Annotated in this window: 57 protein-coding genes (1 of these 57 only partly in view); 40 read left to right on the top strand and 17 right to left on the bottom strand. The window is 65.5% G+C overall.

Annotation, left to right across the window (positions count from 1 at the left end):
- Window positions 1-285 precede the first annotated feature (285 nt).
- The gene (locus GYH26_RS12460; RefSeq protein ID WP_161541926.1) at window positions 286-840 is read left to right on the top strand and encodes a YfiR family protein; all 555 of its coding nucleotides are present in this window, start codon (window positions 286-288) and stop codon (window positions 838-840) included.
- Complete coding sequence (locus tag GYH26_RS12455; RefSeq protein WP_161541925.1) at window positions 837-2,276, top strand: ATP-binding protein; 1,440 nt, start codon at window positions 837-839, stop codon at window positions 2,274-2,276. The genes GYH26_RS12460 and GYH26_RS12455 overlap by 4 nt, the downstream gene beginning before the upstream one ends.
- Here GYH26_RS12455 and ruvA read toward each other — a convergent pair.
- The 6 genes from ruvA to GYH26_RS12425 form a co-directional block, all read right to left on the bottom strand.
- Window positions 2,273-2,875, bottom strand: a complete 603-nt coding sequence (gene ruvA / locus GYH26_RS12450; protein WP_161541924.1) for a Holliday junction branch migration protein RuvA — start codon at window positions 2,873-2,875, stop codon at window positions 2,273-2,275. The genes GYH26_RS12455 and ruvA overlap by 4 nt on opposite strands.
- On the bottom strand, window positions 2,872-4,587 hold the full coding sequence (locus GYH26_RS12445; RefSeq protein WP_161541923.1) for an NAD+ synthase: 1,716 nt from the start codon (window positions 4,585-4,587) through the stop codon (window positions 2,872-2,874). The genes ruvA and GYH26_RS12445 overlap by 4 nt, the downstream gene beginning before the upstream one ends.
- Window positions 4,588-4,657: 70 nt before the next feature.
- The gene (locus GYH26_RS12440) at window positions 4,658-5,398 is read right to left on the bottom strand and encodes a TIGR01548 family HAD-type hydrolase (protein ID WP_161541922.1); all 741 of its coding nucleotides are present in this window, start codon (window positions 5,396-5,398) and stop codon (window positions 4,658-4,660) included.
- Window positions 5,399-5,413: 15 nt separating this feature from the next.
- The gene (locus GYH26_RS12435; RefSeq protein ID WP_161541921.1) at window positions 5,414-8,617 is read right to left on the bottom strand and encodes a S41 family peptidase; all 3,204 of its coding nucleotides are present in this window, start codon (window positions 8,615-8,617) and stop codon (window positions 5,414-5,416) included.
- A gap of 136 nt (window positions 8,618-8,753) precedes the next feature.
- On the bottom strand, window positions 8,754-10,310 hold the full coding sequence (rho, locus tag GYH26_RS12430; protein ID WP_014067791.1) for a transcription termination factor Rho: 1,557 nt from the start codon (window positions 10,308-10,310) through the stop codon (window positions 8,754-8,756).
- Window positions 10,311-10,580: 270 nt separating this feature from the next.
- Complete coding sequence (locus tag GYH26_RS12425) at window positions 10,581-11,909, bottom strand: bifunctional folylpolyglutamate synthase/dihydrofolate synthase (protein ID WP_161541920.1); 1,329 nt, start codon at window positions 11,907-11,909, stop codon at window positions 10,581-10,583.
- Between the two features lie 156 nt (window positions 11,910-12,065).
- Here GYH26_RS12425 and GYH26_RS12420 point away from each other — a divergent pair, with 156 nt between their 5' ends.
- Window positions 12,066-12,680 carry a YceI family protein gene (locus GYH26_RS12420; protein WP_012844796.1) on the top strand — a complete coding sequence of 205 codons (615 nt, stop codon included), beginning with the start codon at window positions 12,066-12,068 and terminating at the stop codon, window positions 12,678-12,680.
- Between the two features lie 137 nt (window positions 12,681-12,817).
- On the top strand, window positions 12,818-13,525 hold the full coding sequence (gene purQ, locus GYH26_RS12415) for a phosphoribosylformylglycinamidine synthase subunit PurQ (RefSeq protein WP_012844795.1): 708 nt from the start codon (window positions 12,818-12,820) through the stop codon (window positions 13,523-13,525).
- 2 nt (window positions 13,526-13,527) lie between these two features.
- On the opposite strand, the gene GYH26_RS12410 is transcribed toward purQ, so the two are convergent.
- Window positions 13,528-14,817 carry an MgtC/SapB family protein gene (locus tag GYH26_RS12410; RefSeq protein ID WP_161541919.1) on the bottom strand — a complete coding sequence of 430 codons (1,290 nt, stop codon included), beginning with the start codon at window positions 14,815-14,817 and terminating at the stop codon, window positions 13,528-13,530.
- A 100-nt stretch (window positions 14,818-14,917) separates the two neighbouring features.
- On the opposite strand from GYH26_RS12410, the gene GYH26_RS12405 reads away from it, so the two are divergent.
- The 3 genes from GYH26_RS12405 to GYH26_RS12395 all read left to right on the top strand — a co-directional run bounded on the left by GYH26_RS12405 (window position 14,918) and on the right by GYH26_RS12395 (window position 18,033).
- Window positions 14,918-15,529 (top strand): rhomboid family intramembrane serine protease, encoded by a 612-nt coding sequence (locus GYH26_RS12405; RefSeq protein WP_161541918.1) that lies wholly within the window; start codon window positions 14,918-14,920, stop codon window positions 15,527-15,529.
- A 96-nt stretch (window positions 15,530-15,625) separates the two neighbouring features.
- The gene (uxaC, locus tag GYH26_RS12400) at window positions 15,626-17,062 is read left to right on the top strand and encodes a glucuronate isomerase (RefSeq protein ID WP_161541917.1); all 1,437 of its coding nucleotides are present in this window, start codon (window positions 15,626-15,628) and stop codon (window positions 17,060-17,062) included.
- A 29-nt stretch (window positions 17,063-17,091) separates the two neighbouring features.
- Window positions 17,092-18,033 carry a 5-deoxy-glucuronate isomerase gene (locus GYH26_RS12395; protein WP_041806401.1) on the top strand — a complete coding sequence of 314 codons (942 nt, stop codon included), beginning with the start codon at window positions 17,092-17,094 and terminating at the stop codon, window positions 18,031-18,033.
- Window positions 18,034-18,060: 27 nt separating this feature from the next.
- Here the strand turns inward: GYH26_RS12395 and GYH26_RS12390 are convergent, their stop codons facing one another.
- Window positions 18,061-20,418, bottom strand: coding sequence for a GWxTD domain-containing protein (locus tag GYH26_RS12390; RefSeq protein WP_161541916.1), 2,358 nt, complete (start codon window positions 20,416-20,418; stop codon window positions 18,061-18,063).
- Between the two features lie 112 nt (window positions 20,419-20,530).
- Here GYH26_RS12390 and gnd point away from each other — a divergent pair, with 112 nt between their 5' ends.
- Genes gnd through GYH26_RS12370 form a run of 4 tightly spaced genes read left to right on the top strand, consistent with a single transcriptional unit; the run spans window position 20,531 to window position 24,022 of the window.
- Window positions 20,531-21,442, top strand: coding sequence for a phosphogluconate dehydrogenase (NAD(+)-dependent, decarboxylating) (gene gnd / locus GYH26_RS12385; protein WP_161542418.1), 912 nt, complete (start codon window positions 20,531-20,533; stop codon window positions 21,440-21,442).
- Window positions 21,439-22,104, top strand: a complete 666-nt coding sequence (pgl, locus tag GYH26_RS12380; protein WP_161541915.1) for a 6-phosphogluconolactonase — start codon at window positions 21,439-21,441, stop codon at window positions 22,102-22,104. Before gnd ends, pgl begins: the two co-directional genes overlap by 4 nt.
- Window positions 22,101-23,558, top strand: a complete 1,458-nt coding sequence (gene zwf / locus GYH26_RS12375) for a glucose-6-phosphate dehydrogenase (protein WP_161541914.1) — start codon at window positions 22,101-22,103, stop codon at window positions 23,556-23,558. The genes pgl and zwf overlap by 4 nt, the downstream gene beginning before the upstream one ends.
- Entirely contained in the window at window positions 23,555-24,022 is a 468-nt protein-coding gene (locus tag GYH26_RS12370) for a nucleoside deaminase (RefSeq protein ID WP_161541913.1), read from the top strand. Before zwf ends, GYH26_RS12370 begins: the two co-directional genes overlap by 4 nt.
- Here the strand turns inward: GYH26_RS12370 and GYH26_RS12365 are convergent.
- Complete coding sequence (locus GYH26_RS12365; RefSeq protein WP_161541912.1) at window positions 24,016-24,666, bottom strand: helix-turn-helix transcriptional regulator; 651 nt, start codon at window positions 24,664-24,666, stop codon at window positions 24,016-24,018. The genes GYH26_RS12370 and GYH26_RS12365 overlap by 7 nt on opposite strands.
- Window positions 24,667-24,824: 158 nt before the next feature.
- On the opposite strand from GYH26_RS12365, the gene GYH26_RS12360 reads away from it, so the two are divergent.
- The 22 genes from GYH26_RS12360 (at window position 24,825) to GYH26_RS12255 (ending at window position 39,197) form a co-directional block, all read left to right on the top strand.
- On the top strand, window positions 24,825-25,067 hold the full coding sequence (locus GYH26_RS12360) for a DUF2249 domain-containing protein (protein WP_012844784.1): 243 nt from the start codon (window positions 24,825-24,827) through the stop codon (window positions 25,065-25,067).
- Window positions 25,064-25,759 carry a hypothetical protein gene (locus tag GYH26_RS12355; protein WP_161541911.1) on the top strand — a complete coding sequence of 232 codons (696 nt, stop codon included), beginning with the start codon at window positions 25,064-25,066 and terminating at the stop codon, window positions 25,757-25,759. The genes GYH26_RS12360 and GYH26_RS12355 overlap by 4 nt, the downstream gene beginning before the upstream one ends.
- Window positions 25,760-25,829: 70 nt before the next feature.
- Window positions 25,830-26,546 (top strand): iron-sulfur cluster repair di-iron protein, encoded by a 717-nt coding sequence (gene ric / locus GYH26_RS12350; RefSeq protein WP_161541910.1) that lies wholly within the window; start codon window positions 25,830-25,832, stop codon window positions 26,544-26,546.
- A complete protein-coding gene (locus tag GYH26_RS12345) occupies window positions 26,543-26,803 on the top strand; it encodes a DUF2249 domain-containing protein (RefSeq protein ID WP_161541909.1) in 261 nt (86 codons plus the stop codon). Before ric ends, GYH26_RS12345 begins: the two co-directional genes overlap by 4 nt.
- Entirely contained in the window at window positions 26,800-27,129 is a 330-nt protein-coding gene (locus tag GYH26_RS12340) for a metal-sulfur cluster assembly factor (RefSeq protein WP_161541908.1), read from the top strand. The genes GYH26_RS12345 and GYH26_RS12340 overlap by 4 nt, the downstream gene beginning before the upstream one ends.
- A 15-nt stretch (window positions 27,130-27,144) precedes the next feature.
- Complete coding sequence (locus GYH26_RS12335; RefSeq protein WP_161541907.1) at window positions 27,145-27,441, top strand: DUF2249 domain-containing protein; 297 nt, start codon at window positions 27,145-27,147, stop codon at window positions 27,439-27,441.
- Between the two features lie 14 nt (window positions 27,442-27,455).
- Entirely contained in the window at window positions 27,456-27,812 is a 357-nt protein-coding gene (gene fdxA, locus GYH26_RS12330) for a ferredoxin FdxA (protein ID WP_161541906.1), read from the top strand.
- A gap of 1 nt (window position 27,813) precedes the next feature.
- On the top strand, window positions 27,814-28,314 hold the full coding sequence (locus GYH26_RS12325) for a DUF4149 domain-containing protein (RefSeq protein WP_161541905.1): 501 nt from the start codon (window positions 27,814-27,816) through the stop codon (window positions 28,312-28,314).
- 22 nt (window positions 28,315-28,336) lie between these two features.
- Window positions 28,337-28,702, top strand: a complete 366-nt coding sequence (locus GYH26_RS12320; RefSeq protein WP_197738531.1) for a cupin domain-containing protein — start codon at window positions 28,337-28,339, stop codon at window positions 28,700-28,702.
- Between the two features lie 21 nt (window positions 28,703-28,723).
- Complete coding sequence (locus tag GYH26_RS12315; protein ID WP_161541904.1) at window positions 28,724-29,086, top strand: DUF488 domain-containing protein; 363 nt, start codon at window positions 28,724-28,726, stop codon at window positions 29,084-29,086.
- Complete coding sequence (locus GYH26_RS12310; RefSeq protein ID WP_161541903.1) at window positions 29,083-30,168, top strand: hypothetical protein; 1,086 nt, start codon at window positions 29,083-29,085, stop codon at window positions 30,166-30,168. The genes GYH26_RS12315 and GYH26_RS12310 overlap by 4 nt, the downstream gene beginning before the upstream one ends.
- A complete protein-coding gene (locus GYH26_RS12305) occupies window positions 30,161-30,580 on the top strand; it encodes a hypothetical protein (protein WP_161541902.1) in 420 nt (139 codons plus the stop codon). The genes GYH26_RS12310 and GYH26_RS12305 overlap by 8 nt, the downstream gene beginning before the upstream one ends.
- Before the next feature lie 3 nt (window positions 30,581-30,583).
- Window positions 30,584-30,994, top strand: a complete 411-nt coding sequence (locus GYH26_RS12300) for a hypothetical protein (RefSeq protein ID WP_161541901.1) — start codon at window positions 30,584-30,586, stop codon at window positions 30,992-30,994.
- A gap of 8 nt (window positions 30,995-31,002) precedes the next feature.
- Window positions 31,003-31,281 (top strand): hypothetical protein, encoded by a 279-nt coding sequence (locus GYH26_RS12295; RefSeq protein ID WP_161541900.1) that lies wholly within the window; start codon window positions 31,003-31,005, stop codon window positions 31,279-31,281.
- A gap of 480 nt (window positions 31,282-31,761) precedes the next feature.
- The gene (locus GYH26_RS12290; protein WP_081440079.1) at window positions 31,762-32,745 is read left to right on the top strand and encodes a TRAP transporter substrate-binding protein; all 984 of its coding nucleotides are present in this window, start codon (window positions 31,762-31,764) and stop codon (window positions 32,743-32,745) included.
- A 1-nt stretch (window position 32,746) separates the two neighbouring features.
- Complete coding sequence (locus GYH26_RS12285) at window positions 32,747-33,259, top strand: TRAP transporter small permease (RefSeq protein WP_161541899.1); 513 nt, start codon at window positions 32,747-32,749, stop codon at window positions 33,257-33,259.
- Window positions 33,260-33,271: 12 nt separating this feature from the next.
- A complete protein-coding gene (locus GYH26_RS12280; protein ID WP_161541898.1) occupies window positions 33,272-34,573 on the top strand; it encodes a TRAP transporter large permease in 1,302 nt (433 codons plus the stop codon).
- A gap of 26 nt (window positions 34,574-34,599) precedes the next feature.
- Entirely contained in the window at window positions 34,600-35,808 is a 1,209-nt protein-coding gene (gene manD / locus GYH26_RS12275; RefSeq protein ID WP_012844766.1) for a D-mannonate dehydratase ManD, read from the top strand.
- A gap of 6 nt (window positions 35,809-35,814) precedes the next feature.
- Complete coding sequence (locus GYH26_RS12270; protein WP_161541897.1) at window positions 35,815-36,459, top strand: bifunctional 4-hydroxy-2-oxoglutarate aldolase/2-dehydro-3-deoxy-phosphogluconate aldolase; 645 nt, start codon at window positions 35,815-35,817, stop codon at window positions 36,457-36,459.
- An 18-nt stretch (window positions 36,460-36,477) separates the two neighbouring features.
- Window positions 36,478-37,506: a sugar kinase gene (locus tag GYH26_RS12265; RefSeq protein WP_161541896.1), complete on the top strand. Its 1,029-nt coding sequence runs from the start codon at window positions 36,478-36,480 to the stop codon at window positions 37,504-37,506.
- A 77-nt stretch (window positions 37,507-37,583) separates the two neighbouring features.
- A complete protein-coding gene (locus GYH26_RS12260) occupies window positions 37,584-38,237 on the top strand; it encodes a glycosyltransferase family 2 protein (protein WP_161541895.1) in 654 nt (217 codons plus the stop codon).
- A gap of 39 nt (window positions 38,238-38,276) precedes the next feature.
- Complete coding sequence (locus GYH26_RS12255) at window positions 38,277-39,197, top strand: SMP-30/gluconolactonase/LRE family protein (RefSeq protein ID WP_242006415.1); 921 nt, start codon at window positions 38,277-38,279, stop codon at window positions 39,195-39,197.
- Between the two features lie 60 nt (window positions 39,198-39,257).
- Here GYH26_RS12255 and GYH26_RS12250 read toward each other — a convergent pair whose 3' ends face one another.
- Window positions 39,258-41,702: a TonB-dependent receptor gene (locus GYH26_RS12250; RefSeq protein WP_161541894.1), complete on the bottom strand. Its 2,445-nt coding sequence runs from the start codon at window positions 41,700-41,702 to the stop codon at window positions 39,258-39,260.
- Window positions 41,703-41,822: 120 nt separating this feature from the next.
- Window positions 41,823-43,313 (bottom strand): proline--tRNA ligase, encoded by a 1,491-nt coding sequence (gene proS / locus GYH26_RS12245; RefSeq protein WP_161541893.1) that lies wholly within the window; start codon window positions 43,311-43,313, stop codon window positions 41,823-41,825.
- 226 nt (window positions 43,314-43,539) lie between these two features.
- Between proS and GYH26_RS12240 the strand changes: the two genes are divergently transcribed.
- Together GYH26_RS12240 and GYH26_RS12235 are read left to right on the top strand one after the other, a co-directional pair.
- Window positions 43,540-44,943: a hypothetical protein gene (locus tag GYH26_RS12240; RefSeq protein ID WP_161541892.1), complete on the top strand. Its 1,404-nt coding sequence runs from the start codon at window positions 43,540-43,542 to the stop codon at window positions 44,941-44,943.
- Window positions 44,944-45,070: 127 nt separating this feature from the next.
- On the top strand, window positions 45,071-46,669 hold the full coding sequence (locus GYH26_RS12235; protein WP_242006414.1) for an OmpP1/FadL family transporter: 1,599 nt from the start codon (window positions 45,071-45,073) through the stop codon (window positions 46,667-46,669).
- On the opposite strand, the gene mltG is transcribed toward GYH26_RS12235, so the two are convergent.
- The 3 genes from mltG to tsaD are packed head-to-tail and all read right to left on the bottom strand — an operon-like array spanning window position 46,644 to window position 49,092.
- Window positions 46,644-47,687: an endolytic transglycosylase MltG gene (gene mltG, locus GYH26_RS12230; protein WP_161541890.1), complete on the bottom strand. Its 1,044-nt coding sequence runs from the start codon at window positions 47,685-47,687 to the stop codon at window positions 46,644-46,646. The two genes, GYH26_RS12235 and mltG, sit on opposite strands and share 26 nt — an antisense overlap.
- Entirely contained in the window at window positions 47,684-48,049 is a 366-nt protein-coding gene (gene pheA, locus GYH26_RS12225; protein ID WP_012844756.1) for a chorismate mutase, read from the bottom strand. The genes mltG and pheA overlap by 4 nt, the downstream gene beginning before the upstream one ends.
- A 23-nt stretch (window positions 48,050-48,072) precedes the next feature.
- On the bottom strand, window positions 48,073-49,092 hold the full coding sequence (tsaD, locus tag GYH26_RS12220; protein ID WP_161541889.1) for a tRNA (adenosine(37)-N6)-threonylcarbamoyltransferase complex transferase subunit TsaD: 1,020 nt from the start codon (window positions 49,090-49,092) through the stop codon (window positions 48,073-48,075).
- Between the two features lie 157 nt (window positions 49,093-49,249).
- On the opposite strand from tsaD, the gene GYH26_RS12215 reads away from it, so the two are divergent.
- The 5 genes from GYH26_RS12215 to GYH26_RS12195 all read left to right on the top strand — a co-directional run bounded on the left by GYH26_RS12215 (window position 49,250) and on the right by GYH26_RS12195 (window position 51,697).
- Entirely contained in the window at window positions 49,250-49,753 is a 504-nt protein-coding gene (locus GYH26_RS12215) for a hypothetical protein (protein WP_161541888.1), read from the top strand.
- A gap of 31 nt (window positions 49,754-49,784) precedes the next feature.
- Window positions 49,785-50,255 carry a LytR C-terminal domain-containing protein gene (locus tag GYH26_RS12210; RefSeq protein WP_161541887.1) on the top strand — a complete coding sequence of 157 codons (471 nt, stop codon included), beginning with the start codon at window positions 49,785-49,787 and terminating at the stop codon, window positions 50,253-50,255.
- Between the two features lie 21 nt (window positions 50,256-50,276).
- Entirely contained in the window at window positions 50,277-50,735 is a 459-nt protein-coding gene (gene rsfS, locus GYH26_RS12205) for a ribosome silencing factor (RefSeq protein WP_012844752.1), read from the top strand.
- A 12-nt stretch (window positions 50,736-50,747) separates the two neighbouring features.
- Complete coding sequence (locus GYH26_RS12200; protein WP_242006413.1) at window positions 50,748-51,251, top strand: hypothetical protein; 504 nt, start codon at window positions 50,748-50,750, stop codon at window positions 51,249-51,251.
- Between the two features lie 68 nt (window positions 51,252-51,319).
- A complete protein-coding gene (locus GYH26_RS12195) occupies window positions 51,320-51,697 on the top strand; it encodes a DUF423 domain-containing protein (RefSeq protein ID WP_161541886.1) in 378 nt (125 codons plus the stop codon).
- Here the strand turns inward: GYH26_RS12195 and GYH26_RS12190 are convergent.
- From GYH26_RS12190 to sprA, 3 genes are all read right to left on the bottom strand, one after another.
- Window positions 51,694-52,047: a hypothetical protein gene (locus tag GYH26_RS12190; RefSeq protein ID WP_012844749.1), complete on the bottom strand. Its 354-nt coding sequence runs from the start codon at window positions 52,045-52,047 to the stop codon at window positions 51,694-51,696. The genes GYH26_RS12195 and GYH26_RS12190 overlap by 4 nt on opposite strands.
- Window positions 52,048-52,113: 66 nt before the next feature.
- Window positions 52,114-52,893 (bottom strand): lipoyl(octanoyl) transferase LipB, encoded by a 780-nt coding sequence (lipB, locus tag GYH26_RS12185; RefSeq protein ID WP_161541885.1) that lies wholly within the window; start codon window positions 52,891-52,893, stop codon window positions 52,114-52,116.
- A 56-nt stretch (window positions 52,894-52,949) separates the two neighbouring features.
- Window positions 52,950-54,875: the end of a cell surface protein SprA gene (gene sprA, locus GYH26_RS12180; RefSeq protein WP_161541884.1), read on the bottom strand. 5,703 nt of this gene lie beyond the right edge of the window; 1,926 of the gene's 7,629 nt are visible here — the last part of the coding sequence; its start codon lies off the right edge, out of view; it ends in the stop codon at window positions 52,950-52,952.

Here is a 54,875-nt window from a genome sequence, read left to right as displayed (position 1 = left end):
ATCACAGACGTGTAAGCCCGGGGGAAAACGCGCTTGTAGTCCGGCACGGAGCGAAGCGAAGTGCCGAACGGGAAGCGCCACTTCGGCTGGCGCCTTCGTGGCTTACTACAAACGCATTCGTGCTTGTGGTCAGGCATGCAGCAAAGCGTAGGTTTACCAGATCACTTCTTCTCTTACCGGACAGGTTCTGCACAAATTTCAGCAGGATTCCCGATAATTTTAATCGAAAGCCTTTCCAGCCGATACCCCTTTAGCAGTCTGTTTGAACAATGTGCCGGCTGAACGATGCGTCTTCAACCGGGTGGCCGTCTGCTGGGTGTGCTATTGCTGCTGGTGGCAGGCTTCACAGGAATCGGAACGGATCAGTCGATACCGGCGGAAAAAGCCCGGGTCAAGGTAACATTCCTTTATCATTTTGCCCAGTTCAGCTCCTGGCCGGAAGAGGTTCTGGGCGATGCGGCGACGCCCATCCGGCTGTGCATTCTGGGGAAAGACCCGTTCGGAAGTGCGCTGGAGCAGCTGCAGGGCAAAACCGTCCACAACCGACCGCTGGAAATCCGCCATCTGCCTGCCGGCGCTTCGGCTCGAGGGTGTCATCTCGTGTTTATGGGGCCGATGCCGAAGCAGGTCCTGCAGACTTTGCTGAAGCAGCTGCAAAATCAACCGGTGTTGACGGTCGGGGAAGGAGAGGATTTCCTGAAGCAGGGCGGCATGGTGCGGTTGGTGGAAGAGAAAAACCGAATTCAGTTTGAAATCAACATCACGGCGGCCCGCCGGGCAGGCCTGCAACTGAGTGCCCGTCTGCTCCGGCTGGCCCGAATCTACGAGGAAGCAGGATGAAGCTCGTAGATCGTTGTTCGCTCAAGGCACAGCTCCTTCTGATCGTGCTCTGGACCTGCACGGTCATCCTGCTGCTGAACGGGGTGCTGTTTGCCTTCTACGATCTGGCCCAGTTCCGGCGCGAGAAAGCGCGTGAGCTGGAGGTGCTGGGGCGGGTGCTGGCCGAACACAGCGTGGCACCGCTGGTCTTTCAGGATGCGCGGGCAGCCATCGAGACGCTGGCAGGCGTGCGCAGCATCCCCGCTGTGCAGTTCGCCGCGCTGTACACGGCCGACGGGCGGCTGTTTGCCTGGTACCTCGGCGGCCTTCCCGCGACGGCGCTACCTGCACGGCTCCCGACGTCCGGCAGCGACCGGGAAACGCTACGCCACGTAGAGCCGGTGCACTGGGAAGGCCAGACGCAGGGCTACGTGTACCTGCAGGCTCGCCTGCTGGGCTGGCAGGATCGCATGGTGCGTTATGCCTCCGTCGGCGGTAGCGTGATCCTGCTGTCGCTGGGCATCAGCATGATCCTGGTGGCGCTGCTGCAGCGCCGGATCACGCGCCCGCTGGACCATCTGCGCCGGGTGGCCCGCTCGGTGGCCGAAACGCACGACTACTCGGTGCGCGTGCCGGTCGAAGGTCCCGTGGAACTGCGGGAGCTGGCCGCAACCTTCAACGAAATGCTGACGCGCGTGCAGGAACATCAGGCCGTGCTGGTGGCCGCCAAGGAGGCTGCCGAGGAGATGGCCCGCCTGAAGAGTACTTTTCTGGCGAACATGAACCATGAGATCCGCACGCCGCTGGCCGGCATTCTGGGCTACGCGCAGATCCTGGAAGAGGAACTGAAAGATCCGATGCACCGCGAGATGGCCCAGGTCATCAAGCAGAGCGGGCAGCGGCTGCTCGACACGCTAGACGCACTGCTCTACATGTCGTGCCTGGAAGCCGGTACCGTGCGCGTGCGGCATCAGGACCTGGATGTGGTGGCCGCCACACGGGCGGTGGTCGACGAACTGGCGCCGCTGGCCCGCGACAAAAAGCTGGAACTCACGGTGCAGAGCAGCGAGCCCGCATTGATCGCCTGCGTGGACGAAGGGCTCTGGGAGCGATTGGTCAAGAACCTGGTGCACAATGCGATCAAGTTCACCGAAGAAGGCAGCGTGACCGTGCTGCTCGAAGGCGACGCGGAGACCGTGCAGCTCCAGGTGGCCGACACGGGGATCGGCATTCCGGAAGAGTTGCAGTCGGTCATCTTCGAGGAGTTCAAGCAGGCATCCAGCGGGCTGGGGCTGACCATCGTGCAGCGCATCGTGCGCATGTTGAACGGACAGATCTATGTGGAAAGCCAGCCGGGCATCGGCAGCATCTTTACCGTGATCATCCCGCGGTGCCGGTCCGAGGCGGCCGCAACCCGTGCCACCACGAACGGCATGTCGCAGCACCAGCAGGCTTAGCCGCCGTGCTCGCGCAGGGCCAGGCGGATGAGTTCTTCGGCCGACTGAATGCCCGGATGCTCCCGGAGCACTTTGCGCAGGCTGCGCTCGGCGGCCGCACGGGGCAGGCCCAGCGCCTCCAGCGCCGCCAGTGCGTCGGCGCGGGCCTGCGCACGCACATCGTCCACGCCCGCAGGCGTCAGTTCGGCCAGATCCAGCAGTGCCAGCCGGTCGCGTAGTTCCACGATCAGCCGCTCGGCCAGTCGTTGGCCCACGCCGGGGATGCGCTTCAGCGTCTGCACGTCGCCCGTGGTGACCGCTTCGTGAATCTGTGCCGGCGACAACGCCGACAGGGCCGCCAGCGCCAGCCGGGGTCCGACGCCCGACACGCCCAGCAGCACCTCGAACAGCGCGCGCTCGGCCTCGGTCGCAAACCCGAACAGCAGCACGGCATCTTCCCGCACGTAGTAGTGCGTCAGCAGGTGCACCGGAGCGCCGACCTCCGGCAGCACTTCGTAGGTGGACGTGGGAATCAGAAGCCGGTAGCCCAGGCCGTGGACGTCTACCACCACCTCGGTCAGCTTTTTGGCGGCCAGCTTGCCCGACACGTAGGCAATCATGACGCGCGCTCCGAATGGGTTTGCAGGGCCGCCGTGTGGTTGCGGCGCACCTCTTCGAGCACGGCCCGATTCCAGCGCATGACGATAGGCAGGCGGCGCCCGATGCCGAAAGCCTTGCCCGTTACGCGCAGACCCGGTGGCGTCTGACGTCGCTTGTACTCGTTGCGGTCCACGCGGCGCAGGATGTCGGCCACCAGCGCCCGGTCGAACCCGGTGGCCGCCACGATTTCGTCCACTTCCTCCCGGCGTTCGATGTAACGCTGCAGGATCACGTCCAGCACTTCGTAGGGCGGCAGTGAGTCGGTGTCTTTCTGGCCCGGACGCAGCTCGGCCGAAGGCGGCTTGGTCAGGATGCGCTCGGGGATGACGTAGCGACCCGCTCGGGCGTTGATGTAACGGGCCAGGCGGTAGACCTGCGTCTTGTAGACGTCGGCCAGCACGGCCAGCCCGCCGTTCGTGTCGCCATAAAGTGTCACGTAGCCGACGGCCATTTCACTTTTGTTGCCCGTCGAGAGCAGCAGATAGCGGAACTTGTTCGACAGCGCCATGAGCGTGACGCCACGCACACGCGCCTGGATGTTCTCCTCCGTCACGTCTTCCGGCAGGTCGTCGAAGACCGGACGTAGCATTTCCCGAAAGGCATCGACGGCCGGCATGATCGGAATGATGTGAAACGTGATGCCCAGGTTTTCGGCGAGCTGGCGGGCGTCTTCGACCGATTCGGGCGAGGAGTACTTTGAGGGCATGGCCACGCCGACGACCCGTTCCGGTCCCAGCGCGGCAACGGCCAGTGCACAGACCACGGCCGAATCGATCCCGCCGGAAAGTCCGAGCACCACCTTCTCGAAAGCGCCGGTTTTGTAGAAGTAATCCCGGATGCCCAGCACCAGTGCGTCGTGCAGGTCTTCGATCTCGGTGTGCCGGTGTACGTAGGGGGCATAGTGCGCTTCGGTGTCCCAGATCAGCAGTGCCTCCTGAAACGACGGAGCGCACAGCAGAATGGAACCGTCCGGCGCATGGACCCGGCTGTCGCCGTCGAAGATCAGCTCGGTGTTGGCGCCCACCTGGTTCACATAGATGAACGGGACGCCGTGTTCGCGGCAGATGCCCTCGATAATCCGGCTGCGCTCGTCGTGCTTGCCCAGCGAGAAGGGAGATGCGCTGATGTTGACGAACAGATCGACGCCCTGAGCCGCCAGCTCGTCGATCGGGTTTTCGTCGTAGAGATGGTAGGGCGCCCAGTCCTCGTTATTCCACATGTCCTCGCAGATGTGCAGCCCGATGCGCAGGCCGCGCCACGCGACGACCGGCTGGGGCGGACCGGGCTCGAAGTAGCGGTATTCGTCGAATACGTCGTAGGTAGGCAGCAGCCGCTTCGGGACGCGGGCCACGATGCGTCCGCCCTCCAGCAGCAGGGCCGCGTTGAAGAGTCGCTTGCCCACCGGGCTTTCGTTGCGGATCGGTGCACCCAGAATCACGCCCAGCTCGCGGGGTACTTCCAGCGCAATGGTTTCGACTGTATGGGCAACGGCTTCGATAAAGGCGGGCATGTCAAGAAGGTCCTGTGGTGGATAGCCCGCCACACACATTTCTGGGAAGATGACCAGTTCGGCGCCCTGGCGATAGGCCTGGTGCGCGAAGTCGACGATCTTGCGGCGGTTGCCCTGCAGGTCTCCGACGATCGGATTGATCTGCGCCAGTGCGATTTTCATGGGCGCCTGCGCTCGGGTTGCGGCTACGACGCCGCTGCACACGCCGCACGCGCACGCTGCGTTCCCGGCTTCAGGAGGCGCGGCGCACCGAAGCCGCCTCCAGCTCGGCCAGCAGCTCGGGCAACTCGTCGGTGCGGTTCAGCAGATAGCGGGCGCCGCGCTCGCGCAGCAGGGCCCCGTGCGTCTCGGCGTCCAGATAGGGCGGAATGACGCCGATGGGCAGGACGCCGGCCGCCTGGGCGGCGATCATGTCGTCGACCGAATCGCCCACGTAGACGGCTTCGGAGGGCGTGATCGGCATGCCGACGGCCTCCAGCATGGCCAGCGCTCGCCGAATCGGGTACGGATCGGGCTTGCCCCGGCCGTCCTGGTGCTCCATGGCCACCAGCAGCGGAAAGTAGGGTTGCCAGCCGAAGCGCTCGATCGTCCAGCGCGCCTCGGCCTCGGGGCGGCCCGTGACGATCCCCATCAGATAACCCTGCCGGCGCAGGTGCTGGAGCGTCTGCGTCTGAATCAGGGGCGGCTCCTGGGCAATGAAACCGTCCCAGTGCTCACCCCGGTAGCGCCGCTGGAACTCCTGCACCACGCGGCTGAAGGGCACCTGCATGCCGATGTCGAGGATGATCGTGTGCGTCAGCTTCCAGTCGTCGTTGAAGCCGCCGGCGTTTTTGTAGCGCTGGATGGTGGCCGGGGTGATCTTGCGTCCCGTAAAGTGCTCGACCGTCTCTTCGATGGCGCGCCGGTAGGAGCGCGACACGTCCACCAGCACGCCGTCCATATCGAACAGGACGAGTTTGATTCGCGAGGGCATGATTTATTTGCGGTTTTAGTGGGTTTCCTCGGTGTTTCGGGCGTCGATACGGGCCAGCAGTGCTTCGACGGCCGCCCGGAGCTGGGGATCCTCTCCCCGCGCTTTGCTGTCGGGTGCTTCCTCGACGATGATGTCGGGTACGGCCGGACCGTTCTCCATGTTCGTGTCGTCGGCGTAAACGAACCAGCCGCGGAACGGCAGGCGAACGAACGATCCGTCGATGAGTCCCACACCGCCGGTCGAGATGACTGCGCCGAAGGTGGGCACGCCTACCAGCGGCCCCAGCCCCAGGTTCTTAAAGGCGTGCGAAAAGATCTCGGCGTTGGAAAAACTGTTCTGGTTGCAGAGGGCGGCCACGGGTTTCGTCCAGGCCGCAAAGGGCAGCCGCTCACCGAAGGGGTAATGGGCGCGAAAGGCGCGGCGATCGGGCAGATCCAGCCGCTCGGCGGCCCCACGCGGAATCGTATAGGCGTGGCGGCGGACGGTCAGCACCGTCAGCAGGTAGTCGGTCGTCCAGCCGCCGCCGTTATAGCGCACGTCGATGATCAACCCTTCTTTGCCCTGGCCGCTGGCCACCAGTTCGCGCTCGAAGCGCTCGAAGCTGGGCCAGTTCATGCCCTGCACGTGGATGTAGCCCAGGCGGCCGTTGCTGTAGCGTTCGGTCAGCGCACGCCGCGTGGCCACCCATTCTTCGTAGAGCGCTTCGTTCAGGGATCCGACCGGGCGGATGATCACGGTACGGGTCCGGCCGTCCGGCGCACGCACCGTCAGCCGCACACGCGCGTCCACTTTATCGACCAGCAGGCGGTAAAAGTTGTCCACTTCGGCTACGGGTGTGCCGTCGACGGCCGTAATGACCTCGCCCACATGCAGGCGGCTTTCCTCGCGGTCGGCCGGCGAACGTGGCACCACATGCCGGATGCGCACGCCGTCTGGCACGGGCTCGACCTCCACGCCCAGCAGGCCGGTACGTTCGCGCTGCGTCTCGGCCCGATCGGGACCGGAAATGCCCAGGTGACTGGCGTTCAGTTCGCCGAGCATCCAGGAGAAGACGTCGCGGAAGTCCCGGTTCGTCGAAGCCTGTAGCGCCCAGGGCAGGTATTTGTCGTGGAGCGCCCGCCAGTCGACGCCGTGGAACTGCGGGTCGTAGAAGCCCTGCGCCAGCGTGCGCCAGGCTTCCTCGAAGATCTGGCGACGCTCCTCGCGGTAGTCGATTTCCATGCGCGCTTCAAAGCGCAGCGTTTCCTGGCGGCCGTTCTCCGGATTGAGCCGCACGAGCTGACCCGAAGGCCGCAGGAAGAACAGGTACTTGCCGTCGCGGCTGAGCCGCACCTGGCGGGGATCCGTGTCGTTCTCGGTGAGGCGCTTCAGTTCGGACCCGTCCCAGCGGATGCGGTAGAGGTCCACTTCGGCTTCGTAGTCCTGCGTGCGGCCGCCCCGATTGGCCACAAAGTAGAAGGTTTCGCCATCTTTCGAAACGGCCAGTTCGGCTTCGTTGCCAGGCAGGGCGGTCACGCGGCGGAGCCGCTCGTGGATGCGCTCCAGGTCGATCTGAATGGGGCCGGTGAGCGTATCGCGGCGCTTACGGTCGGATTGCTTTTCAAGGGCCTCCCATTCCTCTTCGGTGCGTTCCCAGTCGGCCCGGCGCAACCAGGCAAACCACACGTCTACGTCGCCGGAGCTACGCGGCGACAGAAAGGCGAGTTTGGAGCCGTCAGGACTCCAGACCGGGTGCGTGTCGGGCCTGGGGTGCTGGCTGACGTTGACGGGCGGATGGCTTCCGTCGATGGGCTGAATGTAGACCTCTGTGTTGAAGTCAAGGTCAGGCAGGCTGTAGGCGATCCAGCGGCTGTCGGGACTCCAGGCAACGTCTTCAGGCGTGGCCCAGCCGTCGAGCAGTGTGCGCGTGATCCGAAGGCGATCGCCTTCGACGCGGGCCAGCAGCAGTGTGCCGCGCCCCCGGCGGAACACGAGATGGCGGTCGTCCGGCGCAACGACCGGTTCGCGTTCGTCCTCCGGCGTGTCGGTCAGGCGCACGACGGTGTGCGTGAGGCTTTCGAACAGGTCGGAAGTCCCCGCGTCGGCCGCCCGCAGCAGGTACAGGTCGTACTGGCCGGCGCGGTCCGAGACGAACACGAGCGTCGAATCGTTGAGCCAGGCGGGCTCTCGGTCGCGCCACGGGTGGCGCGTCAGGCGCACCGTGCGGTTGTCGTCGGGATCGTTACGGCGCAGGAACAGCTCGCCGCGGACGACAAAGGCGACGTACCGGCCGTCGGGTGAGAGCGCATATTCGGTGGCCTCGGACGTGAAGGTGCGGCGTTCCACCGGATCGAAGCGCTCGTCGTAGGGAATCTGAATCTCCAGGCGGCGCGGGGTGCCCTCGGGAAGCGTGAGCACGTAGAGGTCGGTCTGACGCTCGAAGGCAATGGTCCGGCCGTCGGCGCTGACCGTGAAGTAGCGGACACCGTCCCCCTCAAAGTGCGTGAGTTGCTCCGGAGCGCCCTGCGGCATGCCGTCTTCGTTCAGAGGCAGGCGGTACAGGTTGTAGGTGCCGTCGCGCTCGCTGATGAACAGCAGCGTACGCGGACCGGCCCAGGCCGGCAGGTAGTCGTTGCCGTCGAAGTCGGTCAGGCGACGGAACGTGCGGTTCTGCAGATCGAAGAGCCAGAGGTCGCGGTCGGCCGAACCGCGGTAGCCCCGGCGCCAGGTGGCGTTGGAGCCGCGCTCGAAGGCCAGAAAGCGGCCGTCCGGCGAGAGCGTGGCCTGAAAGCCCGTGGCGTCGAGGATGCGCACCGGCGTGCCGCCGGTGTCGGGGATGGCATGAATTTCGGCCTCACGCTCGACCTGAACGAACAGGCGTCGCGTCTGGAAAAGCAGACGGCCGTCGCGTGTCCAGTCGGTCAGGATGTCCTCGGCCGAATGGTAGGTGAGGCGGCGCGGGGGGCCACCGAACAGCTCCATGACGAACAGGTCGTCGTGGCCGTAGCGATCGCTGGTGAAGGCAATGCGTCGGCCGTCCGGACTCCAGCGCGGGTAGACTTCGTAGGCAGGATGGACGGTCAGGCGCTGGGCCATGCCGCCGGTAACCGGGACCAGCCACAGGTCTCCCTGATAGGAGAAGACGATCTGCTGTCCGGATGGATCGATGGCGGGGTAACGTGGAAACGGTCGAGGATTGAACGTCAGCAGCGCGAGCAGGAGAACGAGCAGGCTTCCCATCGGCCGAACTTCTTGATCATTACCGGAATGTTGCAAGATACAAAAAAACTGTTCGGAAGCGCTTTCTGCTTTTTGAATTCAACAAAAAAGGGACCCCACCCGGAGGCAGGGTCCCCTGTAGCGTGGCCAGAGGTGCTCAGGAGTTCATCGTAACCAGGAACTCGTCGTTGCTCCGTGTGCCCCGCATCTTCTCCAGCAGGAAGATCATGGCCTCGACCGGATCCATGTCGGCCAGAATCTTGCGCAGGAGCCAGATGCGATGCAGCTTGGCCTCGGGAATGAGCAGCTCTTCGCGGCGCGTGCCCGACTTGATCAGGTGAATGGCCGGGAAAATGCGCCGGTCGGCCAGCTGCCGGTCGAGCACCAGCTCCATGTTGCCGGTTCCCTTGAATTCTTCGAAGATCACCTCGTCCATGCGGCTGCCGGTCTCGATCAGCGCCGTGCCGATGATCGTCAGCGAGCCGCCCTCTTCGACGTTACGGGCCGCGCCGAAGAACCGCTTGGGACCGCGCAGCGCGCCGGCCTCGATACCACCCGAGAGCGTCTTGCCGGTGCTGGGCGTGACCGCGTTGTGCGCGCGGGCCAGCCGCGTGATCGAGTCGAGCAGGATCACCACGTCCTGCTTGGCCTCGACCAGCCGCTTGGCCTTCTCCAGCACGATGTCGGCCACCTCGACGTGTCGCTCCGGATCCTGGTCGAACGTCGAGGAGATCACCTCGGCCTTGACGTTTCGCTCCATGTCGGTGACCTCCTCGGGCCGCTCGTCCACCAGCAGGATGATCAGGTAGATCTCCGGGTGGTTCGTCGTGATGGCGTTGGCGATTTTCTGCAGCAGGATGGTCTTGCCCGTCTTGGGCGGGGCCACGATCAGCCCGCGCTGGCCTTTCCCGATCGGCGCAAACAGGTCCAGAATGCGCGTGCTGTATTCGTTGGGCGAAGTCTCCAGCCGGATCTGCTCTGTCGGATAGAGCGGCGTGAGGTAGTCGAAGCTCTGCCGCTCTTCCATTTCCTCGGGCGGCCGGCCGTTGACCTTGTGCACCTGAATCAACGCGAAGAAGCGCTCGCCTTCTTTGGGCGGCCGCACCAGCCCTTCGATCGTGTCGCCCAGGCGCAGGCTGAAGCGCTTGATCTGCGAGGGCGATACGTAGATGTCGTCGGGACCGGGCAGGTAGTTGTAATCGGGCGAACGCAGGAAGCCGTAGCCGTCGGGCATGATCTCCAGCACGCCGCTTTTGATGATCATGCCCTCCAGCTCGGTCTTGCCGGGGTCGTAATTGGCCATGTAGGCGGGCCGTCCCTCATAGACACGGCGCCGGCGCTCGTCCCAGTCGGCATAGCGCATGTCGACGCGTCCGCGCCGACCCCGACGCTCGCGCCAGGCGCGCCGATCTTCGCGGGTGGCTTCGGCCTGCGTTTCCGCCGCCGGAGCTTCGGCCTCGACGGTTTCGTCACCGGCGTCCTCGCTCACCGTTTCGGCCACTTCTTCCTTCGGGGCCACGTCGGTGGATTCCTGCGTCGTGGCGGCCCGGCGAGCCGCTCCGTTCGGGCGTCCGGCTTCCGCTTCCGCCTGGGCTTCCAGAATGCGGTAAATCAGATCCTGCTTCCGAAGCGTCGAGTATCCCGTGAGGCCCAGTTCGCGGGCCAGCTCGCGCAGTTCGCTGATTTTCTTGGCCTGAAGTTCGGAGATCTTCATGAGAGAAGCACTGGTTTTGGATACTGAGGAAAGCTCTGTGTGGCAGGCTGAAGGTTGTGTTGTTTTTACCTGCTTGGGTTCGGGGGGCTTTGCAGTTCGTGGTCGGCCTGCTGAGAAAGGCAGACCCGCAGGCAGGCTGGGATCCGCGCGACCACCGGTTGCAAAATTAGCATCTTCTGGCAGAAAGTCAACCAGAAAATCGGATCATTTCGGGAAAATTTAACTTCCGGCGACGAAGCCGGTAATGGGGCCTGCGTTCGACGTTGTGGCCTATCCGCACCAACCGACGCCTGCAATCGAGGCGCTTTGCCAGAGCACCGGTGGAAGAGCGGCCACCACCTGATGCGAGCCTGTGATCAACAGCACATCGTTCGTCTGTAGCCGCTTTTGCAGTAACTGCCAGCCGGAAGCGACGGTTCCGACACCCGGCACCTGACCACCGGCCTGCTGCACCATTGCAACCAGCTCGACCGCCGACCAGGCGCGCGGGCTTTCGAGGGCAGCGACATAGACGGCAAAGCCGGCCTGGACCAGTTGTCCGGCCATCGTAGGAGCGTCTTTGTCGCGCAGGGCGCTCCAGATTGCGTATCGACGGCCGGTGCCGGGCGGATGCAGCGCGTCGATGGTTGCCAGCACGGCCGCCAGGCCGTCCGGATTGTGCGCCACGTCGGCCACGACCAGCGGCCGGGTCTGCAGCACGTCGAACCGGCCGCGCAGGCCGCTCAGTTGCCGGACCTCGCGCAGACCCTGGCGGATCGGCCGGGGATCGTCCAGTACCTCGGGCAACACCAGTTCGGCCGCCCGGATCGCCAGCAGCGCGTTGGCGGCCTGGTGCCGGCCAAGCAGTCCTACCTCCAGGTCTTCGTAACGACGCACCGGGGTTCGAGCCGTCAGCCGCATGAAGACCGTCTCCGGCGCCACCTGCTCCAGGTGCACTTCTTCCCAGAGATAGTGCAGCGGAGCCTGCTGACGGGCGGCGGTTTCGCGAATAACAGCCAGCGCTTCGGGTTGCGTGGCGCCCGTGAGCACAGGCACGCCCGGCTTGATGATACCGGCCTTTTCGCGTGTGATCGCCTCGATCGTCTCGCCCAGGATGTCCGTGTGATCCAGCCCGATCGACGTGATCACGGCCAGGCGGGGCTGCACGACGTTCGTGGCGTCGAGCCGCCCGCCCAGTCCCACTTCCACCACGGCCAGATCGACCTGCTGCTCGGCAAAGTACAGAAAGCTGAGCGCCACCGTGGCCTCAAAAAAGCTGGGCTGCACCTGCTCGAAAAGCGGGCGACAGCGGGCCACAGCCTTCTCCAGCCACGTCGTGGGCGCCGGGATGCCGTCGATGCGCATGCGCTCGCCGACATGCCAGAGATGCGGTGAGGTGTGCAGCCCCACCCGGTACCCGGCCGCCCGGGCGATGGCCGCCAGCAGCGAGGCCGTCGATCCCTTGCCGTTCGTGCCGGCAATGTGCACGCACGGGTAGGCCCGATGCGGCGCGCCCATGGCCGCCAGCAACGCCTCCATGCGCTCCAGCCCCGGCCGGTAGGCGGCATGCCCCTGATCCGCAAAGCGAGGCAGCGACAGCAGGTACTCGAGCGCGTCCATGGGCTTCGTGGCAATCAAAAAAAAACTTGTTGTAACAAATTTTTTATATCCGCTTTTCAATTCGGGCTTGCCGGCAACCCGGTCGGTGGTGTAACATTTCAACGACCCGTGCCACTCACGCACACCTGACAACCATCAACCAACCGGAGGAAGCCTATGCGTGCTTTTCGTTTACTCCTGGTGCCGGCGCTGATCGCGCTGGCCGGCTTCTGGCAGCCGACCGAGGCGCCCACCCGTGAGGTTCTTAACTGGACGATCGACAAGGCGCACAGCTCGATCGGTTTCCGGGTGCGTCACCTGGGCATCAGCTTCGTGAACGGCGTCTTTGAGGACTACGACGCCACGTTGCAGTTCGACCCGAACGACCTGAGCACCCTGAAGGCGACCGCCACCATCCGCGTGGCCAGCATCAACACGGGCATCGAGCGGCGCGACAATCACCTGCGCTCGCCCGACTTTTTCGACGCCGAGAAGTACCCGGAGATCCGCTTCGTCAGCAAGGAGGTGCGCAACATTCAGGGCAACAAGTTCCAGCTCGTGGGCGATCTGACGATCAAGGATGTGACGAAAGAGGTGGTGCTGGATGTAGAGTTTCTGGGGACGGCTCAGGGCATGCAGGGCGAGCTGCGGGCGGCTTTCACGGCTCGCGGCACGATCGATCGCTTCGACTACGGCCTGCAGTGGAACCGGCTTACCGAGGCCGGTGGTGTGGTGGTGGGCCGCGAGGTGACGCTGCTGATCGACATCGAAGCCGTGCAGGAAGGCGCCTGAGCTTTCCGGAAAACCCGGACGTGCCGGCCCGATCCGCCCCGGCGGATCGGGCTTTTCTGTCGCACGAACCCGCCCGCGCCTCGGGCGTTGCACCTGGCGACTTCTTTGGAAGCAGCACCAACGATCCGAGCACACGCATGGCCGTTCGGTTTGGCATTCTGGTATTTCCGGGCTCCAACTGCGACCACGACGCCTACCATGCCGTCAAGCACGTAGCCGGGCAGGAGGCCCGTTTCATCTGGCACAAGGAGACGAAGCTGGGGGATGTGGACGTGGTGATCGTGCCCGGCGGCTTTTCATATGGCGACTATCTGCGGCCGGGCGCCATCGCTCGCTTTTCGCCGATCATGCAGGACGTGATCCGGTTTGCCCGCGAGGGGGGACCGGTCATCGGCATCTGCAACGGATTTCAGGTGCTCTGCGAAAGCGGCCTGTTGCCCGGCGTGCTGCTGCGTAACGCATCGCTGCGCTTCATCTGCAAGTACGTGCACGTCCGCGTGGAGCAGACCGACACACCCTTCACGAACGCGCTGCAGCCCGGCCAGGTGCTGCGCATTCCGATCGCGCACGGCGAGGGTAACTACTTCGCTCCGAAGGAGGTGCTCGAACGCCTGGAGGCGAACGGCCAGGTGGTGTTCCGCTACTGCGAGCCGGACGGGCGCATTACCGAGGCGGCCAATCCCAACGGCTCGGCGCACAACATTGCCGGCATCGTGAATGAGCAGCGCAACGTGCTCGGCATGATGCCGCATCCGGAGCGCTGCGTGGAGGCGCTGCTGGGCAGCGAGGACGGCCTGGGCATCTTTCGGTCGCTCATCCGGCACGTGGCCGGCGTTTCGGTCTGACGCTACACGAGCCAGACCAGCAGCAGGGCGGGCAGCGTGTAGGCCAGCAGACCGATCAGGATCGGGCGGCGAAGGTCCGGGGCGCCGAGCGTCCAGACCAGTCCGGCCTTGACGACCGTGTTGGCGACGGTGGCCAGAATCACAGAGCGGGCGGCAATCTCGAGCGGCAGGCCGGTCCCGGTACGTGTGAGCTGGGCCACCGAGAGCACCACGGCGTCGCTGTCGGCAGCCCCGCCGATCAGGCTCGAGGCGTACACTCCCGAGGCGCCCAGGTAGAGCCGGGCCGTGTTGGCCAGCAGTAGAATGAGGGCGTAGAGCAGGCCGAAAAGCAGCGCGGGCTTCAGTTCGAACGGGTTCTTCAGGGGCGCTTCGGCGTCGGAGGGACGCGGCAACCGGTGGCGATACAGGAAGACGCCGTAGGCGGCGCCGAGCAACAGCGAGGCGCCCAGTGGCAGGGCCGTCGCTTCAAGCAGGGCGGGAGAAAGCACGGCCAGAATGAGCGCCAGGCGCACGACCATGGCGGCCCAGGCCAGCAGGATGGAGGCGGCCACGGTGGGTGTCAGCCGGGGCCAGTCGTGGCTGCGGCGGGCCATGCTGAGCGTCAGGGCCGTGCTGGAGGCCAGCCCGCCCAGCAGTCCGGTCAGGCCGAGTCCGCGACGGGCACCGAGCACCTGCGTGAGCACGTAACCCAGAAAGCTGATGGCCGAGATGAACACGACCATCAGCCAGATCTCACGTGGCACGAGCACGTCGAACGGCGGTGGCCCGTAGCTGCGGTCGGGCAGCAGCGGCAGCAGCACCACCGTGATCAGCCCGAACTTCAGCGTGGCGTAGACGTCCTCGCGCGAGATGCGCTCGGCCAGCAGGCGTGTCTGCGGCTTGAGCGTGAGCAGCCACGTCAGCCCCACGCCCAGCGCGGCGGCCAGCACGAGCCGATCCAGATAGCAGAGCAGGCCGATCAGAAACGTCAGCAGGCCCGCCATCTCGGTGGTCAGGCCGATGTCGCCGCGCTGAGCCCCGATGTAGTGAGCGACGGTCAGCAATGCGCCTACGGCCGCCAGCGTGAGCAGCACCACGAAAGGGGCCTGCAGCAGGTCGGCCGCCAGTCCGGAGGTGGCGCCCAGCAGGCTGATCAGTGTGAAGGTGCGGGCACCGGCGAACAGCCCGGCGCGGGCGTTCTGCTCCTGGCGGTGGGCAAACTCGCGTTGCAGCCCCACCATCAGACCGATGGCCAGCGCCACACCCAGCCGGAGCGCCAGCGCGGCAAACGTTGTGGGCGTTTCCATCTCCATGGGCTTCAAGATACGACGGTGTCGGTGAATCCGGAGCGTTTACTCGGGCGTTGAGCGGACACTTCGCATTGAATTTTCTGGAGCGTAACCGCCTTTTCCCATGTTCCTGGAGACACCCTGGACCACGCTGCTGATTCTGATCAACCTGCTGGTGAGCGGCTATGCGCTGCTGGTCGATCCGTCGCTGATCGACCGGTGGGCGTTTCGCCCGCTACACATCCTGCGCGGCCGCGAATACTACCGGATGATCACGGCCGGCTTCGTGCATGTGGGCTGGGCTCACCTGGCCTTCAACATGATCACGCTGTTTTTCTTCGGGCGGCCCATGGAAGTGCTGATGGGGCCCGTGCGGTTTCTGCTCATCTACTTCGGGGCCGAGCTGGCCGGGCACGGCCTGTCGCTCTGGCTGCACCGCAATCGGCCCACCTACGCGGCCGTCGGGGCTTCGGGCGCCATCAGCGGCCTGCTTTTCGGCTACTGTTTGTTCTTTCCGTTCGACCGTATCTATCTGTTCTTTTTCCCGGTGGGCATTCCGGCCGTGCTGTTCGCGATCGGGTACGTGGTGCTCTCGATCTACGCCGTGCGGCGCGGGATCGAAGAAGGGGGCATCGCCCACGAGGCGCATCTGGGCGGAGCGCTGGGCGGCCTGCTGCTGACGCTGTTGCTGGAGCCGCGGGCGCTTCCGATCTTTCTGCGACAGCTCGGACTGTAAAAGGACCGGAGAAATCTGCATCGGGGGTTGGCATTTCAGGATAAAATCGATAACTTAACCCGTTAAGTAGCGACCAACCTTCCTGGAGCGAGCAACATGGAACCGCTTCGTCTGCATCCCGATCGGTACTTCGATCCGGATCCGACGGTGCGTCGGATAGCGCGGGAACTCTATGAAGAGATGCGCACCTTCCCGCTGGTGTGTCCGCACGGCCATGTGGATCCGGCCATTCTGGCGACGAACGAGCCCTTCCCGGAACCGACGTCGCTGATCATCAAACCGGACCACTACATCTTCCGGCTGCTTTACTCTCAGGGCATTCCGCTGGAAGCGCTGGGCATTCCGCGGCGCGACGGGCAGCCGGTCGAGACCGACCCGCGCAAGATCTGGCAGATCTTCGCCGAACATTACTATCTGTTTGCCGGCACGCCCACGGGCGCCTGGCTCGACTACGAATTTGCCGAGGTTTTCGAGGTGCCCTACAAGCTCGATGGCGAGTCGGCCCAGTACGTCTACGACCACATTCTGGAGCGGCTGCAATCGCCCGAGTACCGGCCACGGGCGCTTTTCGAGCGCTTCAATATCGAGATCCTGACCACAACGGACGCCGCCACCGACACGCTCGAACACCACCAGGCCATTCGCGCTTCGGGCTGGCCCGGGCGGGTGGCTCCCTGCTTCCGTCCGGATGCCGTCTTCAAAATCGCCCGGCCCGACTGGCACGAACACCTGCAACTGCTCGAGCAGCGCTGCGGCTTTTCGATCCGGAGCTACGAGGATTTCATCCGGGCGCTGGAGAATCGTCGGGCTTTCTTCAAGGAAATGGGGGCCTTCGCCACGGACCATGCCGTGCTGGTGCCGCGCACGCACCGCCTTGCGCCTGAACAGGCCGAAACACTCTTTCAGAAGGCGCTGCGCGGCGAGGCGACCGAGGCCGACCAGGCCGACTTCGAGGCGCACCTGCTCATGGAAATGGCCCGCATGAGCCTGGAAGACGGGCTGGTCATGCAGATTCATGCCGGTGCGTTCTACAACCACAATACGTACATTTATGAGCGGTTCGGCCCCGACAAAGGCGGCGACATCCCCGTGCAGGCCGAGTTCACCTACAACCTGCGCGAACTGCTCGTCACCTACGGCAACGATCCGCGCCTGACGGTGATCGTTTTCACGCTGGACGAATCCACCTACTCGCGCGAGCTGGCGCCGCTGGCCGGGCACTACCCGGCGCTCAAGATCGGGCCGGCCTGGTGGTTCCACGACAGTATCGAGGGCATCATGCGCTACCGCGAGTGGATCACCGAGACGGCCAGCATTTACAACACGGCCGGTTTCAACGACGATACGCGGGCGTTCTGCTCGATTCCGGCTCGTCACGATCTGGCCCGCCGGATCGATGCAAACTACCTGGCGCGGCTGGTCGCCCGCCATATCATCGACATGTCGGATGCCCGGCGTATGGCGCGCGCCATGGCCTACGACCTGGTGCGTAAAACCTACCGGATCGATCAGTTCATTCCGGCCGCCGCCTGAACGTTGAACCATCAGACCAACAGCGACCCATGGTACCACCCCGTGACATCGGACCCTTCGTAACGACGGAACCGAAAACGCCGGCTCAGCGACGGCTGACCGGACGGGCGATCATGCCCGGCGAGGAAGCGCCACGCACCGTCGAGCTGTTCGACGCCCGGCCGGCGCTCAACCGACGCGAGGAGATCATCACCGGCGAAAACTCCAGCTTCCGTTTTCTGCGCTTTGCCCGGATTGCGCTGCAGCCGGACGCGCCCGGCTACGCACCGATCCCGGTGCAACTCGGCGACACCGAGGAGGCGGTCTTCTACGTGAACCGGGGGCAGGCCCGGCTCACTGTGGACGGCCAGACCTATACGCTGGGCAAGGGCGACGTGCTCTACGTGGGGCTGGGGCGTCGGGTGGTGGTCGAGGCCGACGGTCCGCTGGCCGACGTGAGCGAATTCCGGGCCATCGAATGCCATACGGAGTACCCCGTGCAGCTGGTGCGTCACCGGGACATCGAGGGCACCGAGCTGGCCGCCGATCTGGGGCGCAAACGGCCCATGACACGCCGCACCGTCTACAAGCTGGTCGATCAGAACGTGCAGGCCTGCCGTCTGCTTTTCGGTGACACCTACCTGGCCCAGCCGGGCGGCGTGGGCAGCTATCCGCCCCACTTTCACGGACCGGACGGGCCGTTCGGGCTGGGCGACCGGGCCAAGGAAGAGATCTATCACTTCCGCTGCGAGAGCGAAATCCCCGGCGATACGCCGTTCGTGCTCCAGAACTGCGCCCGGCCTGAGGATCCGGTGAGCACCTACGTGCACATTTTCGACGAACAGGCCATCAACGTCACGCCCGGCTACCACGACACGATTGCCCCGCCGCCCGTGCACTTCATGTTCACCTGGTGTCTGGGGGCCTATACCGAGGGGCACCGCGACTGGTCGGAGATCTACAACCGCCCCGGCTACGAGGACGAATGGTAAGGGGCTGGTCGCGGACAAAACGGGCGCCTACTCGGTCAGGGTCAGTGCCAGCGTGCGGCTGACGGTGGCGCCACTGCGTTCGTCGGTGATGCGGACTTCCAGCACGTAGTCGCCCGGATCGACGCGGCTGACGTCCAGTTCGGCGTGCTCGTCGAGGTCGGTCCGGGTGTCTTCGTGCGTGCTTTTGAGGCGAAGTACGGGCCGGTCGTCTCCGCCGAAAAGCCCCAGAAACTTCTTACGGGGTTTCGTGGGGCGAAGGATGTACTCGGTGGTGTAGCGGGTGCGGCCCTGCGTGTCGGGCGTAAGGCCGTAGATTTCGAAGTAGAGATAGACCGGCTGGCGTACCGAAAAGCGGCGCAGCGGATTGGGCCACAGGTGCCAGCCGTTGCGCACGAAGCGGCTGGCGCCCGAGGCGGGTTCCATGCGCCAGGCGGGCAGCAGGTCGCTCATCTGCAGGCCCGGCCCGCTCAGGTCCGGCACCTCCAGTTCGATCTGCACGCTTCCCTGCAGGCGTTCGGCCTCGAGCGAGCGGCCGTGCAGCGTCAGCCGATAGGTGCCGGGCGCCAGCGCCACCGCCATGAAGTCGTTGATGGCCGCCGTCGGATCGGGGAGGATGGGGATTGTGCGCTGCTGGACCTGCGCCACGAGCGGGTGCCAGGCGGCGTCGTGCACGGCAAAGCCCACTTCGGCCGGCGTGTAGCCACTGCGGCGGCCGGTCACCTCGCGGAAAGGCGCGGCCGGCAGCGCGTAGTACACGTTCACCTCGGTGCGGCCGCTGTCGCCCCGGAAGGCCACGGGCAGCACCTCCAGCGGGAGCGGCACCAGGTCGGCCGGCCAGCGGTGCTGATCGGACGTAAGCCCCTGCGTGTAGGCCGCCCGGCTTTCGGCCGCCATCTCCTCGCGGAGTTCGAAAAGCTCCAGCGTGGTGGGCTGGAACGGGCGCAGTCCGGCCTCAACCTCCCACTTCGTGCGCAGCGTGCTCATGATGCGGGAGTAGGGCGGTCCCCAGATCTCCCGGTCTGCGATCATCTGCGCGTTGGCCAGCACGGGCGTCAGCCGCCAGTTGTTGCCCGTGGCACCTTCGTCGATCACGAAGTGAAAGTCCATGCGCGGACGATAGTAACGCCACGACTCGTTCGGCACCCAGCCCATGCCGAATTCCCGCTCGCGCCACAGCGAACCCGAACGAAACGTATTGGCCTCACCCCTGACCGTCACGATCCGGTCGTCCGGCGGGCCATGTCGGATGTAGATCAACCCTTTGTCGTTGAACTCGTGGTTCAGGTGATAGGTGGGCGGCAGGTTCAGCTCGCCGAATTTGTCCGGGTTGTTGTGCCAGAGGCGCGGGCCGTCGTATGCGTAGTCGCGCTCGGCCACCAGCAGCCGGCGGTAGTGCTCGACGAGCCGGACGTTGACCGGGCGGCCGGGCATCGGGTCGCGCCGCTCCCAGAAGGCCTGGAAAAAGGCGCGGTATTCCTCGGGCGTCTGCAGCCGCCGGTAGGTCTCCAGTTCCTGCAGGTTGAAGATGTATTTGAAGTCTTCAAAGAGAAAGCGGGCGGCCAGCGGTCCGTTGATGGTACGGATGGCGCGGTCGATGATCGCCTGCACCGAGTCGGGCCGGTCGAGCGCGGCCCAGACGCGGGCCCGGATCAGCGCGATGGCCTGAAGGGGCCAGGGAAAATCAGGGCGTTCGAGTGCCCGAAGCGCGGCGTCGGCTTCCCGGAGCCGTCCCAGCCGACGCAGACGTTCCGCCTCGAAAAAGCGGGCATAGTCGGTGGGATGCTGCGCCAGCCAGCGTCCGGCCGTGTCCAGATCGGTGTGGTTCAGATAGCTCTGATAGATGCGGAAAAGTCCGATGGCCGCCTCCTCCAGATCGGGCCGCAGCCGCACCTGCGCCTCGGCCAGGGTGATGGCCCGGGGATAGTCCCCGTCCTGTCGGTAGAGCAGCGCGTACTGGTAGAGCACGTCCCGGTAGAGGCTGTCGCGGGCCAGCACCCACTCGAAGTGCTTGCGCGACTCGCGGCGGTGCGTGAACTGGAAGGGCGTCTGGTACTGCGCCCGCTCGCGCTCGCTGATCCCCAGAAAGTAATGCACGGCGAGGCTGGACGAATCGATCTTTAGCGCCCTGCCGGCCCAGTCGCTGGCTTCGTGCCAGTTTTCGCGGGCCATGGCCAGGCGAATCATGCCCAGATAGGCGGGCAGGTAGGTGGCGTCCAGCTCCAGCGCTTCGCGATACGTCTCCTCGGCTTCCTGATAGGCGCCGCGGGCCAGCCAGTCGTCCCCTTCGTCGACGAGTTGCGCGGCCGACTGGGCGTAGAGGCTTACCGGAAAAAGCAACAACCCTCCCAGCAGCGCCTTCCAGCTCCGGCAGATGACCCTTCGCATGGCAGAATGCAATCGTTTCGTAAAGAGTTACTGATGAATTTTTTGAAAGCTCCCGCGTGCTGGCGGAAAAGCTCAGCCTGCCGTATTGTGTAGCAAAAAAGCGAAGCGCATGATGGAACTGGGCATGATCGGACTGGGGCGCATGGGCGCCGGGATGAGTCGGCGACTGCACCGCGCCGGAGTGCGTGTGGTGGGGTACGACCCGAACCCGGAAGCCCGCGCTCGCCTTGCACAGGACGGTATCGAAACGGTGGACCGCCTGGAAGCGCTGGTGGAGGCGCTGAAACCGCCGCGGACGGTCTGGCTCATGGTGCCGGCCGGCGATCCCGTCGATCAGGTGCTGGCGCAGCTTGCCCCGCTCCTTGCGGCCGGCGATCTGATCGTGGAGGGCGGCAACTCGTACTACCGCGACACGCTCCGCCGCGCCGAAACGCTGCAGGCTCGCGGCCTGCTGTTTGCCGATGTGGGCGTCTCGGGCGGACTCTGGGGCGAGCGGGAAGGCTACGGCCTTATGGCGGGCGGCCCGCCCGAGGCGATCGAGCGTCTGCGTCCCATCCTGGAACACCTGGCACCGGGACCCGATCGCGGCTGGGTGCACGCCGGACCCGTCGGAGCCGGCCATTTCGTCAAGATGGTCCACAACGGGATCGAATACGCCCTGATGCAGGCCTACGCCGAGGGCTTCGCTTTGCTCAAGGCCAAGGCGCCTTTCCAGCTCGACCTGGCCGCCATCGCCGAAGCCTGGCGCCACGGCACGATCATCCGGAGCTTCCTGCTCGACCTGATTGCCGGGGTGCTTCGCGAGGATGCCTCGCTGGCCGACATTGCGCCGGTGGTGGCCGATTCGGGCGAAGGACGCTGGACCGTCCAGGAAGCCGTCGATCTGGGCGTGCCCGTCGATACGATCGCGGCCGCGCTGTTCCGGCGGTTTGCCAGCCAGGACCCGGAGCGCTACGGCGACCGGCTGCTGGCCGCGCTGCGCCATGCGTTCGGCGGGCATCCCGTGCAACGGGCGGCGTCATGAACGGACCGCACCTGCAGTTGGAAGTCTACCCGGATGCCGGGACCGCCTGTCGAACGGCAGCGCAGCGACTGGCGCAGGCGCTCGCGGAGGGCGGAACGGCGGCGCTGGCCGGCGGCAACACGCCGCGGCCGGCCTATCGTATGGTGGCCGGGATGGACCTTCCCTGGCCGACCATCACGCTGGTGCCCACCGACGAGCGCTGCGTGCCACCCGATCACCTCGAACGCAACGACCGCATGCTGGCCGAGGCGCTGGGCGATCGTGGCTACCGGCTGGTGCGACTTCCGGCCGAACTGGGACCTGAACGGGGGGCTCGGGAGGCCGAAGCGCTGGTGGCCCTGCTGCTCCCTTTTCGCGTGGTGTTGCTCGGCCTGGGCGAAGACGGACACACGGCCAGCCTGTTTCCGGGCCATCCCGCACTGGAGGCCACCGGCCTGGTGGCGCCCGTTCGCCAGGCGCCCAAGCCTCCACCCGAGCGCATTACGCTGACGCTGCAGGCCCTTTCGCAGACCGAGACGGCGCTGCTGCTGGTGACCGGCGCCTCCAAGCGCGAAGCACTCCGGCGCCTGCTGGCAGGAGACGACCTTCCGCCCCGGCGGCTGACGGTGCCGACGCTCACCATTCTGGCCGATCGCGAAGCTGCTGACATGGTGGAACCATGACGAACGGAAACGACGTCACGCTGGTCATTCTGGGGGCCACCGGCGACCTGACGCGCCGGTTGCTCATGCCGGCCATCTACCGGCTGTTCGTCCGGGCGCAGTGGCAGCCCCGGCGCATCGTGGGCTACGGCCGCAGCGAATGGACCGACGAGCGCTTCCGCGAACACCTCGAGAAAAGCCTGAAGGAGTTCGCCCGGGAAGCTTTCGACCGCAAATCCTGGAAGGAGCTGGCCGCGCGCCTGAGCTACCGCTCCGGCGAGCTGCACGCCGACCACCTGCAGGGACTGGCCGAACTGGTGGACGGCCCGGCCATCTTTTACCTGGCGCTTCCCCCCGGACTTTTCGGCGAGGCCGCCGAGGCTCTGGGGCAGGCCGGACTGCACCGCGAGGAGGGCGGCTGGCGCCGCATCGTCATCGAAAAACCGTTCGGCTCGGACCTCGAATCGGCTCTGGCGCTACACCGCCAGATCCATCGCTACTGGCAGGAAAGCCAGGTGTACCGCATCGATCATTATCTGGGCAAGGAGACCGTCCAGAACCTGATGGTCTTCCGCTTTGCCAACCGGTTTATTGAACCGGTCTGGAATACGGCCCACGTCGAACAGGTGCAGATCACGGTGGCCGAAACGCTGGGCCTGGAGGGCCGCTGGCGCTACTACGATCAGGCCGGTGCGCTGCGCGACATGCTGCAGAACCACCTGATGCAGCTCTTCACGCTCACGGCCATGGAGCCGCCGGCCGTCTGGCACCCCGAAGTGCTGCGCGACCACAAGGTGGAGGTGCTGCGGGCCGTCCGACCCATCCCCGAGACGGCCGTCGAGCGCTTCGCCGCACGGGGACAGTATGCGGCCGGCACCGTGCAGGGCCAGCAGGTGCCCGGCTACCGCGAGGAACCGAACATCCCGCGCGATTCGCGCACCGAGACGTTCGCCGCCGTCAAGTTTTTTGTGGACACCTGGCGCTGGAAGGGCGTGCCTTTCTATCTGCGTAGCGGCAAACGCCTGCGGGCCGATTACTCCGAGGTGGCCATCGGCTTTCGCGAAGTGCCCACGCACCTGTTCCGGCAGACGCCGCTCGAAGGACTGAGCGCCAACTGGCTGATCTTTCGGCTGAAGCCTTCCGAATGCATTGACCTGTACGCCTGGGCCCGGGCACCCGGACTCCAGCTCAACGCCCGCCACCTGGTGCTCTCGGCCCCGTTCCGCCAGGACGACGAGCCCGAGTTCAGCGCCTACGAGCAGCTGCTGCTCGACGTCGTGCGCGGCGACCGCACACACTTTCTGCGACACGACGAGGTGGAATGGGCCTGGCGCGTACTCGATCCCGTGCTGAAGGCCTGGCAGCACGGGGCGCCCGAACCCTACGCGGCCGGCAGCGAAGGCCCCACCGGCCAGCACCGCATCCTCGAGCCCGGCCACGTGTGGCGTCCCATCGGCAAACTCGACAGCCCATGAACCCGGAAGCCTTCATCCGCGAAGTGATCCGTCTGGCCGAAGCGAACGTCCGCCGGGGCGGCGGGCCGTTTGCCGCGCTGGTGGTACGTGACGACGAGATCCTGGCCGTCGGGACGAACCGGGTCACCACCGACAACGACCCGACCGCCCACGCCGAGATCGTGGCCATCCGCGAGGCCTGTCGCCGCCTGGGACACTTTCAGCTGAGCGGCTGCGACCTGTACACCTCCTGCGAGCCGTGCCCGATGTGCCTGGGCGCCATCTACTGGGCGCGACCGGCCCGCGTCTTCTACGCCGCCACCCGCCACGACGCCGCCCGCGCTGGCTTCGACGACGCGCTGATCTACGACGAACTGGAACGACCGGGACCCGAACGCCGCATTCCGTTCATTCACGTGCCCGACCGCGACGCCTGGGCTCCGTTTCAGGCCTGGCTCGACCACCCCGACCGCACGCCCTATTGAGCCGCCTTGGACGGGGAATCGAACGCATAGCTGCACGCCGGGCTGCCGTCGGGGATGTAGGCGACGCGGACGGCCTCTCGGCCGAGCAGCTGCTCGAAAAAGCGAGCTTCCAGGTAGCAGGGAAGACGCGTGTGCCGGACGGTTTCGGCAAACGGACAGTTGCACTCGCGGATCTCCACGCCCTGCTCGGACACGACGATCTCGGGCATGAACCCCTCTTCTTCCAGAAAATCACGCAGCGCGGCCAGCCGTGCTTCCGGCGTCTGCGCGGACGTCAGCCGCTGCCGGGCCGCCTGCAGGCGCTCGTCCCAGTAGCGCTCGAAGAAGCGGCGGAGCAGCTCCTCGGCTCCTTCTTCCTTCAGGAAGTCCAGCAGACGGCCCAGGAGCATGCCGTCCCGGTTCGGAAAAAGCTGGGCACCGGCCGGCGTGAGTCGGTACAGCAGGCGCGGCCGGCCGCGCCCCCGGCGTTCGGTGCTGCGACGCACAAGGCCGTCCCGCTCGAGCTGCGTCAGGTGCTCCCGAAGCGTGGGGCGCGTCAGTCCGGTGGCCTCCTCCGCTTCGTCGAGCGTGAGCTGCCCGCGTCGCTTGAGCAGCAACAGGAGCTGGCGTTTCGTCTCGGAGCCCAGGAGTGTCCAGGTCGCCATTACACCGCTTCGTTTTACCCGTAGCCCGCCCGTAAACTACGGGTTCGTGGAGCTTCTGTCAATAAAAAAGATTTTTTCCTTCTAAAACTTGACATGGAGCGGTGGCGCGTGTACATTTGAGGTGTCTTTTGTCCTGAATTGATAACCTGAATGCAACCATGAGCACGCAGACCGAAAAGACGCTGGACGTGCGGCCGATTCCGCCGCGTGAGAAGCACGCCACGATCTTCGCCACGTTCGATGCACTGGCGCCGGGCGAGTCGTTCGTGCTGGTGAACGATCACGATCCGGTGCCGCTGCGCTATCAGTTCGAGTTTGAGCGCAGCGGCCAGTTTACGTGGGAGTACCTGGAGCAGGGGCCTGAGGTCTGGCGCGTACGCATTACGCGGGTGCGGGCATGAAGCTGTTGCTCAGCAGCGATGCGTTGCCGGCGGCCACGCTCGACGAACTGGGCGTGGCCTGCCGGCGTCGGGCGCTGGCCGGGCTGGAGCTGGTGCTCGGCCGGGGGCAGGGTCATCGGTACGAGTCGCTGCGCTGTCCGATCGAGGCCGGCGACGAAGCGGTCGTGCCACCGGTGCCCGTCTACTGGCTGGCGCTGCCGGGGCGGCCACGGCTGAGCGAACTGATGACCTGGGCCGGCGAGGCGCATCGCCTGGGCGCCGGGCTGTTGCTCCGGGCGCCGGTCGAGGAGTTGCCCCGTCCGGTACGGGCGGCGCTGGTGCACGGGAGCGACCTGGCCGAAGTCGAGCAGGCCGTGGCATGGGCGCAACAACAGGGGATGTTCACCTGCTATCAGCCGGAGCCCGAGGCGCTGCAGCAGGGCACCTGGCGGGTGGTGCTGGCGCAGACGCTCCCCACGCTGGCCCATGTGCGGCTTCCGGGGAGTGGACCCGAAGGACAGGAGGCCGGGGCACCGACCGGCGTCGGGGCGTTTCTGGCGGCGCTGACCCTGGCCGGTTACACCGGTACGGTGGCGCTGATTCCGTCCGGCCCGGATCGACTTCCGGCGTGGGAGACGTGGCTGCTGCGACGGCGCGGTTGGGGATGTGGAACCGCAGCCGCCCGACAGGCGCGTGCCGGGGTTTCGAGATAGCAGTGCCCGGACGTTGACTTCAGGCCCTTTGAAAACAAGCAGTTCACCCGAACCAAACCATGAAAAAGCCATGTCGGAGCTTTTAAGCAAGACGCTCGGCGAGCTGGTGGCCGCCGACGAGCGGCGGGCGGCGCTGTTCGACCGCCTGGGACTGGACTACTGCTGCGGCGGTGATCGCTCACTGGAAGCCGCCTGTCGGGAGCGCGGGCTGGATCCGGCCACGGTGGCGGCCGTGCTGGACGCCCTGGAAACGACTGAGGCGGCCGACGAACCCGCCGTCGACTGGCGCACGCGGCCGCTGGCCGACCTGATCGACCATATCGTCGCGACACACCATGCGTACTTGCGTCGCGAGCTGCCGCGGTTGAGCGCGCTGATGGACCGGGTCGCCCAGGTGCACGGGCATCAGGGCACCTGGCTGCACGAAGCCCGCGAGGTGTTCGGGCGGCTGAAGCTGGAGCTGGAGGCCCACATGCGCAGCGAGGAAGAAGCGATCTTTCCGCTGATCCGGGCGCTGGAGGAGGGCTCGGCCGACGCCGCGGCCGAGCTGGAGCCGCTGCTCGTGCAGGCCGAACAGGAGCACGATGCGGCCGGCGAGGCGCTGCACCGGTTGCGGATGCTTTCCGGGAACTATCGGCCGCCCGAATGGGCCTGCAGCAGCTTCCGAGCGCTTCTGGAAGGGCTCCAGGCGCTCGAAGCCGACATGCATCGCCACGTGCATCGCGAGAACAACATTCTGTTTCCCCGGGCGCGTCGCCTGCTGCAAACCGGCATAGCGGCATCATGAAGACCAGGACTGCAACGCCCGACCTTGTGCTGGACGTGCGGCCCGTGCCGCCACGGGCGCGTCTGGAAACCATCATGGGCGCCTACCGGCAGCTGGCACCGGGCGAAGTGCTCGAGCTGGTCGTGGACCACGAGCCTTCGTGCATGTACTACACGCTGCTGGCCGAGCAGGGCGCCGAAGCGTTTCGATTCACCTACCTGGAGCGCGGACCGGAGGTCTGGCGCGTTCAGGTGGAAAAACGGGAGGCGGAATCATGAGCACGCCGGTACCATCCCGACTGGAGGTGGTCGAGCGCCTGCGTTCGGTGATCGACCCCGAAGTCGGTTTGAACATTGTGGATCTGGGATTGATCTACGATCTGCAGGTGTCGCCCGACGGCACCGTCGAGATCAAGCTCACGATGACCACGCCGGCCTGTCCGATGTCGAGCTATATCAAGCAGGAAGTCGCCCGGGTGCTGCAGCGCACGCCGGGCATCCGGCGGGGCATCATCGAGCTGGTCTGGGAGCCCCCCTGGTCGCCCTACATGATCGATCCCGAGGTGCGGCGCTATCGCTTTCCGATGTACGCGCGTTCCTACTGAAAACCCGGGAAAGCCATGTCGGAAACCGTCTCGCAACCCCCGGCCTTTCTGGCCGGGCTTTCGGAAGACCGGTTTGTGGAACTGGACGTGCGGCCGATTCTGCGGAGCGGCGGCGAGCCGTTTTCGCTGATCATGGAAACGGCCGGTCGCGTACCGCCCGGTCACGTGCTTCGCCTGCGGGCGACGTTCAAGCCCGTGCCGCTTTTCGGCGTGATGCGCCTGAAAGGCTGGGCGCACTGGATCGCCCGCGGCGAAGGCGACGACTGGGAAATCTGGTTCTATCGCCCCGGCGAATTCCAACCGTCACCTTAAACCCTCTGGTAGCCATGCCCTACGTCGTCTGCGAGCCCTGCATCAACTGCAAGTACACCGACTGCGTCGAAGTCTGCCCGGTGGACGCCTTCTACGAGGGGCCGAACTTCCTGGCGATTCATCCGGACGAATGCATCGACTGCAACGCCTGCGTGCCGGTATGCCCCACCGAGGCCATCTATCCGGACGACGAGGTGCCGGAGGAATGGCAGCACTACATCGAGTGGAATCGGTACCTGGCCGAGCAGTGGAAGGCGCAGGGCTTCAACATCACGCAGAAGAAAGCGCCGCTGCCCGAGGCCGAGGCGTGGCGCAACCGACCCAAATCGGAGAGAGACATTCTGACCTGGGACGTATCGGAGGCGTCGTAAGATGTCCGGCTGGTATCTGTTTTCCGTGTGGCTGCACATTCTGGCGGCCACCGTCTGGATCGGCTCGATGATTTTTCTGGGCGTGGCCGTGGTGCCCCTGCTGCGCCGCCCGGAATTTGCCCCGGTGCGGACGGCCATGCTCTATCAGCTCGGCCTGCGCTTCCGGTGGATCGGCTGGACGGTGTTGCTGCTGCTGGTGATCACGGGGATCGTGAACATCGGCTATCGGGGCTATGGCTGGGACGACCTGTTTTCCGGAGCGCTCTGGCAGGGGCCCTGGGGACGTACGCTGGCCTGGAAGCTGGTGCTGGTGCTGCTCGTAATGGGCATCAGCGCCGTGCACGATTTCTATCTGGGGCCGCGTACCATGCAACTCCTGGAGCGCGGCGAGGCGTCGGCCGAGCACCTGCGCTGCGTGGCCAGCTACCTGGGGCGCCTGATGACGCTGCTGTCGCTGGCGATCCTGGCGCTGGCCGTGTTGCTGGTGCGTGGCGGCATGTAAAGGGCAAAACATGGAAAAAGCCATGGATCCGATGATTCTGAGGGCGGCCGAGTGGGTGCAGTTCGATCCGGAACGTTTTCGGCCGGTACCGCTGGCGCAGAACGACCGACTGAAGGTGCAGCTCGTGTGTTTTGAGCCCGGCCAGCAGATTCCGCTGCACACGCCGGGCGTGGATCTGGTCCTGACCGTGCTGGAGGGTCACGGACTGGTCATTGCCGGGGAGAAGGAAGGTGTGGTGGGACCGGGCTCGGTGGTGTGCGTGCCGGCCGGGACGCCGCGGAGCGTGCGGGCGCACACGCGGCTGGTGGCGCTGGCGGTGGTCTCGCCGCCACCCACTGCGGCCGATCATGTGGAGGTAGAAGCCGCACTGGCCGAACAGGCCACTTGAATCGTCCATCGTCGAGTTGCGATGGATATCCGGATCAAACGGGGTTACGAGCCGCCGGCGCCGGACGACGGCTTCCGGGTGCTGGTCGATCGGCTCTGGCCCCGTGGCTTGAGAAAAGACGCCGCTGCGCTGGACGCCTGGCGGAAGGACGTGGCGCCGAGCGACGCGCTGCGGCGCTGGTTCGGGCACGATCCGGCCCGCTGGGAGGAATTCCGACGCCGCTACGAGGCCGAACTGGAGGCCAATCCGGAAGGGGTGCGCTGGTTGCTCGAGCGTGCCCGCGCGGGGCGGCTGACGCTCTGCTACGGCGCGCGCGATCCGGAGCACAACCAGGCCGTGGTGCTCCGCGACTATCTGCTTCGCAAAGCCGCGACGGACTTATGAAACGGCGCTTTCCCCTGCTGGCGCTCGGCATGGTGGCCCTGCTGACGGGTCTGGCGGCCGGACTGGAGCGGCTGGGCTGGCAGCTCGGCGTGGCGCCTTCCCTGGCCCTGCTGCATGGACCGCTGATGATTGCGGGCTTTTTCGGGACGCTGATCAGCCTGGAGCGGGCCGTGGCGCTGGATCGACCGCCGGCCTACGCCGTGCCGGCACTCTGCGGACTGGGCGCGCTGCTGACCCTGGCCGGCAGTCGGCTGGCCGGACCGCTGCTGCTGACGCTGGGAAGCCTGGGGCTGGTCGGGATTTTTGCGGCGGCCCTGCGCATTCAACGCGCGTCGTTTCTGCTGGTGATGGCCGCCGGAGCCGTCGCGCTGATCGTCGGCAATGCAGCCTGGCTGCTCGGACAGCCGGTGCCGGCAGTGGTGCCCTGGTGGATGGCGTTTCTGGTGCTGACGATCGCCGGCGAGCGCCTTGAACTCAGCCGCATGCTGCTGCACGGCGCCCGCGTCGAGCATCAGTTTCTGGGCATCGTCGGGCTCTACGGACTGAGCCTGCTGCTGACGTTCGTACATCCGCCGCTGGCCTGGCACCTGACGGGCGCCACGCTGATCCTGCTGGCGCTCTGGCTGCTGCGCTACGACGTGGCCCGCCACACGGTACGCCAGCCGGGATTGACGCGCTTTATCGCCTGGTGCCTGCTGCTGGGCTACGGCTGGCTCGTGGTGGGCGGGCTCGTGATGCTCGTGCGCGGACAGCTCGTGGCCGGACCGTGGTACGATGCGGCCCTGCATGCGGTGCTGGTGGGCTTCGTTTTCAGCATGGTCTTCGGACACGCGCCGATCATCTTTCCGTCGGTGCTGGGCGTGCCCGTGGCCTGGCGACCGTTTTTCTACGGACACCTGGTACTTCTGCACGCTGCGCTGATCGTGCGCCTTGTGGGGAATGTAGCCGGTCTGCTGCTCTGGCGACGCTGGGGCGGCTTGCTGAACGCGCTGGCGATCCTGATCTTTCTGGGGGTTACCGTCGGGACCACGTGGGTGGAGCAGCGGCGACGGCGCAAGCAGACCTTCGACGCCTATGCCTGACCTTTCGCGCTGGTACGTCAAGACGGCCCTGGCCTATCTGGCGCTGGCGTTGCTGCTGGGGGTGGTGATCGTATGGCCGGCCGAGGGCGGCGCGTCGTTCTGGCAGGGCCTGCTCTGGCCTGCGTGGATTCACCTGCTGACGGTGGGCTGGCTGACGCAGTTGATCTTCGGCGTGGCGTTCTGGCTGTTTCCGCGGCATTCGCGCGCCCGGCCCTACGGCCCGCAGGCGCTGGCGCGCGCAGCCTATCCGCTGCTCAATGCGGGCATCCTGCTACGCCTGGTGGCCGAGCCGGCCATTGCCTGGACGGCCGCGCCCCTGTGGAAGATACTGCTGGCGCTTTCGGCGCTGCTGCAGTGGACGGCCGGCGCGCTCATGGCCGGCTATCTGTGGACCCGGGTCAAACGCCGCTGAGCCATGCCGCCCGCAAGCTACTGGCTGGTTCGTCTGTCGCTGGTGCATCTGCTGCTGGGCTTTACGGCGGGCGCCTGGCTGCTGGTGCACAAGGCCGGATGGCTACCGGCTCTGCCCGGTCTGCTGACGGTGCACGTCGAGCTGGTGCTGCTGGGCTTCATGGTGCTGTTTGCCGTGGCGGTGGCCTGGTGGATTCTACCCCGGACGCGCGGTGAGCGACCGCCGGACCGGGGCGCTTGGGCGGCCGGCGGATTACTGGCAATGGGCGTGTGGCTGGTTGTTGTCGGCGCGATGGGCGCCGTCCGGGAGGTGCAGACGGCCGGTCGCCTGCTCGAACTGCTCGCCGTTGTAGGCTGGGCGCGGCTGCTCTGGCCGCGCATCCTGATCGCCAACCGACACCATCGGGCTTCCTGAACGAAACGATGGAGCCTGTTTCGTTGCCGCTGAACGAGCGGCTGGACCTGACGCGCATGCTGCTTCAGAAGGCGGCCAGGCTGCTGCAACAGCGTCGATCACAGCACTGGGGCGAGGCAGCGGAGCAGACGCTCCAGGCGCTCAAAGCTGCGCTGCGCGCTTTTCTGATTTTCCACGATGTTCCACTTAGCAAAAAAGCCCCCTTGCGACGTTACTGGCAATGCGCGGTGCCGCTGGCCAGCAGCCTGGAGCTTTTTGCCAACCCACGGAGAATCTGGAAGAGCTGACCGCGGCGCTGGCCGACGGGCATGTGCCCCGGGTTGCCGAGCGCGAGGCGGTTCTGGCCGCCTGGTACGTCGCCCGTAATACACTGCACACCGTGCTGGGCGAACTGCCTGCTTCCGTCTGGTCCGATCAAACCACCAACGACAGATAGCCATGTCCTGGCGTCATCCGGTACCGCCGGTGCTTCCGATGGGGCCGGTGCTGCTGCTCCTGCTGGCCGTGGTGGTACTCACCGGTCTGCTCTGCTATCTGCTGTTCCGATAAGCGAGCGCGTTCCGGAAGGGAATTGTCTGGTGAAGCTCCTGTGAAAAGCGGGCGCGGGCTTTCTACTTGTACAGGAAAGCCCGGGCGGCGGGGCTCGATAGGAAGGGAGGCAGGTGCACGTGTCTTCAATAAAATCGCAGGGTGCCCGGCGGGAGCCTTGACAGAATCACAACGAAATGTTAGCTTAAACGGTTAAGGAACGAATCGACGCAGGTCCGATGCGAATGCTGTTGCGTGCGTGGGTGCCGGTATTGCTGGCGCTGGTGCTGGCCGGATGCGCTTCCCGGTCGCAGGACGTGCTCGTGCTGCGGCTGGCGCATGCGCTGGGCCCCACGCACTCGGTGCACAGGGCCATGGTCTATCTGGGCGAGCGCCTGGAGGAGAAGTCCGGCGGTACCATCCGCGTGGTGGTCTATCCGAGCCAGCAGCTGGGCTCGGAGCGTGAGCTGCTGGAGCTGCTTCAGATCGGGAGCCTGGCCATGGCCAAAGTGTCGGCGGCCGTGCTGGAGGGCTTCGTGCCGGAGTATCAGGTGTTCAGCCTGCCCTATCTCTTCCGGGACGACACGCACCGGTTCAAGGTGCTCGAAGGACCCATCGGGCAGGAGCTGCTGCTGGCCGGCGAGCGTGTGCTGCTGCGCGGGCTCTGCTACTACGACGCCGGGAGCCGGAGTTTTTACACGGTCACGCGGCCCATCTACACACCCGACGACTTGCGGGGGCTGAAGATTCGCACGCTGGAAAGCCCCACGCAGATTCAGATGGTCAACCTGATGGGCGCTTCGGCCACGCCGATTCCCTGGGGTGAGGTCTTCACGGCGTTGCAGCAGGGCATTGTGGACGGTGCCGAGAACAATCCGCCGTCGTTCTACCTGTCGCACCACTACGAGGTGGCCCGTTTCTACACACTCGACGAGCACACGTCGATCCCCGACGTGCTGCTGATCAGCCTGCACGTGTGGAATCGGCTCACCCCGCAGCAGCGGCAGTGGGTGCAGGAAGCGGCGATGGAGTCGGCGCAATACCAGAAGCAGCTCTGGAAAGAATCCACCGAGGAAGCGCTGCGGGCCGTGCAGGAGGCCGGCGTCGAGATCATTTATCCGGACAAGCAACCGTTTGTCGAGAAAGTGCAGCCGATTTACGAACAGTATCGGAATCGCCCGGAGCTGAACCGGCTCATCGCGCGCATCAAAGCCGTCGAGTGACATGGAGCGTCTCAAGCAGGTGATCGATCGCGTGCTGGCCAGTCTGGTCATCGTCATCATGGCGGTGCTGGTGCTGGACGTGCTCTGGCAGGTGTTTACGCGCTTTGTGCTGCGCGATCCGAGCTCGTACACCGAGGAACTGGCGCGCTTCCTGTTGATCTGGCTGGGGCTCTTGGGCGGAAGCTATGCGGCGGGACAGCACCTGCATCTGGCCGTCGATCTGTTGCCGGGACGCCTTCAGGGGCGACAGCGACAGATTCTTGAACTGATCATCGAGGCGTGCACGCTGGCTTTTGCCCTGCTGCTGATTGTGGGCGGTGCGCGGCTGGTGTGGCTGATGCTCTACCTGGGGCAGATCTCGGCCGCGCTGCAGGTACCCCTGGGGTACGTGTACCTGGTGCTCCCGCTGAGCGGGGCTTTTATCGGGTTTTATTCGAGCTACTACCTCTGGAAGGGCGTGCGGGCGCTGCGAACCGCCGGGGCACCGGTGGACCCACCAGACCCTGCCGAATAAACAGCCGGACTCATGGAGTGGATCGCCGTCCTGATTCTGGTCGTCTCCTTTGCGGTGCTGTTGCTGCTGGGCGTGCCGATCGCGGTCTGCATCGGGCTGGCCACGATCCTGACCATGCTGCCGAGCATGCCGCTGGCCCCGGCGCTGACCACCGAGGCGCAGCGCATCGCCACCGGACTCGATTCGTTCACGCTGCTGGCCATTCCGTTTTTCATTCTGGCCGGGCATCTGATGAACCGGGGCGGCATTGCCCGGCGACTGGTGAACTTCGCCGAAGCGGCGCTGGGTATGTTGCCGGGTGCGCTGGCGCACGTGAACATCCTGGCGGCCATGCTCTTCGGGGCGATCTCGGGTTCGGCGGCGGCCGCCGCCTCGGCCATCGGCAGCATCATGGCGCCGCACATGGAGCGCGAGGGGTACGACAAGGGCTACAGCGTGGCGGTCAACGTCACCTCGGCCACTACCGGCCTGCTCATTCCACCCAGCAACATCCTGATCGTCTATTCGCTGGCCTCGGGCGGTACGTCGATCGCTGCGCTGTTTCTGGCGGGCTACGTTCCGGGCATTCTTCTCGGTCTGCTGCTCATGCTCGTGGCCGGCTGGATCGCCTGGAAGCGGCGCTACCCGGTGGCCGGTCGGCCCAGCCTCCGCCGTCTATGGACCACGTTCTGGGAGGCTGCCCCCAGCCTGCTGCTGCTGGTGATCGTGATCGGCGGTATCATCGGGGGCATCTTCACGGCCACCGAGGCGGCCGCCGTGGCCGTGCTCTACGCGCTGATTCTGGCGCTGCTCTACCGCGAGTTGCGGCTGCGGGATCTACCCCGCGTGCTGCTCGAAGCTTCTTCCACGACCGCCATCGTGCTGCTGCTCATCGCCACTTCGATGGCCATGTCGTGGATCCTGGCCTACGAGCAGATTCCCCAGGGCGTCAGCCAGGCGCTGCTGGCCCTGACCGACAACAAGATTCTGATTCTGCTGATCATCAACTTCGTGCTGCTGGCCGTCGGGACGTTCATGGACATGACGCCCGCCGTGCTGATTTTCACCCCGATCTTTCTGCCGGTGGCGCTGAATTTGGGCATCGATCCCATTCACTTCGGGATCATCCTGGTGCTCAATCTCTGCATCGGACTCTGCACGCCACCCGTGGGGACCGTGCTGTTCGTGGGACTGGGCGTGACGCAGACGCCCATGACGCGCGTGCTGCGCTCGCTCTTGCCCATGTACGCGGCGATGATCATCGCACTGCTGCTGGTGACGTACCTGCCGGAGCTGAGCCTCTGGATGCCTCGTGTCTTTGGATATGTCGAATAACCATCAACCGCTAATAGAAGTCGTCTATGAAGATCACCGATGGAAAGGTGTTCGTCTGCTCGCCCGGCCGCAACTTCGTTACGCTGAAGCTCTACACGGACGAAGGCATCTACGGGCTGGGCGATGCCACGCTGAACGGCCGGGAAATGGCCGTCGTCGCCTATCTCGAAGAACATGTGATTCCCTGCCTGATCGGCCGCGATCCGTTCCAGATCGAAGACATCTGGCAGTACCTGTACAAAGGGGCTTACTGGCGGCGCGGTCCGGTCACGATGAGCGCCATCGCGGCCGTCGATATGGCGCTCTGGGACATCAAAGGCAAGGCGCTGAACACGCCCGTTTACAACCTGCTGGGGGGACCCAGCCGCTACGGTGTGATGGTCTACGGCCACGCCAGCGGCGGCGACATCGAAGAGGTCGTCGATGAGGTGGGCCGCTACCTGGAGATGGGCTACAAGGCCGTGCGGGCGCAATGCGGCATCCCGGGCCTGCCCACCACCTACGGAGTCGGGCGCGGAAAGCTCTTCTACGAGCCTGCCGAAAAGGGCCTGCCGCCCGAACACATCTGGTCCACCGAAAAGTATCTGAACTTCATTCCCAAACTCTTCCAGCGCCTGCGCGATGTCTACGGCGACGATGTGCACCTGCTGCACGACGTCCACCACCGGCTGACGCCCATCGAGGCGGCCCGCCTGGGTAAAGAGCTGGAGCCCTACCATCTGTTCTGGCTCGAAGACCCGGTGCCGGCCGAGCTGCAGGAGAGCTTCCGGTGGATTCGCCAGCACACTACCACGCCGCTGGCCGTCGGGGAGGTGTTCAATTCGATCTACGACGCGCATCTGCTCATCACCGAGCAGCTCATCGACTATCTGCGGACGTCCGTCCTGCGCGGCGGCGGCATCACGCACATGCGCAAGGTGGCGGCGCTGGCCGAACTCTACCACGTGCGCACGGGCTTCCACGGGGCGACGGACCTGTCGCCCATCACGATGGCGGCCGCGCTGCACTTCGACCTGTGGGTGCCCAACTTCGGCATCCAGGAATACATGCGCCACACGCCCGAGACCGACGAGGTCTTCCCGCATGCCTACTACTTCCAGGATGGCTACCTGCATCCGGGCGATGCGCCGGGGCTGGGCGTGGACTTCAACGAGGAGCTGGCGGCGCGCTATCCGTACGAGCGCGCCTATCTGCCCGTCAACCGCAAGGAAGACGGCACCATGTTCAACTGGTAAAGAGCCATGCGCCACGAGATTGTTTCGGAATTGATCCGGCGCGGGGCGGTGGCCGTCATCCGCATGAGCGACCCCGAGCGCCTGGTGCGCGTGGTGGAAGCCATCTGCGAGGGCGGCGTGACGGCCATCGAAATCACGATGAGCGTGCCGCGCGCCTTTCAGATGATCGAAGAAGTCGCGCGTCGCCTGGGCGACGTGGCGCTGGTGGGCGCCGGGAGCGTGCTCGACGCCGAGACGGCCCGCCTGGTCATCGAAGCCGGGGCCCGCTACGTGGTCAGTCCGGTCTTCAAGCCGGAGATCATCCAGACGGCGCACCGCTACGACGTGCCGGCGCTTCCGGGCGCCTTTACGCCGACGGAGATTCTGGCGGCGCACGAGGCCGGGGCCGACATCGTGAAGGTGTTTCCGGCCGACGTGGTGGGGATGGCGTTTTTCAAGGCGATTAAAGCGCCGATGCCGCAGCTCAAGCTGATGCCCACCGGTGGGGTGACGCTCACGAACGCGGGCGAGTGGCTTCGGGCGGGGGCGTGTGCGGTGGGGGTGGGCAGCGCGCTGCTGGACCGTGCGGCGATCGCCGAGGGGCGCTGGGAGAAGCTCACCGAAAACGCACGCACGCTCGTGGAAAGCATTCGTCAGGCACGGGCCCAGTAACCAATCGGAGCAGCAGCCATGAAAGTTGTCACGTTTGGAGAGATCATGTTGCGGCTGTCGACGCCGGGTTTCAGTCGGTTTGTGCAGGCGTCGACGTTCGAGGTGACGTTCGGAGGCGGGGAGGCGAACGTGGCCGTATCGCTGGCCAACTACGGGTTGGAGAGTTACTTCGTGACGAAGCTTCCCAAGCACGAGATTGGTCAGGCGGCGGTCAATCATCTGCGTCGGTTCGGGGTGCGGACGGATTTCATCGTGCGGGGCGGGGATCGGATCGGGATTTACTTTCTGGAGACGGGGGCCAGTCAGCGGCCTTCGAAGGTGATTTACGACCGGGCGCATGCGGCGATCACGACGCTTCGCGAAGGGGAGATCGACTGGGAACGAGTGCTGGAGGGGGCGCGGTGGTTTCACTGGACGGGGATCACGCCGGCGCTGGGCGAGGCGGTGCGCTCGGAGCTTCGTCGGGCGCTGGAGGTGGCGCGTCGGCTGGGGGTGAAGGTGAGTGCGGATTTGAACTACCGGGCCAAGCTCTGGAGCGTGGAGGAGGCGCAGCGGGTGATGCGGTCGTTGATGGAATACGTGGACGTGTGCATAGGGAACGAGGAGGACGCGGAGAAGAGCCTGGGGATTAAGCCGAAGGGGGTGGACGTGGAGGCGGGGAAGCTGGAGGAGGCGGCCTATCGGGAGCTGGCGCAGGAGCTGAAGCGGACGTTTGGGTTTGAGGCGGTGGCGATCACGCTTCGGGAGAGTTATTCGGCGTCGGTCAACGGCTGGAGTGCGTTGTTGTTGGACGATCGGGATTGTCGGGAGGGTTATCGGTCGCGTCGGTATGAGATCCAGTTGGTGGACCGGGTAGGGGGAGGGGATGCGTTTGCGGGTGGGTTGATTTACGGTATGTTGACGAAGGGTGACACGCGGGAGGCGTTGGAGTTTGCGGTGGCGGCGTCGTGTTTGAAGCAGACGATTCCGGGGGATTTCAATCTGGTGAGTGTGGAGGAGGTGGAGAAGCTGGCGCAGGGCACGGGCTCCGGACGCGTCGAACGCTGAGCCCATCCGAACGGAATCCACGGGCGACGGGCCGGCGTTGCAGGCTCGTCGCCTTTTTTGTTGCAACCTGCAGGGCCATGTCGCTGCCCGTTACGGCCGTCGTCGTCAACTACCAGACGCCCGAGCTGCTGGAAGTGGCCGTGCGTTCCTTCCGGCACTACTACCCGGACGTATCGCTGCTGATCGTCGATAACGGCTCCCGGGATCACTCCCGCACGGTCATCGAGCAGCTCCTGACCGAAGGGGAAGGGACGACGCGGGCGCTCTGGCTGCCCGAAAACATCTATCACGGCCCGGCCATGCATCGGGCCATGGAGACGGTCTCGACACCCTACGTGTACTTTTTCGACAGCGACACGGAGACGCGGCGGGGCGGCTTTCTGGAACCGATGATCGCGGCGCTGGAGGCCGATCCGATGGCTTATGGGGCCGGTCGCGTCGTCGAGGTGGATCGGCGCCGGGGCTTCCGGAAGCCGGGAGGAATGCCCGTGCTCACCACCCCGCACATGCTGCTGCGTCGCGACTTCTACTTCCGACTGCCGCCGTTCATCCACCACGGCCTTCCGACGATTCGAAACTTTCGGGCGGCCGAACAGGCCGGTTATCGGCTGATTTCGTTTCCAATCGAAACCTACGTGCATCATCTGGGACGTGGCACGGCCGCCCGCTACGGCTACGGTCTGGGCTGGCGGGCTCGCCTGGAGTATCTGCTGCATCGGCTGGGACTTTGAGCCAGAAGTACGGCTTCGTCCGGTAATCGGCAGCTCACCTTGAAGCGGCTACCGGAAACGATCCAGACGGCCGCCATGTCCCGGGAAATTGCCACCCTGCTGGTTCTGCTGAGTGCCTGCCAGCTGGCACCTTCGCCCGTGGTGACACACTGGACGCTGACGCCGGTCTGGGAGGTGAGCGACAGCCTGGCCCGACCCGAATCGGCCCTGTTCGATTCGGTTGCGAACGTGATCTATGTGTCGAACATCAACGGCGGGCCGACGGAAAAGGACGGCAACGGCTACATCAGTCGCATTGCACCCGACGGGGTACTGTTGCAGGCCCGCTGGGTGACCGGCCTGCATGCGCCCAAGGGTATGGCGCTCAGCCGGGGACGGCTCTATGTGGCCGACATCGATACGCTCGTCGAAATCGATCCGGCCACCGGACAGATCACCGCCCGCTACGGGGCACCGGGCGCACGCTTCCTGAACGACGTGACGGCCGACACGGCCGGCAACGTGTACGTCTCCGATTCCCAGACGCACCGCATCTACCGGCTGCAGGGCGACTCGCTGACGGTCTGGCTCGATTCGCCGCTGCTTCGCTCGCCGAACGGCATCTACGCGCTGCCGGACTATCTGGTGGTGGCCGCGGCCGACAGCAGTGCTGCCCGTCCGGGAGGTGTGCGCTACCTGCACGCCGTCGCCTATGCGGATCGTACACCGCGTCCACTGGGCGCCGTGCGGCCACTGGGTGGGATCGACGGCGTGGAACCGGCCGACGGCGGCTTTTTCCTGTCGGACTGGGGCGCGGCCCGCGTCTTTTTCTACGACCCCACGATCGACTCGCTGCAGGTGCTCGTCGAGGTCAGCCAGGGCACGGCCGACTTCGACTACGTGCCGGAGCAGCAGCGCCTCTACCTGCCTGTGATGATGTCCGACCGCCTGATTGCCTACGAGGTGCGCCGCGAGGAGTAGCGCGCCGCCCGGGCTGAGGCTGCTCCGGTCATGACGAAGGCGCGGGGTGCGGCTATGCGGTCAGAAACGGACGCGGAGGCGGAGGTTGAACGTGCGGGGCGTGAGGCGGGTGGGAATGCGTTTCCAGATGCCGTTCTGGCCGGGAATCCAGGTGTAATCGACCGTGTTCGTCATGTCGAACACGTTGAGCAGTTCGCCGCTCAGCTCCAGATAGACCGGCCTTCCGTCGGGCAGGCGGGTCAGCTCCAGTTCTTTGGTGGCGCCCATGTCTACGCGCCGGTATTCCGGGTAGCGGGCCGACATGCGGGGGCCGGGCACCTGAGCCACGTAGGTGCCCACGCGGCGGCCGGGTACCGGGGGCGTGTAGGGCAGGCCGCTTCCGAACAGAATGCGCAGGTGCAGCTTCCAGGTCGGATCGCCCGGCACATAGTCCTGCACGAACAGCGACAGCGTATGTCGCTGGTCGGTGGGGCGCGGCCGCCAGCCCCGGTTGTAGTCGTTCTCGTAGGCCGGCAGGAAGTGCTCGCGCGTGACGAGGAAACCGTAGTTCACCCAGCTTTCGACGCCGGGCACAAACTCGCCGCGCACCTGCAGATCGAGCCCGTAGGCGTAGCCGTAGCTGTCGTTGAAGCCGCTGTACTCCAGGTGTACGTTTTCGACTTCGTAGGAGATCAGGCGGTCCAGGTCCTTCCAGTAGGCTTCGGCGCGAAGGTAGAGCCGCTTGCGAGGCAGAAAGTACTCGGCGCCGGCCACCACGAGGTGCGCCCGCTGGGCCTTCAGGTTGCGGTTGAGCTGGTCGCGCAGGGGCTGCTCCGGGTTGGGCTGGCCGCGCAGCTCCTGGTAGGAGGGCGGCTGGTAGTAGATGCCCCAGGCGCCGGTGAGCGTGAGTACGTCGGAGGCTCTGTAGCGAACCGACAGGCGGGGCGAGACGGTCCACTCGCCGTTGAAGTCGAAATAGTCCAGGCGGGCGCCCACCGTGACGAGCAGGCGGTTTTCAGGTAAAAGTTCGATGGCGTCCTGCACGTAGCCGCCGGCCTGCCAGGTGCCGAGGCGGGCGCGAGCATTGAGGCTGTCGAGCACCACGCGCAGCAGCCCCTGGCCGGACGGATCGGCGCCGACGGCCGCCGAGAGTTCGTCGAGTCGGTCGGTAAAGACCAGGTGGCGCACGTAAGCGCCCGCCTCGATTGCGTGACGGTGCGGGTAAAACTGCCAGCGCTGGGCGGCCGTCCAGGTCTGCACGCGCACCTGGTTGTCGGCCAGGTCCTGCTGACGCGCAGCCCCCTCGGGCACATGCTCGCCGCTGCCGGGGTCCACCTGGTAGAGCACCGCATTGGCGCTGACGTCACGGGATTCACTTTCCACGGTTTCAAAGTAGGCGGCTTCGTGCGAGAGCCGCACGCCCGGCCCCAGCCAGCTCGACAGGCGCGCGCCGCCGAAATACGTCCGGAAGCCCGCACGTTCCTCACCTTCGTAGCTCAGCCAGATGGATTCCAGATCGGACGGTTTCGTCGGGTCGAAACTGACCGTGCCGAAGTAGGTCTTGCGTGTGCCGGGATCGAGCAGGAAGTCGTGGTGGGCCGCGATGCCGAGCAGCTCGATCGTATGGCGGGCGGAGGGGCGGAAGGTCAGCGTACCCTGAAGGTCGGTGTAATCCGGCTGGTAGTTGCCCTTGAGTTCCTGGGTGCTGAAAAAGCGGCGGGCGCGCGCCTTTCGGACACCGAGCATCCAGCCGATCTTGCCGTCAAGTGCCGAGGAGCCGGCCGCCAGCCCGGCATCGAGCAGCGAGAGCGTGGCCGAGCCGCGCAGTGGCTCCTGATAGGGACGCCGGTAGCGCACTTCCAGCGCCGAGGAGAGCTTGCCGCCGTATCGAGCCGGAAAGCCCCCCGCATAGAGCGTCACCTGTTCGGCCAGTGCCAGATTCAGCAGGCCCAGCCCTTCCTGCTCGCCCTTCTGGGCGCGGAAGGGCAGGTACACCTCGAAGCCGTCGATAAAGACCAGGTTTTCGTTGTAGCCGCCGCCCCGGACCGAGTACTGGTAGGAGAGTTCGTTGTTGGAGACGACGCCGGGTAGCACCTTCAGCGCCCGGAAACCGCTGCTGAGCGGAGCCGGAATGCGCTGGGCGGTTTCCGGATCGATGGTAAAGACGCCCGCTTCGGTCTCGGCGGCCCGCGCCTCGACGGTCACGTCTTCCAGTTCGACGACTTCGACGGCCAGGGCCACGTCGAGCCAGGTCGTCTCGTCGCGCACGATCGTCACCGAGTCGCGCCGCGTGGCGTAGCCGATGGCCGAAAAGCGGAGCACGTAGCGTCCGGCCGGCAGGCGGAGCTGGTAGCGGCCGGCTTCGTCGGTGGCTGTGCCGTAGTTGGTACCGTCGACGAGCACGGTCACGGCGGCCAGCGGCGCGCCCGTCTCGGCATCGGTGACACGTCCGGCCACACGGCCCCAGCCCTGCGCCAGTGCGGCCGCCGGAATGAGCCCCAGAAGAAAAGCAAACAGACGAACCATACCACGCCTGCCCGTTCAGGGCATCTCAGGTGACAGTTACAGCAATCGTCGTAGCAATCAAGGCAGGCGGGTGGCGGATGGTTATGTTTGCTTGAAGTTATCGACGGCAGAGCCCCGATTTCAATAGGCCTTGGCAAAAACCACGCGCTGTTTGGACGGCTTGCCGGTCAGCATGTCGCGGCCTTCCTCGCGCGTGCCGAGCGCTTCGGCATCGCGATCGAGCGGGATGCAGCGAATGGTCGCCCTGGTTTCTTCCTTGATGCGCGCTTCGGTTTCCGGCGTGCCGTCCCAGTGGGCCAGGATGAAGCCGCCCTTTTCTTCCAGCACCTCCTTGAATTCCTCGTAGGTGTCGACGCGCGTGGTCATCTCGTCGCGGAAGGCGCGGGCCCGCGCCAGCAGGTTCTGCTGGATGTCTTCGAGCAGCGTGCGCACGCGCTCGGCCAGGCCCTCCTGTGGCACCGTCTCCTTGGTGCGTGTGTCGCGGCGGGCCAGTTCGACCGTGCCCTGCTCGACGTCGCGGGGACCGATGGCCACGCGCACCGGGACGCCCTGCACCTCGTATTCGTTGAACTTCCAGCCGGGCCGGTGCGTCTCGCGTGCGTCGAGCTTGACCGTGAAGCCGGCATCTTTCAGCTCGCGCTCGATGCGCCCGGCCTGCTCCAGTACGGCCGACTTTTCAACGTCGTTGCGGAAGATGGGGATGATCACCACCTGGGTGGGCGCCAGACGCGGCGGCAGGACCAGCCCCTGATCGTCCGAATGCGTCATGACCAGCGCCCCGATCAGGCGCGTCGAAACGCCCCACGAGGTGGCCCAGACGTATTCGAGTTCGTTGTTTTTGTTCTGAAACTTGCAGTCGAACGCTTTTGCGAAGTTCTGGCCCAGGAAGTGGCTGGTGCCGGCCTGCAGCGCCCGGCCGTCCTGCATGAGCGCCTCGATGCAATAAGTATCGACCGCACCGGCAAAGCGCTCGCTGGGCGTCTTGACGCCCTGAATGACCGGCATGGCCATGTACTCTTCGGCGAACGTCGTGTAGATGTCCAGAATGCGCAGCGCCTCCTCGATGGCCTCCTCCCGGGTGGCGTGGGCCGTGTGACCTTCCTGCCAGAGGAATTCCATGGTGCGCAGGAACAGCCGCGTGCGCATTTCCCAGCGCACCACGTTCGCCCACTGGTTGATCAGGATGGGCAGGTCGCGCCACGACTGAATCCAGCGGCTGAACGCGTCCCAGATGATCGTCTCGCTGGTGGGACGGACGATCAGGTTTTCTTCGAGCTTCGATTCCGGATCGGGAATGAGCTGACCCTGTTCGTCGATCTTCAGCCGGGAGTGCGTCACCACGGCGCACTCCTTGGCGAAGCCTTCGACGTGCTCGGCCTCTTTCGCCAGAAACGATTGCGGGATGAACAGCGGGAAATAGGCGTTTTCGTGGCCGGTTTCTTTGAACATGCGGTCGAGTACGGCCCGCATGTTCTCCCAGAGCGCATAGCCGTTGGGAAGGATGATCATGCAGCCCCGCACGGGCGAGTAGTCGGCCAGCTTGGCCGCCCGCACGACATCGACGTACCACTGGGCGTAGTCGACCGAGCGCGGTGTGATGACGTCAGCCATACTGTACAGCGGTTGAAAGCAAAACAGGACACGACAAACCGTCGGCGGCTCTCTAACGCTTCAAGCGCCGCAAAAGTCGATTTCGGCCTGCAATTTGGTTCTTTTTTTATCAGGAAAGCGTCCGCGAATATAGGGGCGCGGGTGCTTGCAGGCAAGCCGCCAAACCTTTTGCAATGCCCCGACGTTAACACCGTGAACACCCCGTTAACCAGACCGGGCCCGAGCCATGAACCGCCTGCTGCAACGCCTTCACACAACGGAACCGGCCCGCGGTAGTTTCTGGAGCCTGCTGCTGGCCGGCCTGCTTCTGCTGGGACTGACGGGCTGCTACACGCAGCTGGCGGCCACCGAGCGGGTCTATTACGAGGAAGAAGAAGCCTACGAACGGCAGCCGGATCGGGTCATCGTCGAACGCTACGACGACGACAGCACGGTCATCAAGGAGTACTACTACTACGACCGTTCGCCGTATTACTACCGCCGCTATTTTGCCCGCTTCTACGGCGATCCGTTCTTCTACTACGACTGCTTCGATCCGTTTTACTACGATCCGTTCTACTGTGACCCCTTCTACTACGGACCGTCGTTTCGCTTCCGGCTGAGCTTCTACTTCGGCGATCCGTTCTTCTACTGGCCGCCGGTTTACCACGGCCATTACTGGTTCTACGGATTCGGCTATTACTACTACAGCCCTTACTACTGGTGGGCGTACGCCCCGGGCTATCACTACCATTTCTATGCGCCCTATCGGGGACGCGTCGTCTGGAATTATGCGCCGCGGGGTTCGTCGCTGGGGCGTAGCGCCTGGATCGGTCGCAGCCCGCGCACCGTGGGGCGGAGCGGCTACGAGCGCGACGACATGCGCACGCGGTCGGTCGTCCGCACCACGCGGAGCACGGCGGTGACGCCGCGCAGTTCGTCGACCGGTGTGGAGCGGCGTACCACGCAGGAGGCAACGCAGACGCGTGCCCGCACGGTAACGCGCACGCGCGACACGCAGGTGCGCAGCTCCGAGCGGCCTCGTACGACGACCGGGCGCTCGACTGTGACGCGCGAGGCAACGCGCTCCGGTGAGCGGAGTCGTTCGACCGTGACGCGCGAAGCGTCGCGTTCCGGCGATCGCGGTGCGGCGGTGCGGCCTGAATCGCAGCGGCCCACGGTGACGCGCCAGCCGAGTACGCAGGGCACGACGCCGCGGACGGAGCGGGCCCCGGCCACGCGTTCGGGCGACCAGCCCGCCCGTTCCACGACGCGCACGCGGCCGCGTGGGGGCAACGACGACCGACAGGAGCTGCAGTACCGCCCGGAAGCGGGGCGCACCTACCGGGCGCCGGCCATCCAGACCTCGGCACCGGAGCGTTCGTCGACGGTGATTCGCCCGACGCCCCCTCCGCCGCAGGTGCGGACCTCGGCGCCGGAACGCTCCCGGACGACGGTGCGTGCGACGCCGCCTGCGCCGCAGATGCAGACCACGCCGCCGCGTTCCAGTGCTCCTGCGCCGCGGGTGCAGTCGGCACCGGCGCCGCGTCCGGCTCCGGCCGTCCGTTCCTCCGGAAGCCGTCCATCGAGCGGCAGCCGGGCGCCGGCCCGGAGCAGCGGTGGACGCGGTAGTTCCAGGGGCGGCCACTGATCGCCTGAATCGTATGGCGGAAGGCTTCTCGCAACCGAGCCCGCGTCAGGGCCGACCGGCGCGGGCTTTCGCATGGAGGCGGCGCAGCCGATCGGGTAACCTCTTTCACCAGGCATGAATGCGGACCATGAAGTACGCCGTTCGATCCCTTTCGAGTGGACTCTGCCTGCTGATGCTGCTGGTAATGCAGGCCCATGCGCAGACCGTGGATGACGCCTGGCGTTTTTCGCAGCGACTCCCGGGCGTCGGTGCACGCCTGACGGCCATGAGCGGCGCCAGCGCGGCCGGACTGGCCGACTATGGCGCGCTGTTCAGCAATCCGGCCGGGCTGGGCTACTACCGGGCCTCGGAAGTGTCCGGCGGATTGACCTGGCTGAATGCCCGTGATGCGGCCACCTACCATGTGCCCGGCAATCGCTTCGACTGGGAAAGCGAGCTACGCGCCACCAACCTGGATCACCTGGTGGCCGTCTACAAGGTGCCCACCGTGCGCGGGTCGCTCGTACTGGGTATGGCCTACGCCCGCGTGGCCGACTTCACCCGCCGCCTCTACTTCCAGGGCGACAACGACGCCAACTCGATCACCGACTCCTACCTTCCGTATCCGGACGAATACACGGTGACTTCGGACGGCGCGCTTCAGTTCAACAGCGACATTCCCTTCATCGCCTATCAGGCCGGGGCGATCGAATTTCTGCCTTCGGAATATGAAGCCGGACGCTATCCATTCTATCAGGCCGTGGCGCCCGGAACCACCATTCGGCAGACCGGCGAAGTGACCGAAGAGGGCGGGTTGCATGAGCTGAGCTTCGGCGGAGCCATCGAAGCAGCCCCCGACCTGTTTCTGGGGCTTTCGGTCGGGATCGTCACCGGCTCCTATCGCTTCGAGCGCCAGTACGAGGAGGACGATTTCCGCAACGAGAACACGCCGGACCTGTATGCCGTAGCGGTCGAAGGGGGATTTCTGTACGGATTTGACTACCTGCTTGCGCAGGATTATTTCGAGTCGGACCTGCAGGGCTTCAGCGTGCGGGCAGGGCTGTCGGCGCGGCTCTCGCCGAGCTGGCGGCTGGGTGTCGGCGTGGAAACGCCGGTCTTTTTCTCCGTGCAGGAAGACTACGGTACCGAACTGGAGACCTTCTTCGACGAAGGCGGCTCGCTTCGGTATGGCGGCCAGCCCGGCGATGCCGGCACGGGCTCATTCGACTACGAAATCCGCACGCCCTGGCGGCTTAGGGCGGGCGTTGCCTACCAGACCCGGCAACTCCACGTGGGACTGGACCTGGAGCTGGTCGACTGGTCGCAGATGCGCTTCGATGCGTCCACCAACCGCAGCTTCATCCAGGACCTGAACCGCCAGGTGCGGGACACGATGGAGCCGGTGGTCAATACCCGGCTGGGACTGGCCTACCAGATGGGCGGTACCACGCTCTACGGTGGTGTGGCCGTTTTTCCGGATCCCCATAAATCGGAAATCCGGGAGGCGGAGGCCGATCGCCGACGCGTTTTCGGTTCGCTGGGCGTTTCCATTCAACTGGCCGAGTCGTTTCGGCTGAACATCGGCTGGGCGCAGGAGCAGTTCGACGACTACTATCAGCCCTACGGCGACGTGGAGCGGCCGCCCTATGTGCGCGAAGAGGTGCGGCGGAATCGATTCGTGATCGGACTGACCTACACGTTCCAGCCGCCGCGTGCCCGGGCTACCCGTCCGCCCCGCCGTCGGTAGTGTCGCGGGCCTGGCGTCGGCGCTGTTCCATGAGGCGGCGGTAGCGGTTGGCCGCGCGCACGTGCTCCCGGAAGGTGCGGCTGAAGACGTGTCCGCCTTCGCCATCGGCCACGAAGTACAGGTAGTCGTGCCGTTCGGCATGCAGCACGGCGTCGATGGCGTCGGGGGAAGGATTGGTGATCGGGCCGGGTGGCAGGCCGCGAAAGCGATACGTGTTGTAGGGATGGTCGATCTGGTAGTCGGCAAAGAGCAGGCGGCGCTTCTGGCCTTCCAGTTGAAGAACGGCGTACTGTACGGTCGGGTCGGCCTGCAGCGGCATGCCCCGGCGCAGGCGGTTCAGGTAGACCCCCGCAATGCGGGGACGCTCTTCCGGTCCGGCTTCCCATTCGACGATGGAGGCCAGCGTGACGACTTCGTCGATGGACAGCCCCAGGCTGTCGGCGCGGGCGCGCCGTTCGGGTGTGAAGAAGTCGAGGAAGTGCTGATGTACGCGCCGGATCACCGTGCGTGGGTCGGTGAGCCAGTAGAAGAAGTAGGTGTCGGGCAGCAGGCGCCCGAAGAGGTGCAGCGTGTCGGTTCCCAGTTCGGCGGCCAGGCTGCTGTCGCGCAGCGCGGCCAGCAGGGAGTCGGGCACGCAGGCGAGCGTCCGGCAGACGACGGCCGCCACCACCTCGGCCCGTGAGCCCGGCGGGATGGTCACCCGGACGGGCGTCTGCAGGCCCCGGCGCAGGACACTGAGTAGGTGGTAGTTGGACGCGCCGGCCTCGAACGTGTAGTAGCCCGCTTTGATCTGGCGGTGCCATCCGGTCAGGCGGGCCAGCCAGACGAACGAGGCGCGATGGCGCAGGATGCCCGCCGCCTGCAGCGAATCCACCACCTGCTCGAAGCTCGCCGCCCGGGGGATCTTCACGCCGCGCGTGCCTTCGAACGGCGGGGTGTTGGGCGCCAGCGCGATCCAGACCAATCCACCGGCCAGCAGCAACAGGACCAGTACGGCTCCAGCAATCCAGCGCTTCATTCAGCTTCCGGGGGGAGATCCTGGTATTTCTGGCGTTCCAGCGCGCGCGTTTCGTCGATCACGCGCTCGAACAGACGGCGGACGGCTTCGTTGGAGAGCGGCCCTTCGTTGGCCGCCAGCACGTTGCGCAGCACCTCCTCTTCGCGCTCGGGCACGTAGACGGGCAGGCCCAGCTTCTTCTTGATGTAGCCGATGATGTTGGCGCAGCGGGCGCGTTCGTTGAGCAGGCGTAGGATCGCCCGGTCGATCTCGTCGATGCGACGACGCCAGGGGATCATGTCCGCCTCGGTGGGCGACTCCGGCAGCTCCGGACGGTGGTTCTGGGCGTGGTCGATGGCGCTGTGGAGCTGTTCGAGCGACATAGGCGATCGAAAGAAACCAGGTTTCAGACGGTCAGCGCCGGGACGGCCGCCAGCGTCAGCGGGCTTTCGAGCCCGGCGCATGCCTTGAAGTAACCGGTGATGGCGATCATGGCCGCGTTGTCCATGCAGTAGGCCAGCGGTGGAATATACAACCGGACGTCCAGCTCCTCGGCCAGCGCCTGGGCGGCAGCACGCAACGCCGAGTTGGCCGAGACGCCGCCCACGATGGCCACGTGCCGGAGACCGGTATCCTGAATGGCCCGCCGCAGGGCGTCGATCAATACATCGACAACGGCCTGCTGAAACGCGGCGCAGAGATCGGCGCGATGCTGCGCGAGCAGACGGGCCCGCTCGGCCTCCGGGAACTGATCGAGGTAGTAGCGCACGGCCGTTTTCAGACCACTGAACGAGAAGTCGTAGCCTTCCAGGCGCGGGCGTGGGAAGGCCACAAAGTTCGGATCGCCCTGGCGGGCCAACCGGTCGATTTCCGGTCCACCCGGATAGCCCAGTCCCAGCAGGCGGGCGACCTTGTCGAAGGCCTCGCCGGCCGCGTCGTCGCGCGTGCGTCCCAGCAGGGTGTGGCGGAAGCCTTCATCGACGCGCATGAGCTGGGTGTGCCCGCCGGAGACGATCAGGCACAGGTAGGGAAACGGCGGCGAAGGCGGCTCGATGAAGACCGAGTAGATGTGGCCTTCCAGGTGGTTGACCCCGATGAGCGGACGCCCCAGTCCCAGCGCAAAGGCTTTGGCAAAGCTCAGGCCCACCAGCAGCGAGCCGACCAGTCCCGGGCCATAGGTGACGGCGATGGCGTCCAGGTCGCGGGGCGTCAGGCCGGCTTCCTGCAGCGCCTGGCGCACGACCGGAACGATGCGTCGCTGGTGGTCACGCGAGGCCAGTTCGGGCACTACGCCGCCGTAGCGCAGGTGCGTGCGCTGCTGGGAAGCAACCACGTTCGAGCGCAGCTTACCCTTGACGACCACGGCCGCGGCCGTGTCGTCGCACGACGTTTCGATGCCGAGAATGACGCGAGCCTGCGTGATCACGGATCGATCGGCTACAAACACGTTCAGGGCTGAAAGGCATGCAACAGCGCGCGAAAGGTTTCCATCCGGGCAACAATTGACCGTAAACACCGTTCTTGACAATGACGGCCGGATCATGTACACTATAAGCACGACGCTCCTAACCGCAGAAAAAGCCATGCGTAAGACCTTCCTGCTGATCGGCCTGGTGGTGCTGCTGGGCGTGACCGCCCCGGCGCAGGCGCAGCTTCGCGCCGATGTTTCTTCGGCCGTGCAGCGCGCGCCGATACGGCTTTACAATCCGGGCACCGGCTTTTCGCTGAGCGATCTGTTCAGCCCGGAGCATTTCCGCATGCAGCACTCCTACGAGATGAGCATGGGCACCATCGGCGGCTACAGCTACTCGCTGGGCGTCTACACGAACTCGATGCTCTGGCAGTTCAGCGACAAGCTGGCGGCGCGGGTAGATATTGGCGTGGCGCATTCGCCATTTGGTGGTAGTCTGGGCCTGAACCGACGCCCGCAGATCTTCCTGCGCAATGCCGAAATTGCCTACCGGCCGCGCGAGAACATGCTGTTCCAGTTCACCGTGCGGCAGAGTCCGTACGGCTACTTCATGGCGCCGTATGGCTATTATCCGTTTCGGAGTTCAGAGCGGGCCCTGTTCTGGAACGACCACTGAGGGCGACGCGCGCACCTGCTGACCGTGCGCTATGACGAAAAAGACGAGGCGCGGGGAAAAGAGGCGTTCCAGAAGGCTCGAAAATCTGCTGCTCATTCTTCTGGTCGGGAGCGTCGGGGTGCTGCTGTACGCGCTGGGCGTGCGCCTGCTGGCGCCACGTGTCGATCCGGTCCGGGAAGCCAATCCGGCCCATCTGGTGGGCGACATCATCCAGCTCGAGGTGCGCAACGGGTGCGGGGTGGACGGTGTAGCGGCGCGCACGACGCGCTATCTGCGGGCGCATGGCTTTGATGTCGTGGAAATGGGCGACTACACGTCTTTCGACGTGCCTCACTCGCTGGTGATCGATCGGGTGGGTGATCTGGAGGCCGCCCGCAAAGTGGCCGCCGTGCTGGGCATTCCCGAGAAACGGGTGCGTCAGCAGATTCAGCCGGATCTCTTTCTGGATGCCTCCGTCATAATTGGGAAAGATTATGCACAACTGGCACCGTTTCGAGAGTAAGTCGAACGAAAACGAGGAGGAATGACGAAGCTTCAGACCAAAGGGATGCAGTCGGATCGTCGGCATCGCGTGCACTACCCGTCGCGGGTGCTGGCGCGGCACGCCGTCGATGCCGCGCTGGACAAAAAGGCGCAGGACCTGGTGGTGATGGACATGCGCCAGGTCAGTGGCGTGGCCGATTATTTCGTGCTCTGCACCGGACAGTCGGACCTGCAGATTCGCGCGATTGCCGAAGCGATTGAAGAACGGATCGAGCAGCACTGTCAGGAACGTCCCTGGCACGTGGAGGGACGGGAGCACCTGCAGTGGGTTGTGCTCGATTATGTCGATGTGGTGGTGCACATCTTCACGCCCGAGAAGCGGGCGTTCTATGCGCTGGAGCGGCTCTGGGGCGACGCGCCGCAGGAGCAGGTCGCCGAAGATCGCTCCGGCGCCGACGTGCAGCTCCTGCAGGAGCCGGTAGCCACAGCAGCAGGCTAATCCCTGGCGAACGTGCGGGTGCGGTGGGGGCACGGACTGCTGATCCTGGCGCTCTGGAGCGCCTGCACCGGCCCCCGCCTGTTGGCTCCGGACGACCGGTTCGGGCACCGCTACACGGGACAGGCCCCGGACGGTCGGGTGACGCTTTCGCTGGCTCCTCCGGATTCAACCCGGAGCTACTGGCACTATCCGGCCCCGATCGATACCGTCCACGTCCGCCCGGGGCCTTTTCGACCGGATCTGTCGCCGACAGTGCAGGCGGTGCCCGTCGAATTGCTGATCAAAGGCAATCTTCCCGATGCCTGTTCGGAGCTGGACAGCGTCGCGCAGGAACGGACGGGCCATCTGCTTCACGTCCAGCTCTGGATGCGCCGACCACAGCGCAGGCGTTGCCGGCCGGTGGTACGGCCTTTTCGCTTCTACCTGATGCTGGCCGACAGTCTGGCGCCCGGCAGCTACACGCTGAAGCTCAACGGCCGTGTCTTTACATTCGAGATTCGCGTTCCTGAAGAATAGCCGAACCCGAAACGCCCGTCGGGTGCCGACGTAGCCGGAGCAACCCGCAACCAACCAGAGCAGCGACGATGGCCCGTACGTTTCTGGTGCTGGGTGCCATGCTGGCCGGCCTGGCGGTGGCCCTGGGGGCGTTTGCCGCACACGGGCTGGCGCCGCGCGTCAGCCCCGAGCGGCTGCAGACGTTCGAGACGGGCGTGCGCTACCAGATGTATCACGCACTGGCCCTGTTAGTGACCGGCTGGTTGGTATATCGGCTGAACGTGCCGGGGCTGACCGTGGCCGGATGGTGCTTCCTGGCCGGGATCGTGCTCTTTTCCGGCAGCCTCTACGTGCTGGTGCTCACCGACACGCCGTGGCTGGGCGCCGTGGCCCCGCTGGGCGGCACGGCCTTCATCCTGGGGTGGGGCGTGCTGGCCTGGAGCCTCTGGCAGGCACTACGGCCTTAGCTCACCTCGTCCTCCTCGAAAAGGAGCGTGATGCTCGGGAGCAGGTCGTGCTCACGGGCCAGCGCCAGCAACGCCTCGGCCGCCGCCTCGGGCGTGTCGTAGATGCCGTACTCGCGAGAATCGACCGCCAGCGCGTAGCCCACCTCCTCATCGACCTCGCCCGGCTCCCACGCCGTCGCCTCCTCAATCGTGAAATGTCCTTCCTCCGGCACGTAGGAGGCGATAAATCGCTCTTTCCCCTCGCGCGGATCGACCAGGCTGAGGTTGCCCAGCGCGCCGTACTCCTCGTCGTAGAAGAGGGCTTCGGCGATCAACTGGCGCGTGAAGTGATCGAGATCAAAAGCAGCCATGGCCAGCCTTGCAGGTTGACGAAGCGATGCACAGACAACCGAAACGGCCGGTTTCGGTTCCGTTTCCTATGATACGACGGCGTCCGCTTTAACCCAAGCGGCAATGTTTTCTTTTTCGAGATAATCTTCCAGAAACGCAAACGCTTCGTCGCCCTCGTGGATGGTCAGCGCCGCCTCGAAGCGTTCGGCAAAGTGGCGGAGCAGACGCGCGCGCACCTCGGCCTCATCGACGGGGCGGCCCAGTTCGGCGGCCAGCGACGTCACGCCCCGATCCGCAATGCCGCAGGGCACGATGTAGGAGAAATAGCGCAGATCGGTGTTCAGGTTGAATGCGAATCCGTGCATCGTCACCCAGCGGCTGCAGCGGATGCCCATGGCGCAGATCTTTCGCTCGGGACCCCGGGCGTCCGGTCCGATCCATACGCCGGTGCGGCCGGCCACACGTCCGGCCTGCAGGCCGTAGTCCGCACAGGTGCGGATGATCGTCTCTTCCAGTTCGCGCAGGTAGCGATGAATGTCGGTGAAAAAGCGGTCCAGGTCCAGGATGGGATAGCCCACGAGCTGGCCGGGACCGTGGAAGGTGATGTCGCCGCCCCGGTCGATGTGGAAAAACTCGGCGCCGCGGGCACGCAGCGCTTCTTCGGTTAGCAGGAGGTGGTCCAGACGGCCGTTTTTGCCCAGCGTATAGACGGGCGGGTGCTCGACCAGCAGAAACACATGCGGGATACGCTGCGGGGGCTCCTGGCGCTTGGCCGCCACCAGCCGGGCCTGCAGAAGCTTCTGCAGGTCCCAGGTGGGCTTATAGGCCACGCGCCCCAGATGACACACGACAACCGGTTCGGCCATGGCAGTACTTCGAAGGTTTGCGCGGCCTTTTACGCCGGGCGGCGGCCGACGTGCCCTCAGTTCGAGATGCTCACGCGAATGTTGAACCCGCCCTGCATGGTCGTGGACGAAGGCACGCGGCTGTCGGCGCTTTCGAAGCGCTCGTAGCGCAACTGGAAGCTGGCCGAGACGCGGTTGCTGAACTGATAGGAGATCTGGGGCGCAATCGTGGTGCGTGTCCACGAAGTGAGGATGGGCGCGAAGTCCGGGCTCAGGGCGTCTTTCGGATCGAATGCGTCCGGATCGTCGGCGGCGGCCTGCATGGCCCGGAAAAGCGAAAAGCGCCGCTCCTCGGTGGACGAGCGGGCGATGTTCAGGCTGATGCCGACGCGGTTGTTCAGGCGCTTGATGGGCAGGAACGGAATGCGCAGGCCCTGCACCTGGTAGCTGAGCGTAAAGGCCAGCTCGCCAGTGGCGCTTGCGTTCACTTCGTTGTTGGTTGAAAGCGAGTAGGAGCGGCTTTTCGACCAGGCCAGGTTCGTCTGCAGGCGGTTTTTCCAGGTGATGTCGAGCCCGATCAATGGCTGGTAGCGCTCATTGATGCGGACGGCGCTCACCTCGTAGCGGGAGAAGCGGTAGCGGATGCGGCGGCCGCCCAGCGCAAACGTGCCGAAGGCGGCTTCCGGGTCGTCGGTCAGCGCATTCAGGTTGGTGCGGTAGTCGGCGCTGTAGTCGGCGCTGTAACCGTGGCGGATCGTGACGCTCTGGGCCAGGCGCCGGAAGAGCGGCCAGTTCGACAGTCCCGAGTAGGTGAGTTGCCAGCCGGGCAGGGGAATGGGCGTATGGGTGCCCAGCAGGCCGGGCGTGTGCATGAAGGCGCGCCGGAAGTCGGCCACCACCGAGGCATTGGTCAGCGCCACGCGTCCGTCGCCGTTTTCGTCGCCGATTTCGGACGGATCGGTAGCCCGGCTGAGGTCCCGGCGGTAGGTATCGAGCTGGCGGCGGAACAGCTCCAGATACGAAGCACCGAAGGCCCAGATCGAGGCCCGACTGGTGCCGCGTTCGGTCATCGTGGTATCGACGCCGCCCCCTTCCACCGGCCGATAGGAATAGTCGGTCCGCTTGTTCCAGTTGACACTCCAGTTGAGCGACACCTGCAGGTTCGGACTGAGCTGCAGGGTGGTAGAAGCGCGCAGCTCGTAATCGTTGTTGAGTGCGTCGGATACCTGGAGGCTGGGATCCAGCACGCGGTTGGCGAGATCGACGCGGCGGTCCAGGCCGAAGCGGTAGCCCACCGACGGCCCCCGTCCGCGCAGCGCGTCGAGCAGGCTATAGGCCACCTGCACGCTGTCGATCGGACCGCGCCCGACGTTGCTCGAAGCGCTGCTCCAGTTGGCGCGGCCGGTGATCTGCAGGTTTTCGATACCGGTGACGGCCAGAAAGAGCCGCCGCAGCAGCACGATTGGATTGGGCGGTCGGATCAGCGGCTTCGGCTTGTCTTCCTCTTCTTCGGTGCGGGGCTGGCGGCGGCGTTGACCGGACTGGCGCTCCTGCTCTTCCAGCTTGCGGTAGAAGGCGAATTTTCGCCACAGTTCGCGAGGACGAAGCGTCAGGCCGCTGCTCAGACTGGCCTGGTTCGACACGCTGGCGCCCGTGTTGCGCTGGATGGAGCCGTTCTGCCAGCTGAATTGGGCCGTGTAGTTGAGGTCCTGTAGTTGCATCCAGCGCGTGCGCAGGTTGGGACGCAGCACGGCCGTAAAGCGCTGCTGGTAGTTGTCGGTGCGCAGGCCCTCGGCGCCGTCCAGGATGCGCTGCATGACGCGCCGGACGGGCACCGGGTGCAGTCGGTACTGCTCGAAAGCCCGCACGCCGACGTCCGCCGAGTCCACAAGCCCCCGGGCCAGCGCCTCGGCTATCGTCAGCCCGCGCAGCACCGTGTCGGGCAGAACGACCTGGTAGACCGTGTCGACGCTGATCGCGTTGAGGCTCTGCCGGGTGTTCGT

Source organism: Rhodothermus marinus, assembly GCF_009936275.1.
Lineage (GTDB): Bacteria > Bacteroidota > Rhodothermia > Rhodothermales > Rhodothermaceae > Rhodothermus > Rhodothermus marinus_A.
The sequence above is the reverse complement of the archived record's forward strand: the minus strand, read 5'-3'. Positions and strand labels throughout refer to the sequence as shown.

Coding starts and splice junctions, on each gene's coding strand:
- GYH26_RS12250 (WP_161541894.1), bottom strand. CDS start 41,702: ATGGTTCGTCTGTTTGCTTTTCTTCTGGGGCTCATTCCGGCGGCCGCA.
- GYH26_RS12340 (WP_161541908.1), top strand. CDS start 26,800: ATGAGCACGCCGGTACCATCCCGACTGGAGGTGGTCGAGCGCCTGCGT.
- lipB (WP_161541885.1), bottom strand. CDS start 52,893: ATGGCCGAACCGGTTGTCGTGTGTCATCTGGGGCGCGTGGCCTATAAG.
- rho (WP_014067791.1), bottom strand. CDS start 10,310: ATGAAGATCTCCGAACTTCAGGCCAAGAAAATCAGCGAACTGCGCGAG.
- GYH26_RS12420 (WP_012844796.1), top strand. CDS start 12,066: ATGCGTGCTTTTCGTTTACTCCTGGTGCCGGCGCTGATCGCGCTGGCC.
- mltG (WP_161541890.1), bottom strand. CDS start 47,687: ATGAAGCGCTGGATTGCTGGAGCCGTACTGGTCCTGTTGCTGCTGGCC.
- GYH26_RS12395 (WP_041806401.1), top strand. CDS start 17,092: ATGGTACCACCCCGTGACATCGGACCCTTCGTAACGACGGAACCGAAA.
- GYH26_RS12370 (WP_161541913.1), top strand. CDS start 23,555: ATGAACCCGGAAGCCTTCATCCGCGAAGTGATCCGTCTGGCCGAAGCG.
- GYH26_RS12295 (WP_161541900.1), top strand. CDS start 31,003: ATGGAGCCTGTTTCGTTGCCGCTGAACGAGCGGCTGGACCTGACGCGC.
- GYH26_RS12325 (WP_161541905.1), top strand. CDS start 27,814: ATGTCCGGCTGGTATCTGTTTTCCGTGTGGCTGCACATTCTGGCGGCC.
- GYH26_RS12335 (WP_161541907.1), top strand. CDS start 27,145: ATGTCGGAAACCGTCTCGCAACCCCCGGCCTTTCTGGCCGGGCTTTCG.
- GYH26_RS12315 (WP_161541904.1), top strand. CDS start 28,724: ATGGATATCCGGATCAAACGGGGTTACGAGCCGCCGGCGCCGGACGAC.
- proS (WP_161541893.1), bottom strand. CDS start 43,313: ATGGCTGACGTCATCACACCGCGCTCGGTCGACTACGCCCAGTGGTAC.
- GYH26_RS12405 (WP_161541918.1), top strand. CDS start 14,918: ATGTTCCTGGAGACACCCTGGACCACGCTGCTGATTCTGATCAACCTG.
- GYH26_RS12195 (WP_161541886.1), top strand. CDS start 51,320: ATGGCCCGTACGTTTCTGGTGCTGGGTGCCATGCTGGCCGGCCTGGCG.
- GYH26_RS12305 (WP_161541902.1), top strand. CDS start 30,161: ATGCCTGACCTTTCGCGCTGGTACGTCAAGACGGCCCTGGCCTATCTG.
- GYH26_RS12310 (WP_161541903.1), top strand. CDS start 29,083: ATGAAACGGCGCTTTCCCCTGCTGGCGCTCGGCATGGTGGCCCTGCTG.
- GYH26_RS12435 (WP_161541921.1), bottom strand. CDS start 8,617: ATGGGAAGCCTGCTCGTTCTCCTGCTCGCGCTGCTGACGTTCAATCCT.
- GYH26_RS12300 (WP_161541901.1), top strand. CDS start 30,584: ATGCCGCCCGCAAGCTACTGGCTGGTTCGTCTGTCGCTGGTGCATCTG.
- GYH26_RS12425 (WP_161541920.1), bottom strand. CDS start 11,909: ATGGACGCGCTCGAGTACCTGCTGTCGCTGCCTCGCTTTGCGGATCAG.
- GYH26_RS12240 (WP_161541892.1), top strand. CDS start 43,540: ATGAACCGCCTGCTGCAACGCCTTCACACAACGGAACCGGCCCGCGGT.
- rsfS (WP_012844752.1), top strand. CDS start 50,277: ATGACGAAGCTTCAGACCAAAGGGATGCAGTCGGATCGTCGGCATCGC.
- ric (WP_161541910.1), top strand. CDS start 25,830: ATGTCGGAGCTTTTAAGCAAGACGCTCGGCGAGCTGGTGGCCGCCGAC.
- GYH26_RS12345 (WP_161541909.1), top strand. CDS start 26,543: ATGAAGACCAGGACTGCAACGCCCGACCTTGTGCTGGACGTGCGGCCC.
- zwf (WP_161541914.1), top strand. CDS start 22,101: ATGACGAACGGAAACGACGTCACGCTGGTCATTCTGGGGGCCACCGGC.
- GYH26_RS12265 (WP_161541896.1), top strand. CDS start 36,478: ATGAAAGTTGTCACGTTTGGAGAGATCATGTTGCGGCTGTCGACGCCG.
- GYH26_RS12290 (WP_081440079.1), top strand. CDS start 31,762: ATGCGAATGCTGTTGCGTGCGTGGGTGCCGGTATTGCTGGCGCTGGTG.
- GYH26_RS12270 (WP_161541897.1), top strand. CDS start 35,815: ATGCGCCACGAGATTGTTTCGGAATTGATCCGGCGCGGGGCGGTGGCC.
- gnd (WP_161542418.1), top strand. CDS start 20,531: ATGGAACTGGGCATGATCGGACTGGGGCGCATGGGCGCCGGGATGAGT.
- ruvA (WP_161541924.1), bottom strand. CDS start 2,875: ATGATTGCCTACGTGTCGGGCAAGCTGGCCGCCAAAAAGCTGACCGAG.
- GYH26_RS12235 (WP_242006414.1), top strand. CDS start 45,071: ATGAAGTACGCCGTTCGATCCCTTTCGAGTGGACTCTGCCTGCTGATG.
- GYH26_RS12445 (WP_161541923.1), bottom strand. CDS start 4,587: ATGAAAATCGCACTGGCGCAGATCAATCCGATCGTCGGAGACCTGCAG.
- GYH26_RS12360 (WP_012844784.1), top strand. CDS start 24,825: ATGAGCACGCAGACCGAAAAGACGCTGGACGTGCGGCCGATTCCGCCG.
- GYH26_RS12320 (WP_197738531.1), top strand. CDS start 28,337: ATGGATCCGATGATTCTGAGGGCGGCCGAGTGGGTGCAGTTCGATCCG.
- GYH26_RS12210 (WP_161541887.1), top strand. CDS start 49,785: ATGACGAAAAAGACGAGGCGCGGGGAAAAGAGGCGTTCCAGAAGGCTC.
- GYH26_RS12260 (WP_161541895.1), top strand. CDS start 37,584: ATGTCGCTGCCCGTTACGGCCGTCGTCGTCAACTACCAGACGCCCGAG.
- GYH26_RS12390 (WP_161541916.1), bottom strand. CDS start 20,418: ATGCGAAGGGTCATCTGCCGGAGCTGGAAGGCGCTGCTGGGAGGGTTG.
- GYH26_RS12285 (WP_161541899.1), top strand. CDS start 32,747: ATGGAGCGTCTCAAGCAGGTGATCGATCGCGTGCTGGCCAGTCTGGTC.
- GYH26_RS12355 (WP_161541911.1), top strand. CDS start 25,064: ATGAAGCTGTTGCTCAGCAGCGATGCGTTGCCGGCGGCCACGCTCGAC.
- GYH26_RS12460 (WP_161541926.1), top strand. CDS start 286: ATGCGTCTTCAACCGGGTGGCCGTCTGCTGGGTGTGCTATTGCTGCTG.
- GYH26_RS12455 (WP_161541925.1), top strand. CDS start 837: ATGAAGCTCGTAGATCGTTGTTCGCTCAAGGCACAGCTCCTTCTGATC.
- GYH26_RS12365 (WP_161541912.1), bottom strand. CDS start 24,666: ATGGCGACCTGGACACTCCTGGGCTCCGAGACGAAACGCCAGCTCCTG.
- uxaC (WP_161541917.1), top strand. CDS start 15,626: ATGGAACCGCTTCGTCTGCATCCCGATCGGTACTTCGATCCGGATCCG.
- purQ (WP_012844795.1), top strand. CDS start 12,818: ATGGCCGTTCGGTTTGGCATTCTGGTATTTCCGGGCTCCAACTGCGAC.
- GYH26_RS12440 (WP_161541922.1), bottom strand. CDS start 5,398: ATGCCCTCGCGAATCAAACTCGTCCTGTTCGATATGGACGGCGTGCTG.
- manD (WP_012844766.1), top strand. CDS start 34,600: ATGAAGATCACCGATGGAAAGGTGTTCGTCTGCTCGCCCGGCCGCAAC.
- GYH26_RS12190 (WP_012844749.1), bottom strand. CDS start 52,047: ATGGCTGCTTTTGATCTCGATCACTTCACGCGCCAGTTGATCGCCGAA.
- pheA (WP_012844756.1), bottom strand. CDS start 48,049: ATGTCGCTCGAACAGCTCCACAGCGCCATCGACCACGCCCAGAACCAC.
- GYH26_RS12215 (WP_161541888.1), top strand. CDS start 49,250: ATGCGTAAGACCTTCCTGCTGATCGGCCTGGTGGTGCTGCTGGGCGTG.
- GYH26_RS12280 (WP_161541898.1), top strand. CDS start 33,272: ATGGAGTGGATCGCCGTCCTGATTCTGGTCGTCTCCTTTGCGGTGCTG.
- GYH26_RS12410 (WP_161541919.1), bottom strand. CDS start 14,817: ATGGAGATGGAAACGCCCACAACGTTTGCCGCGCTGGCGCTCCGGCTG.
- pgl (WP_161541915.1), top strand. CDS start 21,439: ATGAACGGACCGCACCTGCAGTTGGAAGTCTACCCGGATGCCGGGACC.
- fdxA (WP_161541906.1), top strand. CDS start 27,456: ATGCCCTACGTCGTCTGCGAGCCCTGCATCAACTGCAAGTACACCGAC.